Source organism: Blastocatellia bacterium (genome assembly GCA_035275065.1).
In the GTDB taxonomy this organism is placed as follows: Bacteria; Acidobacteriota; Blastocatellia; order UBA7656; family UBA7656; genus DATENM01.
On record DATENM010000063.1, the window covers coordinates 57672 to 115342 of the forward strand.

Sequence of the window (57671 nt, forward strand, 5' to 3'; positions counted from 1 at the left end):
GGAGATCGCTCAGCATGGCGAGGAGATCATCGACGGCAGCACCGCCGATCCCGGTCACGCTGACCGTTTTTGCCGCCAGCGCCGCCGCCGCCTGCTCGGAGCCGACTCCAAGACTGTTCCAATACGCCCGTAACGTGTCCGGTATCTCGGCAGTCGCTTCTTCAACATAGCCACTCTTTTGCAGAGAGAGAAGGGCGGCGTAGACCTCGGTGGCATGAAAGGCGGGCTTCAATTCGGCGATAATCTCATCGGTGCTGCGCTCGCCGTCGATCAGCGGAACCAGCGCCGGATAGATTCGTCCATAGAGGCCAAAGTACCGTCCCTCGCCGATCAATAGTGCCTTGTCCCCGGCAATCGCCTCGGCATGCAGGTGTCCTTTGAGACTCGGCCGTTCAATCATGGGATTACCGCCCCGTCCTCCGCGCCGGCGTGGAGCCGCAGCGCCTCCGGGTAGAGGTCGCCCGACGGCAGCGCCCGCCGGATAGCGAGCTTCTGAAAATTATTTTTGATATGCGAATTTCGCCCGAGCGTCATGGTGTGGATCCATTGGGTCCACTTCGCGGCCTCATCACCGCTGCCCCAATCCAGGTCGAGCGAGGTGCCGTCATCAAACCAGGCTTGATCGGTAACTTCGATTTCGGCGAAAGGAAGAGCGTTCGGTTCCGGCAGCGGACTATACGAGACGAGCCGCCGGGCCCGCTCGAAGTAGTCCATCCAATCGAAGCCGGCGACGAAGGTTTTTCCAGCACGCCGGTCGTAGCTCGGTAGAATGACCAGGGTCTTCTGGTAATCGAGACAACTGCCGAGATTCGCGATGGCGGGATAGGTTTCCGCCAGATACGCCGCCAGCTCATCGTAAAATTCGTCGAGGTGATAGCAGATCTGGATGTACACCCATCGGCTGCCTTCCACCTGAAACTCGAACTGAGGAAGCTGCGGCACATCCATGAACGTCAGCGCATCCTCGTCCTCGAGATATTCCCGGAAGTTGCTTTCAACCGCCTGGCGCCATCGCCGGGTCAACGCCGATTTGCAGATGAAGTGGTCATACAGGTCCTCATAAAAATCGGCATAGGTGATGTTGTGAGTGAAGCGCAGGTAGATGGCGACAAGCTGCGTCAGGCTCGCATTATGGAGCGCCTTGATGAAGGTTCCATAGAGGTTCATCTCGATCCAGTCTTCCCGCGAATAGGTCGAGGTCTTGACGATCAGCGGAACCTTGGTCTGAGTGTGCTGATCAATCGGACCGCGCAGCCGCGCGCCGTGATTGGTCAGCGCGTAGCGCTCGACCGTTTCGATCTCCCAGCGTTCCAAGTATTCGGGCTCGGCGGCCGGCGCATTCGGCAGGAGGTGGTAGGGATAGATCCAGTAGTAAGAATGGATCCCCCACTCCATCAGATCCGAGAAGCAGGCCCGCCACAGGTCTTGGCGATCAGCCGGCATCCCGAGGATGAGTTGCACGTAGACCTGGATTCCATCCTCCATCAACTGCCGGGCGACTTCATACTGCTTCTTTTTGGAGATGTTAGCTCGATCAGTCGCCGCCAGTACTTCCTCGCTGGTGTGCTGCACCGAGAGAATGTGGGTCGACATCAAGCCCGAGGCGAGGAATTTCTTGGCTACCGACAAAGCCCGGTCCGGGTTGTTCTTGGCGGTGTTATAGGAGAAATATTTCGGGTACGTGTACTTCCGGTTGACCTCGTTGACGATATCGGCGATTTCAAGGTCCCGAGGCAGGATGCCGAAGTTGGCGTCGGCAAGCATAATGAAGCCGACCTTGACGCGGCCAAACCATTCGGCCTCGGCGCGCACCCGATCCATGTCAAATCGCCGTATCTTGGACATGGTCGCCGATCCCCAGTCGCAGAAACTGCAACTGTACGGGCAGCCGCGATTCGTCTCCCAGACGGCAATGACGTCCGACGGGATCGAGTTGCGGTACGCTTCGTAGTGCTCCGTCTGATCAATGTAAGGGCTGTAAATGAATTCTGTCGGCACCGCGGCCGGGCCGGTAAATACGTGCCCGAGGCCGGGCGTCCCGGCCATATAGAGGCCGGGGATATCGCGAAAAGCTTTGTGATCGGCTACCAGGTCTTTGAGTTCATGCTCGAGCGTCTTTTTCAGAATATCGTTGAACGTGATCTCGCCATCCTTGACGACCACGAGATCGATATACGGGTGCTTTTCAAAGAACGCCGGGTCCTTGTAGTCCGGTTCCGGTCCGCCCGCGACGACAAGGCAATCCGGATTCATGGATTTCATTTCACGAGCGATCCGGCACTGCACTTGCCAATTCCATACGTAGCAGCTCAGCCCGAGAACGTCGACGCGTTCATCCCGATACGGTTTCAAAAGCAGCGGCGCTTCCCCGGGGTTATTGATCGGCGTCAGCCAGTTGATTTCGTCCTGGGCCTCACCGTAACGTTCCCAGTAGGTCTTCAGAACCCCCCACATTACTGGTAAATAAGGTAAACCCATTTCCAGTAACTGCGGCTGGCTGATGAGCACGTTCCTGCGACCGGTGACTGGCATAGATTACCTCCTGGCGTCGGAATCCAGCGGGCGACGTCGGCGCTCGGGCCCAACGACCGCGGGCGCGGACGGTTTCTCAGTGCCGCTGCCGCAACTTTCGGGGAAATATCAAAGCCGGAGGACACTAACTTCTCTTCACTGCCCCCCGGCTTCCAACGAACATTTTGTTGCCGGCATGATCCGGACAACCTTCGTCCGGCTGCCGTTGACTTAGTTGCAGCTGTTGGTCGACGCCGTCGAAGACGAGGAGATGCAAGATGGAGTGGTGCACGCTGTGCTGGCCGTGCTCTGGCAGCTCTGAGCCGCGAAGATCGTCATCGACAGATCTTCCTGCATCAGGTCGTTGCCGTTTGGAATGACGAGGTAAAGCGTATGCGGGTCGCGAGCCGCCGGAACTTCCTCAAAGGTACCCACGATTTCGATGTGGATATCCTCCGGGATCTCCAGTCCATGCTCGGTAAGTACGGTGGCGGGATGAGCCAACAAACGGCTCTTGAACTCTTCATCCATCATCGCCATTGCCGAAAGCTGGCTGATGACTTTCTGCGCTTCAGTTCCTTCTTCGAGCAAAGTACCATTCATGATTTTCTCCTTATGGAATTGTGGTGGTTGACTTTCTCCAGGCAACGGCGGAAAAGAACCGGCACCCGGATCCGAGAGTTGCTTATTGCTGTCTGGCTTCGGGCCGCAAGACCGTCATGCCAAGGCCCAAGAGCATGCCGAGCACGTCCTGTTCCTGCCATATCTCGCGGATCTTCCCGTTCTCAATCCGAACTATTGCGATCCCGGTCACGTTCGTGCTGGTGCCGGGCTGGGCCCCAGGAACCACCTCTCCCGAGATGGTGTACTCGTAACGGCAGACCACTTTGTCGCCGCTTTCGAACACGTCGAGGAACCGGACGTCCACCTTGCCGGTGTCTTTGGCGTATTGGATGGCATCCTCTTTGGTTGCCATCTTCACTTCGATGCCGCTGCGACTGAGGTTGTGCAAAAGCTGGTCGCTCAGCAACTCCGACATCGTCGCGTAGTCGCCATTGAGCACCGATTCCATGTAGCGGGAGATGAGCACGACGCCGCTTTGCGCGCTTGACATTCAAACCCCTCCAATTCCAATTCCAATACTATGCAGCCGAGCTCTAAAGTAGAGATAATAAGTCAGAGGGCCCCATGTATATCAGTGATCTAGGTCACTGTCAAGGACAATCCTTTTTGTCGCGTGATTCATCACAACGTTGTAAAATTCGGGTTAAATACCAGTGTCACGCTTGCCATTCAGCCACATCCGAAGTAGACTGGTGGCTCGCGCCGCAGCCGTGGCGCTCCGGCGCGCTCATTTCAGTTTTCGTGGGAGGGCTGAATGGCGACTCAGAACGAAATCACGGAACATCTACATACCGCGGTTAAGGTAACCGGTGAGGTTCTGGTGCCGGGAGGAAGTAACCTCGTTAAGGGCGATTTCCAGAACGCCTGGATCTACACGGTTCTCGGATTCGCCGCCAAATCCGTTTTCGGACTCCCGGGTCTCCTCGCGGTCTCCGCCGATTCCTTGAGCAAGGCGGTAACTGATCGGCACCTTCACGAGCACCTGGGGTTAACCTTCGGACAGCAGTCTCGTCCCGCGGAACCCTCGGACACAAAAGCGTCCACAGACTAAAACACTGCATCGGGGCGGCAAGCGATAATGGAAAAACGATTGGAGGAGAACGAAGCGCCGGACGCTTCCCCATCCAAAAAGTCGGTCTTTGTTTTTGGGTTGATCTCAGGATTGGTTTCGGGCCTGATACTTTCCGGGAAATGGCGGCCGATTGCCAAGAGCGGGATCAAAGCCGGAACCAAAGGTTGGCGAAAAGTATCGGAAGTGGCGCAAAAGGCGATGGGCGATTTTCAGGACGTCGTCGCCGAAGCCAATCACGAGCTCGCCCAGGAAGAGGCGAAACCGGGGCAACCTGAAGAACCCGAAGAGGGCTCCCAATGAGCCGGGACGCCTCGCCTGACCTGCAGCTCCGGTCCTCGATTCCGGGCCGTCAGCGCTGGGACGTGAAAGCGATTTTCCGGAATGCCGCGCGGGCGCGGGCCCTGGAATCAAATCTCGCCGCACTGCCGGGAGTGCTTCAGGTTCAGGCAAATCCGGCTACCGGGCGTTTGCTCATCCTCTATTCTCCGCAATCCACTCACGACTTCGAGGCGATCATTCACCGGAGCCTTGCCGCGCCATCGTTTCTCGCGTCGCGGCCAACCGATGGGCAGCCGCGCAAAGGGCCGCTGCTCCGTATTCTCAACCGCTTTCTTCCATCCCGCCGCGAGCTAGCCATTCCGCCCCTTGTCTCTCTTTCGGGGCACGTGGTTCACATCCTGCAAGGCCATTCGTTCGTTGCGACCGTAAATTCAGTCCGTGGCGAAGCACCGCGTTTCTTACGCTCGCTCGGTATCCGCAAGCGGCGCTCGCGCCTGCTCGCCATGACCGGTCTTTCGCTGCTGTTGACCGCGGCGGATCTGGCTCTACAGTATTACCGGAAGCGGGCGTGGCAGCGCCTGGCTCGTAATACTCAACACCGTATCCGGACAGCCCTGATTACCCGGCTCGAAGAACAGGACCTCGAGTTTTTCGATCACCACAGCACCGGCCCGCTGATCAGTACCGTCACCAACGACACCGACCGGATCGGAGAATTCATCGAACAAGCGGGCGACGACCTCATCGAGAAGCCGACGACAATTCTGGTCTCGGGAGTCATTCTCCTACGAACATCCCCCTGGCTCGCGTTGCTCGGGCTGCTTCCGCTGCCGCTCTCGGCGCTCCTGACCCGGACGCTCGAACCCCATGTCGGGGCCCGCTTCGCCAGGTTCGGAGAAATCAAAGACCGATTCAGCCGGATGCTCGAAAACAACATCCCCGGCATTGCGACGGTCAAGAGCCTGACCGCCGAGGAGCTCGAGATCCGGCGGTTATCCGCCTGCGACGCCGAACTCGAGGAAGCGGCGGTCACCGCCGAATCCGCATCGACTCTCCTGTCGGTTCTCAGCCAGGGGACTTTCACCGCGAGCCTGGCGATGGCAACTCACCATAGCGGGAAATTGGCCGGCGCCGGAAAGATCTCGACCAGCAAGCACACCCGGGCAATGTACTGGTTCCCGCAGATGGTGATGGCGTTCACCGGACTCGAGCGGCTGCGCGGGCTCTACCGCTCCGCCGAAATGTCTGCGGCAAACGCCCTGCGCATCCTTGATAGCAAGCCGAAGATCATCGGCGGCCCGGTTCGGCTCGAGGTTTCCACCGTACAGGGCGATGTAAAATTCGAGAATGTCTCTTTCGGTTATGACCCGGGATTCAAGGTTCTGGACGACGTCTCTTTTCAGCTCAGTCCCGGAGAGAACCTGGCAATCGTTGGACCGACGGGTTCAGGAAAGAGTTCGCTTCTGAAACTGCTGCTTCGGTTTTACGAGCCGGATAGCGGCCGAATTCTTCTCGACGGGCACGACATCCGAGAGCTAGACCCGGGAGACCTTCGCCGTGCGGTCAGTTTTGTGGGCCAGGAGATTTACATCTTCGAGGGCACGATTCGCGACAACCTCCTGTTCGGGAGCCCGGACGCATCGCCGGATCAAGTCGTCCGGACGATTACGGAGATCGCTCCCGACCTGGTCCAAACCTTGCCCGGCGGAGTTGACGCGGAAGCCGGCGAGCGCGGAACGCGATTGTCCGGCGGGGCCAAACAACGCGTGGCGGTTGCCCGCGCTCTTCTTAAAGGGTCTCCGGTCCTGGCGCTCGACGAAGTCACATCGCAATTGGATTACAAGACTGAACGTCTCGTGAAGGAACATCTGACGGCCGGAACCGCCGCGAAGACCGTAATCATGGTGGCCCATCGGCTGGCCACGATCCGCGATGCCCACCGCATCATCGTGCTGGACGCCGGCAGAATCCGCGAGCAAGGCACGCACGATGAGTTGCTTGCCCTCGGCGGCCTCTACGCGTCGATCTGGAATCTGCAAAGCGGCGAAGACGGTACACTCGGTAACCTCGAAGTACGCCTGGACCGGCAGCGGTGAAAGACCTTAAATTCGCCGTGTTTCTGATCACGACGACCACTTCTCTAGACCTTCCCCTAAGCCGATCCGGAATGCCTACATCGAGAGCTTCAACGCGAGGCTCAGGGATGAATGTTTGAACCGGCACTGGTTTGTAAGCTCGCAGGAAGCGCGGCACGTGATTGAACAGGGCGGGAGGACTATAATCAGTAGCGCCCGCACGGCGGCCTGGGTCATCAAACACCGGAAGAGTTCGCCGGGAAATGCCGCCTCATTCAGGAAACGAAAAAGCGGCTCAGACTCTCATTATGACTGCCCCTCAGTTCGGGGCTACATCAAGGGCCATCTCGTTTTCACAGGGTCATTGATTATACAAACTCACTTCGTCCGGTAGAGGTCGGGAAGTTGCTTGCGAAGATTAGCCACCTTCGGCAGGTCATTCATCACAATATACGGGTCATTCGGATGGCGTGTGGCGTAGTCCTGATGGTAAGTCTCAGCCTCATAAAAAGCTTTGAGAGCGACTACCTCGGTCACAATAGGTCGATCAAAGACTTTCGCTTGATTCAGCTGCTCGATGTAGGCTCGCGCGATGCGTTCCTGGTTCTGGTCAGAGAAAAAGATGACGGAGCGATATTGCGTGCCCGTGTCAGGGCCTTGCCGATTCAGCTGGGTGGGATCATGAGCGACGGCAAAAAACACTTTCAGAAGCTGGCCATAAGAAATCAGCGATGGATCATAGGTGATGCGAACCGATTCGGCATGGCCGGTATTTCCATCGCTGACCAGTTCATACTGTGCCGTCTTCGCTTCGCCCCCCGAATAGCCGGAGGTCGCCCGAATCACCCCTTTGACGTGTTGAAAGACTGCCTGAATGCCCCAAAAGCAGCCGCCCGCGAAGACCGCCGTTTGCTGGCCTTTGGCGGTGGCGAGCGGGGCATCAATGACCGGATCAGGAATGCTGACGCGTGCAGTGGCAGCATTGCATCCCAGCGTGGCGATAATCCAAAGGATGGCGAGAACGCGGAGCATAGAATAAGTCATAGACAGTACCTTTCAAAGGGTTCTTTCGTTTATTATCACATCAACAGCGGAGAGTTGGCGAGGGCTGTTAAAATGGACGCGCCCGCCTTGCTGCCGCGGGCCGAATGACTTGAAATGTCAGGTAATATCCATTCCGGGGTGAATGATGCCAGATGCAACCATCAAAGAGATGAATCAAAGGCAGTTCCGCGCGGCGGCGGCACGCCACGGCTTCGAGGTGCGGGGCTGGACGCTGATGGATGACGAATTAGGTACAGCCTATCCCTTTATCTACTCCACCGGCCCGAAGGGGATAGTTGTGCATTACCGCGAATGGCTGGCCAGTGCGATTCAACAGCGGGCGAAAGAACGCAAGCGGTGCGAGAAGGAAGCTCGATAAACGCTATGCTGCCCCTTAAGTTAATTCCGTTTGCGAAAGCATCAGTAACGTTGTGGAGCAGACAATAGAGAACCTTCGGGTTTATCGATTAGCAGAGTATTCTAATGAATGAGAATAAAAGAGCTTTATCATGGGGGGATTATGAGTAGAGATCGCGACATCAGAGAACTTTCGACCAAGCCAGAGCCTGAGGATCGGACAGACTATCAAGCGCTTAACGCGATGGGCCGGCCTAAGGCGTTAGGACAGGCGGAGGCTGACAACGAAGAAAGTCCGTCTGCTCAAAAAGGGGAAGGGCTTAATGAGCATACACGGGCAAGCCGTGCAGGGTCGGACGACGAACTCAGCGAGGAAGGGCTAAGAGAGCTATGCCGTGAGGCGATGGAAGATTCTCGCAGCATCGATCCTGATGCTCTCCTATTTGAGATACTCGTGCGACTCCGAACTAAGGCGGGAGACCCGGACGCGCGCGGAAGGATACCCGTGGAATATGACCTGACGAGCGGCGAGACATATTGGGCGGGTATTGAGGAGATCGCCAGGAGTAAGTTCAAGGCGGATTACGATGTGAGAGGGATTTTAACCGATGCCATACAGGAGAACACAAAGCTAAAGGAGCGATGATAATCAAGCCGCCTGCGCGATTCCTGGGAGAGTCGCAGGCGGCTCAGCCTCAAGCCTTCTTGCCGAAGAAGGCGCGGCTTCATTTTTTTTGTACCATCTGTTTGCCGCGAAATGAGATGGTCTCGCCCGGTTTCATTTCATAAAAAGGTATTCCTAGTTTCTTAAGCTCGATGGCAAAGACACCCGAGGTTTCACTGATTCCCGGAAACGTTGCGTAATGTTGCGGGATTGCCAGCTTTGCGCGAACCGATTTTGCCGCCTTCGCCGCCATGCGTGGCTCCATCCCGAAATGGCCCCCGATGTTGAGCAAGGCCAGGTCGATTTGATACTCCTCGCCGATGGTTTCCATATCTTTGAAATACGCCGTATCGCCGGAGTGATAAATCGTCGGGCCATTCTTGATGATCAGAACGAACCCGGCGGGGTTCCCGCCGTAAGCCCGCTCGGCTTCTGTGGCAGTGGCCTTCGGATTAAACACACTGCTCGAATGAACGGCAGGCGTCATGGCGACCGTGACCTCGCCGTCGGCGATTTGAATTTCGCCGCCGATGCCCATAATGGCGTCAGTCTCGGCCTGCTTGCCAGGGAAATCGGCCAGCTTCACTAAGTTGCCGGCTAGCTCAGGGTTGCTAATCAGCACCGCCCCGGTTTTCCCGGCTATCTCCACGGCGTCGCCGACGTGATCGCGGTGACCGTGTGTAAGCAGAATGTAGTCAACGGCAGGGACGGAAGCTAATGGGTCCTTACCGCCCTTCGCTTCAGGGTTGGAAGGGTTTCTGAGCCAGGGGTCGATCAGCAATACCTTGCCTCTAGGCGTCGTGATCGAAAACGCCGCGTGCCCGAACCACTTGATCTTCGTTTCCTGCGCCGACACGCGATAAGCAGAGCCGACTGTAAGAAGGGATAAAGCTATAAACCATCCGCATGCTTTCATCATCATGCCCTCGAAAATCCTCGGCCTTGATTAGTCTTGCCGACATGAAGCACCTTGCGTCGCGCCGATGCGTGGCGGCGAGCGGCAGCATATTGCAAGCCCCGCCACATTGCAAGGCGGGGCCGCGCGACGGTCAACCACACGGCAATGAGATCAAAAAAGAGGCGAGCCGACTCCCGCGCTAACGGGCACTGTCTTCGGCTCGCCTCGCTCACACGATGAGCAGAGTATGACTGCGCCTGGCGGCCTCCGCTGCCTGCGTTTGTTAGATGTCGGGCTGCCAGTGTAAACTTTTCCTGGAGGCAGAGCAATGGCCTTTTGCTTCATGTATTCACCAACCCATAGATTGCTTGGGCGTATTCTCTGCTCACTCGCTTTAATCTCCCTGATTCATGCGGGCCCATCCTTTGGTCAGCAGACTCCGCGTCCGCAGCTCGACCAGGCCGGGTTGAATGAACTCGTTTCCTTAGCTGGCCTCAGAGTAAACGAGTACAGGGCAAAGTTCATAGACCTGACCGCTGATGAGGAGCAGAGAGTAGAAGAATACGAAAGCAATGGCAAACTCGAGCGGCAGCGGCGGATCGAGTCAAGCCTGATCATCTATCAGTCCCAATTAGATCCATCCGTGACAGCCGAGTACCGTTACGTCCAGGCGGTTGATGGCGTGGCGGTGGCAAAGCGAGAAGAAAAGCTGGTGAAGCTCTATGAGCGATTGGCCAAAGCAGACTCGGTCAAGAAAGAACTCGACCGGATCAACCGCGAAAGCCGGAGGTATGACCTCAAATTCAGTTTCTACGGCCTGACTCTCAACCAGGGTTTGCCCCTGACTGAGAAAGCCCGCGCCTATTTTCAGTTCACGGATGTTGGTCGGGAGCAGATTAACGGACGAAATGTGATTGTTCTTCAGTACCAGCAGGTGAGGCAGATACCTGAGTTCACTTTCTCGCTACCTTCTGTGTTGAAAGAAGCTGAGGCGCTTTATCGCGGGCGGCTGTGGTTGGACGCAGAGACGGCGCAACTCTGGCGTGAAGAACGGGAGGTGACGTTAAAAAACCCGTCGTGGCCCAAGACGCTTATCTTACTGAGATATGAGTTCGACTACGCAGCTAGCCGTTTCGGGATTCTCACGCCACATAGGATAGTGGCGATCAGCTATGGTAATGGGCGAACCCTACCAGGCAATGTACCGGAACTACAGTTGGGTGGGAAAATAACTTACGACTACACTGGCTTCCATCGTTTTGAGGTCACATCTGATACCACGCTTAAACCACCGGCCAAACCCTAAGGCATCTAACGCCCCGGTGCAGCGGGCGCGGTAGTGGAAGGAAGTATGAGAATTGCGCTGCGCGGCCTCGGCCGCAACGCATTGTTAGGCGTGGTCTATTTCAGACCCTTCAAACTCAGATACGAGCGTCATGGCTTCACCAGCGCAAGGATGTTTCACCCCGAGCTTGCGATTACAGCGGTTTGACTGGACCAAAGAAGCCGACGATCCTCTGCAACTTTCCGTCGGGGCCAAGCGCGCCGAAATCAATGCCTTCCATCACTGTCTTGCCATCTCCGCCAACAAACTTCCAGGCGAACCGGAACATTCCATGATGGAAGTCTGCATGGCTTGACTGAATGATTCGAGCCCCGGGGGAGTTCTTAAGAAATCTTCCAATGTGTTCGACGAGCGCTTCGCGGCCCTCAACATGGGACTGTGGGTCCGTGTAAGTGCCCGCAGACGCCCACACCTTCTCAAGAAGTTCTCGTCTATGCTGAGCATCAGGTTCATTCCACGCAGCGCAGTACATCTTCACCAGTTCGTCTAAGGCGCCTTGCGCGGGTACTTGTTGAGCCGACGCAGGCCCGGCCAACATTGCCATGCAGAGAGTGAGCGCTATCGAAAATCCACTAATCTTCTTCATCGACTTTTCTTCCATCCCTCGTCACCTACTTTTTGCGGTATCTACGCCTAACGTCCGCGTTCAGCGGGCCGCGTGAGCGGCTCGCCGCTGCGATGGGGGTATGCCACCCCCTTAGATGCCCTGGCTCCTAGACCCTTACTTGCTTCAAAGCTCCTCTTAATCCGATATGACGGCTATTTGCCTTCCCTCATAGTATACACGCGCAGCCATTTTCACCTGGCCGCTCAAGGCATAATACTCCTTCATCCGCGCCCCAGGGGCGATCTCCCTCTCCATCGCCGGCCAGTAATGATCACCTGATTGGATGGCCAATGCATAGACTTGGCGGTCATCTCTGCCGACAAACGATAGCTTCTGCGGGTTGAAGGTAGTGAATCCCTTTGACGTGTTTTCCACTTCTACTTCCACGGCCCCGTTGCCGATCTTGAGGACGCTCCCTCTAAACTTCGTGAACCTAATCTTCAGTGCCCCTACGCTGATCGGAGTGGCGTCTAGATTCGAGGTTCTGATGATGGGCGGTTGGTCTTCCGCGCTCACGTAGAGTGGTGGCAGCATGAAGAGAAAGAGAACGACAGCCAGAGCGGGTAAGGAGTATCGCATTCGAGATGCCTCCAAGATTTTCTCGCTTCATCCTCTCGGCCCATCCCGTAGGATATTGCCGGCTCCCCAAGATTGCAAGCGGGCGGCGCGGCATGTCCTACCACACGGCCCGGCGGTTAAGTTAATGCAAGTGCTTCAACCAAATGCACTCGCTGGTGAGGTAGTATTAATTCAAGTACAATGTCGTTCATTCCCAGAACACGGAAAGCGAAGAAGGTCGGAAAGGAGAAACCGCGATGGCCATACAACAACTATCTGAATTGGGTCTCAAATCGTTAGTCTCCACAGGCGGGCTTCATCCATCGCCGTTTGCCTGGGAGGACCAGATATTCTACTTCTTGTTGGTTGACCGCTTCTCCGACAACAACGAGAAAGGATTCAAAGACCTTGCCGGCAATCTAGTAACCAGCGGCACGACTCCCCTCTTTACGCCGGCAGCTAACCAGAATGCGATTCAAACCGACGCGGCGGCCAGCAAATGGCGCGAGGCGGGAACCAGGTATGTCGGCGGCAACCTCAAAGGACTGACCAGCAAGCTCGGCTATCTGAAGCGTTTGGGAATCACCGCCATCTGGATCAGCCCCGTACTCAAGCAGGTGCATTTCCAGGAGACCTATCACGGTTACGGCATTCAGGATTTCTTGAAGGTCAACCCTCGATTTGGCACGGAGCAAGAGTTTAAAGACCTGGTGAAGCTCGCCCATGACAATGGCATCTTTGTGATTCTGGACATCATTCTTAACCATGTCGGTAACGTCTTCAGCTACGACCCGACGCGACAGCCCAACTATACAGATAAGGATGGCCACTTCGACCCGCGCTGGGACGGCCATCTTTATCCGGTTGTCGGCTTTACCGACAAGCATGGCCAGCCAACGATCCGGTTCGCGAAAACTGACCCATCCGACCCGGCAAGTTTTCCAGACCCTGACGGCGCCGTCTGGCCGGTCGATTTTCAAAACCCTGCCTACTACACGCAAAAGGGTCATATCTCGGACTTCGATAATGATCCGGAATTTCGCGAGGGTGACTTCTTTGATCTTAAGGACGTGCATCATGGTGCCGGCAACGTAGATGACTATGTGCCCTCACAGGCGCTCCTGGATCTGTGTGAGGCATACAAGTATTGGATGGCCTTTGCCGACCTCGATGGCTTCCGTATCGACACCGTCAAGCACATGGACCCGGGCGCGACCCGCTTCTTCGGCTCCGCGATCCACGAATTTGCGCAGAGCATCGGCAAAGACAACTTCTTGCTCATCGGTGAAATCACCGGCGGGCGCTCCTTTGCCTTTGACACGCTGGAGATAACGGGACTGGATGCCGCTCTGGGCATTGATGAGATACCCGACAAGCTGGAGTTCCTGGCGAAGGGGTTGCGCAATCCGAATGACTACTTCGGCCTATTTCGCAATTCTGAGCTCATCGGCAAAGGCTCGCATACTTGGTTTCGTAATAAGGTCGTCACCTTCTTCAATGATCACGATCAGGTGAGTAAAGGGGCTAACAAGGCCCGCTTCTGTGCCGACCCGGATGGGGCTAAGCTGGTGCTGAACGCGCTGGCGCTCAATGTGACCACCCTCGGCATCCCCTGCATCTATTATGGCAGCGAACAGAGTTTCAATGGCCATGGCGGCGGGGACGGTGCTGACCGCTATATCCGCGAGGCGATGTTTGGCGGCGAGTTCGGCTCTTTTGAAAGCAGCAGCGTACACTTTTTCGACGAAGGGAGCCAGGTATACCAGGAGCTATCAAAGATACTAAAGGTCCGCCGGGACAAGGCCGCCCTGCGGCGCGGGCGCCAGTATTTGCGGCCCATCTCGGATGACGGCCAGCACTTCGGGTTGCCGCAAATGATCGGCGGCCATATCCGTTTTGTGGTTCCGTGGTCACGGATCCTGAGCGATGAGGAGATGGTGTTGGCCATCAACACAGATCCCGACCGGGCGCATACTGCTTGGGTCACGATTGATGCTTCACTTCATAAGTCGGGGGACCTTCTTACCTGTATTTACTCAACCGACTCGGCACAGCTTGGCAGTCAAATCCAAGTCGAAGCCCGGAATGGTCTATCGGTTAGACTGACAGTGCCGGCCGCGGGCTTTGTCACGTTCGAGTAGAGGGTCGGCCTTGGATATATGGGAGCGTTTGAGCAGGCGACACATAGCGGTCGCGCTTATCGCTACGCGGTGACGCTCATTAGCCAAACGACAAAGCTGCTTGAGACTAGCAGACGGAGTCTATCAACGAGACCTTGCAGTATCTCAGGGCTCAGTTGCTGGTACAGTGGGGCCCGGCCTGGATATTCCTTCGCAGACAGATAACCAGCGCCGGGTGAGCTTCGAGCATCAGGGTAAACAGATAAGCGTTGATTCAGCTTCGGGTGTATGGATAAGAGAGCTAGAGGGTGATTGGCGCTGTCTTGCAATGCCGCGCCCGCACAGCAGCTTAGACCAGCAGACGCCGGAGAGATTTGCGAGGAAGTGCCGCCTGCTTCAGGAGGCGAAAAAGCGGCTCGGACTCTCATGATGACTACACCTCAGTTCGGGGCTGGACCACAAGCATTTACGGCAACTAGCCGGTTGCCGGAAATGCTTGAAGCAGAAACAGAGTTGATGATTTATGTCCGACAGTAGCAACCATGAATTCGATGTATTCGTTAGCTATGCGACTAACCCCGACTATTCGCTTGCCCGTAATCTTGAGAGCTTCTTAGAGACGTTTCACAAACTGCCTAACCCGGAAAACATCTCGCTGATTCCATTAAGGGCCTGTGTGGACGGTTCCGACTTTCACACATCTGCACGGAGCGGTGGGGGCGATGATGTGGGAAAGACCATCGAGAGTTATCTAGCAAGATCAAAAGAATTACTCGTCTTATGTTCAAGGAATGCGCGGCAGTCAACCTGGGTTGATCAAGAGATCAAGTGGTTCCTCGCCAACAGAGGATCAGGCGCAATCAGGCTGGCGCTGACGGAAGGGGAAGACCTTAGCCATTTGGATGAGATCTTTCCGCAAGCTGTACTAGACGCAGGTTTGCACAAGCGCATTGCCTATGATTTTAGGGGAGTCCATAAACGTGCCAGGCAGAAGTGGCAATCGGTCCGCGATTTTGATGATGAGAGGACGCGGCTCGCGGCAGACTTATACGATAAACCGGCAAGCGAAATTCGCCCAATATGGTTCCGTGAGCAACGACGGCTGGCACGGAATCGGACGCGCATCTTCATCACCGTCACGATGGTTCTGCTCGCCCTGCTGATCCTAACGGTCTACTTTTATTTCATCGCCGAGGCACGCCGCAAGCAAGCATTTGCCGAGGCGGAACGAACACGAAGGCAATTTTATGTGGCAAGCTTGAACCTGGCCCATCGCGCATGGAATGAAGGTTCAGTCACTCTCGCGCAACAGCTACTCGAAGAGCAAAACCCGCGTCAAGGGCAGGAAGACCTGCGCGATTTTGACTGGTCACACCTCTGGCGACGCACTCAGGCTGAAAAATCACAATTCTTCGTCAAGGGAGTTGCTTTTGAAAGCGTTTCCGTTTCATCCGATGGCTTACTAGTAGCGGCTGGCGGGAGACGCTGGTCTCCGCAGAACGGTGATGAAGATCCATCTCACTATGTTTATGTCTGGTCCTTACAGACGGGAGAGTTGAAATATACGCTTGCGGAGCATGACGAGTCAGTTAAGGCGGTGAAATTCTCACCCACTGCTCCAGTGCTCGTGTCGGGGAGCGAAAGCGGCACGCTGAAAGTCTGGAGTGTGGAATCAGGATTGGAAATCTACTCGGCTGATCTGGGGTCGGTAGATTCGCTGGCTTTTTCGCCCGACGGCGGTACTTTAGCTGTGGCCGACGGCGCTCAGATTGATCTATTTAACACGACAACCTGGGAGAGTATGGGTCAGCTCGTCAGCTACCCGGACCAGGAACTGCTCGCGCTCGCCTTCTCTCCTGACGGAAAATTCCTCGCTGTAGGAGGAATGCAGAAACAAGTTCACCTTTGGGATATGACGAAACGAAAGAAAGTTGAGATTTTGGGCGAACACAAGGGCCGGGTCACTTCGGCTGCGTGGTCAACTGAGAGTAATCAGCTCGCTACGGGTGGGGAAGATGGAGAGGTCATTCTGTGGGATATAACTAAAAAGAGAAATCCGGTTCACCTGCCGCAGGGCGATGGTGCGTACTCGCTCGCCTTCGCACGAGGCGGAAAGCTTCTCGCTGTCGGGTTAGGCAAACCGACGGAGATCGAAGGGGGAAAGGCCATTGTGCTCTGGGATGTTCCCACGGGCACCCAACGCGGTCTGCTCAGGGGGCATCCGAGGCGCATCATGTCTTTAGATTTTACGCCGACCGGGGATTCACTTGTCTCTGTCGGCGAGGAAGAGAACGTCCGCGCTTGGGACATTGCGAAGGCCAGTTATCTGACCTATTTTGAGGGTCATGGATCGCCCGTTTGGGCATTCGCATTCTCACCCGATGGAAAGACCTTGGCTTCTGGCGATGGCGATGGCGCGATTCGACTATGGCTCCTTCAACCCGGTGGGCTATCGGCGTTCGTTCAGGCACACCAGAAACGCGTTTCGGATCTTTCCTTCGATCCGACAGGCCGCCTGCTCGCATCAGTCGGCTGGGACGATACTGTGCGGCTCTGGGAACCCGCCTCGAAAACCGCGCCGCGATTATTATTACAAACTGGCCATGGTCTAACGTCCGTAGCGTTTTCGCCTGACGGAACCAAGTTAGCGGCAGCGCATTGCGATGGCACCATCTATGTCTGGGAAGGGCCAGATTTCAAAGCGCTGCCGAGCCTTAAACAAAGCGGCTGTCTCACGTTTCTGGCCTGGTCGCCTGATAGTAGGCTCCTCGTAGCTGGCGGTGGCAGCCCCGCAACCCCGGAATCACCAAGATCGATTTCCCTCTGGCGCATCGGTGATACCAGCCCTTTGAAGGTTCTTAACGGGCACAGTTCATGGCCCTCTTGTGTAGCCTTTTCACCTAACAGTAAGAATCTGGTCACGGGTGACTGGGACGGCGAGGTGATTCTTTGGGATCTGGCGTCCGGCACAATGAGTCAAAGGATGCGCGGCCATACTGACTTAGTTACAGGGGTCTCGTTCTCCCCCTCTGGGAAAATCATAGCCTCGTCAAGTAGAGATAAGACGGTACGCATCTGGGATACAATAACGGGGCAGGAACGTGCGACGCTGACGGAAAGTGAGCAGGAGCTTTTCGCCTTAAAATTCCATCCCAAAGGCGATATGCTTGCCGCTGGTGGTTCAGATGGTAGCATCGTGCTATGGCTTTCAGATGCCTCTCCGTTGGTTACAATCTCTCCACAACGGTAGAGCGTTTTTGAGGGACGGCCCAAAACCACCTTTGGATGCGCCGTAAATATCAGAGTGATGTCGGATAAGACGATGCTCCGACGGTGGCGAAGTGAAGGTAGTAGATCAAATTGCCTCGAGCGCGATGGCCCCGCAGTACACCGGCCCACAGAGAAAGAGAAGGACGCGCTCGGTCGTGGCGATCAGTTGCTCCCGGGTGAGGTTGGCCAGGTTGATCAACGGATCGAATGGGATATGCCCGAGCTGGCCGACGTTTTTCAGAAAAACGCGGTCCGGAGGGAAGCCCAGCAGCTTGCCGTGGGTGACTGACGTCAAAGTATTGTAGTCGCCAACCACAATCCAGCGAAAGTCTGCGGGCTGGAGATTGCACGCTTCGTAACAGTCCGCGGCCGCGTTCCTCATGGCGTAGAACATCTCGAGCAGCATTTTGGTGCGGTCGTCCACTTGCTTGTACGGCCGAGTGCCGACGTATGCGAGGCGGAAGGCCCCGTCTTCCCGGGGGGCCTCGCTGCTGACGATGCAGGCCGCCACGCCATCTCCGGCCATCGAGACTGCCTCCGGCAGTAGGCGCGCGCCAGGAGCGCCGAATTTCTCGCCGGCGACGATCAGGATGTTGCGGCTTAGACCCTTGATCACGAGCGCCTCGGCCATGATGAACGCATGCAGGAGATTGGTGCAGGCGCCGTACGTGGCGCAAAGCACGGATGCCCTACAGATTCCCAGACGCTGCAACAACAGGAAGAGGCGATTGCGGGTGTCACGAAACGGACCGGCTGCCGAGGGAACGTCGTCCTCGAAGAGAGCTCCGAAACTTTCGGTCGCGAGAATGACGGTGTCGATGTCTGCTGCCGCGATCCCTGCCGATTGCAGCGACTCGCGAATGCACACCTCCATGGCTTGAGCGAGCGGGCGATTGAGCACCGAGACCCCGAGGATTTGCTGGTCGAGCAACTGGCTTGCCTCCTCCAGCGAGAGGCCCTCGCCAACAAGGTCGCACAGCGGAACGCATTCGCCGACCTCGTATCGAATGGCCCTGATCACGACGTCGCCTCGATCACCGAAATGCACTCCGCGCCGGTCATCCATGGAATGTCCATCATGCGCGTCCATCGTGTGCGGTGTCAACATTCGCGTGATCGAGCGTAGCCTGCGCGACAGAAGAGGAGGCGCGGGGTAGCGAATACGCAGTGACATGTAAGCGGCCGGTCGCGGAAGCATGCGTGTCGCATCACGCAAGAAAGTTGAGAATTATATTATGCATCCCGACATCATCGAAGATTCCGTGGTGATTACCTCCCTCAAGTATTACCAGGTGAGCGCCTTTTATTCGCCCTGCGATCTCACGCGCAGCTTCCACAGCGGCAATCTGATCGTTGCTGCACGCAATAATCATCGTCGGCGCAGTTATACCAATGGCCCACGCATGTTCTGGTTCGCCAAACGATTGTGAAATCATATGGGCATAACGATACAACAGCTCTGGAGTTCTAAAAGGGGTGTTGATGATGCGACGAAGCGCCGGATTGACGCAAGCCGTCAACGAAAGTGTTTGGCCTGCCCCCTGGCCCGGATCTGCCTCCCCGTCGAACTCAGTACGACTCCCCGTTATGAGGCGATGAAAGAGTTGGGCTGATCTCCTACTGCTGGCGATTTCAGGCATCGAAGCGCGCATCGTCTTTTCGTAATGAGTCCGCGGGACGCTCTGTGGCAAATTGAAAGCTCCATTAGCAATCACCAGGCTAAGAGCGCGTTCGGGGTAGAGAGAGGCAAACTTTAGCGCAACCTGTGCGCCGTTACACCAACCGATAATATGGGCTGCCTCTATGCGGTTAGCGTCGAGCAGGCTAACGAGGTCTTCGACGTGATGGCCGATGGCGCATCTTTCAGGGTCGAAGGCACTATCGGAGTTAGGAACCCAGCGCGACTCCCACGTGAGAAATCTAAACGGCGCGGCTAGTCGCTTTGCCAGGGGCAACCAAATGATCGCCGGTATTCCGATGGCGTTGACTAAGACCACCGCAGGGCCCACAGAATTTCCGCCGGTAAACGCGCACAAAGCAATATCGTCCCGGCTTCGCAAACAGGTGCGACGGAAAACGGTTCCTTCCGCCGCCTCTTGAGATTCCCCCATGTACTCCATTACGTAGTCATGTAACTCCTGTCGGTTGATGCCATGATCGCCTGGTAAGGAACGCTCAAACTCTTTACCTTGCTGAAGGTAATCGCAATAAAACTTTAATCTCCTATTCACTGTTGTTTCAAAAGATGTCCGCTCCGGAATGGTTTGCGAGAACGCCGACGTTTGCTCAATTTTCAGGGCTTTAAAGAGCGTCTTGACTATCACTTCGGCTGTAAGATTCGATGCGCTGGTGAGGTGATAGATTGGGCCTCCTGCGAACTCACCGGCTATGAGCTTATTGACGTCAGCCATCATGTGATCAACAGGGATCAGATTGATTTGGGTTGTGGGATTACCGGCGAGGGGAAAGGAATGCGCCGAGCTGGGTAAGCTCGAGCGGAGGTCGAGGAGTTCCTTCACGAAGCCGTACAGTCCGGTTGTGCAACCTCCGGTCATCAAGGTCAGAGAGGGACCAATGACAGTAGACGGTCGGAGAATGCGGTAGTCAATCTGGTGAGTCCGGCAAAAAGTCGCCACCTCATGTTCGGCCAGGCATTGACTCTCCTCATAGAAGTTGTTGAACTCTCCGGGAAGGGGATGAAGTTCCTCGTGCGCGTAGTTGTGAGTGCGTCCTGCTGTGTAAGCTGTAGAGACATGGATGAAACGTTTGGCGCAAATTGAGCGCGCAAAATCCAGCGCGTTGCGAGTGCCGGTTACGTTTTGCGCATACAGCGCATCCTTGTGCGACTCGTCAGTGCTAAACCCGAAGGCGAAGTGCCAGAACTCATCCACTCCCTCGTCTCGCACCTTCGCCAGGGTGATTTCGTCTACTCCGCAGTTTTTCCGCGTAACATCGCCTCTGATTGCGCTCAGTCGGGTTCTCCAGCTTTCAGGTTCGAAAGGAACTCGGTATGAGGCAGTGCAGACTTCAATCCTCTCCAGTATCCGCCGCTCTGCTTCGTCCACCGAAACGCCTCTCGCCAAAGCAATAAATCTTCCGGGCATCCTGGCGCGCCAGAACAGAAAGTGACTGCCCAGGAAGCCGCTTGCGCCAGAGACGCAGAGCGTTTTTCCTAAACCATCGTGGGCCGAATGATTTCTCAGGATGTGGGATTGAGGGCCTGGAAGTGGATTTGAGACATCTGCCATCACAACTCCCGGACGCGCCTGATCGAAACTACAAACATATAGGAAACTCGTGAGGTCATGCCGAAGAATAACCTTCGCCGCGTAGCCGAGCGGCCATCTTATCAATAGTCGGATACTGCGTAAGCAACTCCAGCGGCAGTGTCTGCCCGACCAGTCGTTCGACCTGCAAGAAGAGTCTTGCGGCAAGTAGGGAATAGCCCCCCAGCTCGAAGAAATTGTCGAACACGCCGACGGGCTGAACGTCCAGTACCTCTTCCCAAATCAGGGCTATCCGCTGCTCAAACAGGTCACGCGGGGGCGCGAAGGGGTTAGCCAACGGGGGCCTTCCACGGGGCGGTGGCGGCAGCGCCTTCCGGTCTACTTTCCCGTTCCGATTCATCGGCAGCGACTCAAGCATGACAAAGTAGGCGGGAACCATATACTCAGGCAGCGTCTGCCGTAGAAAATCGCGCAGGTCAGCGTGCGAAGGCGCATGTTGCGTTTCGCGAGGTACAACGTAGGCAACAAGTTGTTTCTCCTTCGACTCATCCTCGCGCGCCACGACGACGGTCTCACGCAGCGAAGCATGCCTGTGCAAGGCGCTCTCGATCTCCCCGAGTTCGATTCGTATGCCACGCAGCTTAACCTGTCCCTCACTCATGCGCCCCAGAATTTCGATCTCGCCGTCAGCGCGCCGCCATGCCCTGTCGCCGGTGCAATATATTCTGTCGCCCGCTACGAACGGGTTCGGGACGAATTTCTCAGCCGTTAGATCGGGACGCCGCCAGTAGCCCCGCGACAAGAGTTCTCCGGACACGCACAACTCGCCCGGCACGCCCTCCGGTAACAGGTTGAGATAGTCATCGAGCACATAGAAGTCCCCGTTATCAATAGCGCGTCCGGCAGGTACTACCTGAATCTTGTCCATCTCGTCTTTCGGGACCTCATACAGTGAGACGACATCAGAGCACTCTGCCGGGCCGTAGACATTTATCAGCCTGCACCGACGGCCCGTCTGGTCGAGCCACTGCCTGAACTTCGGCAGGATCATTGCCTCCCCGCCCACCATCAGGCATTCGAGAGTTGACAGGCTCCGGTAATCGCCGGCCGCGGCCAGTTCAATGATCGGGTAAATCTGGCTTGGCGTCGTATTGATAAACGTCGCCCCGTGCTCGTCAATGGCTTTGAGCAACACCGCGGCGTCGTAGTAGCCGGGATTAGCGAGGATCAGTCTGCCCCCCGCCAAAAGAGGCACGACGATATTTTTGAACGCGGCATCGAAGCTGAAGTTCATCATCAGAAGCGCGCGCGACTGAGAGGTGAAAGGGTAATAGCGTTGATAGTAGAGACACAGATTTAGGAAGCCGTGGCCGGTAATCATCGTGGCCTTCGGTTTTCCGGTCGAGCCGGAGGTATAGAGCAGCCCCATCAGGTTGTCAGGCGATGTAGGCGATGCGACCAGGGAAAGGTTATGTTCGGATTCGGCGGCGAGTTCGTCTTCCGCGTCATCGAGGCGGATGAGAGTTCCCGCGAAGCCGGGCAACTGCCCTGCCAACGCACTGTGCGTCAGAAGTATTGATGCCCTGGCCTCGTCAATCATAAACAGCAGGCGATCTCGGGGCATTCGCGGGTCGAGGGGCACGTAAGCCCCGCCTGCCTTGATGATGCCCAGCAGACCGATGACCATCTCGGGTGAGCGCTCCACGAGTATGCCCACGCACTGCTCTGGCCGGACCCCAAGCCTGTGCAGCCTGTGCGCCACTCGATTCGCCCGTGTGTTCAGTTCAGCATAGGTCAACTGCTGGGATTCAAAGACTAACGCCACCGCGTCGGCCGTCCGGGCGACCTGCTCCTCAAATAGCCTGTGGATGGATCGAGGGGCGGTCGTGGGATTATTCCACTCGAGCAGAAGCTCGCGTGATACCCCCGGCTCGCGCGCGAGTGAATCAATTAATTCGGCGGAGGGATTCAGTCGTGCGTCTTGCATAAGTGGTGTCTCGAAACGCTGAAGTCGCGGCCCCCGCGAGCATGTGGCCTGCGCGCGTGCCTACCGCAATGTATTCCTGTGCGGCAAGGTACGGAGCGGCTCTCCGCGAAAAACGCGCTCGCAGGGCCTTTACGCACCCAAAGCCGACATCAGGCGATCTAGATATCTCTGTGAGGTGTTAAGCCGGTAGAACGCGCCGCGAGTGATCTCGACAACGGCTTCAGGGTCGCTCGCAATGGCCGGCTTGATGACGTTACTGAACCAGTTGTCGGCGTGAGCCCTGTCAATCATCACGTGCGCTTCGTAGTATTCGGCGTCTCCCAAGTTCAGCATGTTCCGCTCCCACGCGGTGATGACATCCCTAAAACGTTGGGGCGCGAGATACTCGGTGACGGCGAAATAGCCGATGGCCTGGTAGAAATACTGACGGCGCAAGGAGAGCATCAGCGACAAATTTCCGCACGCCAGAGCCTCCGTCGTGAGCGACCCATTCACATTCGCTTCGATGTCGAATTTCCTCAGAATGCGCGTAAACATTGCGGTATGCATTTTCGCCTGTATGCCCTGACCCATCTCGTCCCAATAGTTCGAACCGATCTCCAGTTTGATTCCCTCCTCTGTCCCTATTTGCACCATCGCCAGGAAGTCATCGAAGCGGGCGTCGATGGTGGTCTCCTGGACGATGAAAGTGCGTAGTCCATCAATGCCGGCTCGTTCGCGTAAGTATTTCTCGTAAAGCGGATGATGGTAAGACGGGTGCTGACGGACTTTCTCCAGCATCCATTTCTTGTAGGCGTCATACTCCCTGGGGACTTCGTACCATACGCTCGACGGAATGCGCTGATCTTCGTATTCGAGAAAGTGTCTCTCGATGATATTGCGCAGGTTAAGGATGGTGGCGGAAGATTCGGCAGTCGGCGCACCCGGACGCGGGATGTGAAGATACAGGCTGTAGATCTTGTATAGGGCTTGGTGGGCGGCGAAGAGGGCGTCCGGCCTGTTCTCTTTGAAGGCCGATTCACAAAGCTCGATGACCTCCGAGATGAGCGCACTCCTCTTGCGCTCCTCCTCAAATAGTCTATCAATCACTTCACCGTCAAGCAGGATGAGCTCTTCGAGGGTGGACACGAAACTCTTCGTGGTAGCCTGCGTTGACATCGCCATGAGTCTTTCTCCTTACCATCCAGAACGTAGGTATGCGGAGAGGTGAGGACCGCTTTCGCGTTGTTGCATCGGCGCGCCACGGAGCCTGGCCATTTCGGCTTCTTACTTTTGCTCCAGCGCCTGCTCCTCAAACTCCTGTCCGTACCATCGGTCTTCCCATTTCGAGCAGGCGACGACAATGATGTCCCGGTAGCCCGTGCCGCCGTCCAGAGCTTCGATGTCGGTCACATAGTGGAACATTCGCCGGTCGTCGAAAGCGACCAGTTGCCCTTCTTCAAGCACGGTCTTGTAAAAGGGTTCGCCGCCGGCGACGGGTATCAGGCTCATCTCCGCGCCGGAGATGTTGTGCCGCCTGAAGACTCCGATTAAGACGTAATCATGCCCGTCCTGATGAACGCCTTCCGGTACGATGTGACCATGGATGCCGGGCCCCGTCAACACGCGGTACTGATGCACATTCAACTGCCACTCGCTCGTCGTGTCTAAGGGTATCTCCTTCGCGCCCTGATCAATGAACTGTGTTGGGTCGATCTGGAGCGGTTGATAATGGCGTCTGATGCCGCCCGCAAATTTGTTGTACTTTGAATATGCGACGTAGGGTCGGTGCGGAAGCAGGTCGAGTCGCCAACTCTCGCCTTCAAAATAAAAGCGGTACTGCGAGAACCGCCGGTACTTATGGTTGCCACCACTATGGTCATCGAAATGCAGGTCGCCGAAACTGGCCAGGAACGCGTCGTCAACCGGCGGCATATTGATAATCGAAAACCCATCTTCGTTTAGTGCCATGACTTACTTCCCATCAATAGGAGTAGGCGCTCCCGCCTGCCGACAATTCATGGAAGAGGTGTAAATACTGCGAGACTTGAGTGCCGGCGTCTAGCAAGGCCCACCGTTTCAGTTCGTGTCCGCCCGGGACTCCGATTGCGAACCCCAATGATTTTGATTGGCCGAGCCCTTGAAAACGATTAGGCAAATAAGCCCTGGCAGACGATGCTAGGTTCTATGTGCGCTCCGCTGCCGCCTCCGAATCCTCCAGCGGAAAACACTGTGTAGCGAGCTCAATCACCCTACGGAATCTCGCCGCGTAACATTTCGTCCGGTCGAGGAAGCGGCTTGTATTAAGAGGTTGAAACGTCGCAAGGTTATTACTTTAGGTGTGTGCTGTCAACTAATTTCTTTCGGTTGCGGTGCAAATTACAAAAGGGTGCAAGCCCCTGCGACGTCGTACTCCATCTTATGCAGCCAGTTCTACCAGATTATTCAAGTATTTGCTTGCGCGTACCCCAACCCGGCCGTCTGATCGAGCCTCAGGAATCCGCCATTTCACTGATGAGCCTCAGCGCGAGCAATCTGCCATTTCGAGAAAATCTTCGCCGAACTTCGGCACGAGCACTTGCTGCAACTCGTCGTCGCACGCGGTCGTCTGATGTCACCTCCCTGAGGGCGTCCGCAAATGCCTCGGGGTTGTTCGGAGGTAGGAGCCAGCCAGTGCTTCGGTGGCGGATGACTTCCGACACGCCACCTGCATCGCTGACGATCACCGGGACTCCCGCGGCCATCGCCTCAAGCATCGCGTTAGGGATTCCGTCCCGATCTCCGTCGGGCATCCTCCGAGCGCCGAGAACGAAGACGTCGGCTTGGGTAAGCTCTCTCTGAACGACGTCGGGTGGAACCGGGCCGACGAACTCCACGTCCTCAAGATTGAGCTCACAGGCCAGCGCCATGAGCCGCGGGAGTTCTGGTCCACCCCCTACAATCCGATAGCGATAGCGACAGCGCGACTCGGATCGCAGCAGCGCCAGAGCCCTCAAGATCACGTCGATGCCTTTCTTCGGCACAAGACGGCACACAGAGAGGATGCGGAGGGGGACGCCGTTAACTAGCTCCCGATTCTTAACCGTAAGATCACACTCGACATCGTGCGGGAAATGGACGACGCGCTCCGCCAGCAAGAGTGGCAATTGCTCCATCAGCGACGTCCGTGCGTGCTCCGAGCACGTAGAGATAAACCGCGCCCGGGAGCACACCTTTGTGAGGTGAACCTGTGGAACAAAGATGTCGCGTGCGTGAGCCGAAATGCTGAGTGGAATATTCAAGCGCTGACTCAGAAGGCTGGCGGCGGCGGCAGGCATGCCTAGAAAGTGTGCATGCAGCCAGTCGGGCTTCCATCTCTCAAGCGCCGGACGAATCGCAGCCGCAGCCCAGGCGGCACGGCCTGCCGCCGCCGCGCCCCTTAACCCCTTTGGAAAGAGGGTGAGTGCACGCGGCAGTTCTCGCAACGATTCTACGCCGAGACGGACTTGATGCCGGCCACCGCGCCGCGCGGGCGCGTCCGGATGGAAGACGGTAAAGGGCGACTCGGGCAGGAGTGACCTGTCAGAACGGCGCGCCGGGCTGAACGTCAAGACCACCAGCGTGAAACCAAGTGAAGCGAGGCAGGTAAGCTCGCGTCGGATGAAGGATTCCGACAGGCACGGATACTTGTCCACCATGACGGCTACCCTTCCCGCGTCACCTCCCGGCAAATCTATTTTCATTCCTATCCTCGGCCGTTTTAGACACTACTCGTGTGGAATCGCTAGGACGTGGAATGCTCGGCATAGGAAAGCGCTTCGGAAAAGCTATCCACCGCGTTGGCCCAATTGAAGTGTTTCGACTGGGCGATCCCACGCCCCACCAGACTATCGCGGAGCGCGCGGTCGGTACTCACCGCGCGCAAAGATGCCGCCAGCGCCGAGACATCCCCATGCGGCACATGGAGCGCGGCCCCGCCGCAAACCTCACGCAACGCCGGGGCGTCCGAGGCGATGACCGGGCACCCGCAACTCATAGCTTCGACCGTAGGTAGCCCGAAGCCCTCGGTGGATGACGGAAACACTAAGGCGATTGCGGCAGAATAGAGGGCACTCAGATCGGATGGAGTCATGTAGCCCAGGTACCGCCAGCGACCATTGCTTCCACGGCCTTCTTCGGGGAGCAGGTTCTGCGATGCGCGGACCTGTGGGCCGACGACCAGGAGCAGAAGGCCCGCTTCCGCACATGCCCGAATCGCGACTTCGAGATTTTTCTTCGGCTCAATGCAACCACAAAACAGCGCGAATGGCTCATTCACCTCGAACCGCTGACGAACCGTTGAAATCGCAATGTCCCTGGGCACGGGCGCTATTTCCAAATCCACCCCCCAGGGCACGACAAACACTTTGCCGCGGGAAATGCCGAAATAGTCAATGACGGAGCGCCGGACGAACTCGCTGGGTACACATACGGCCCGGGCTCGCCGAATCCCGCGGCCGACGAGCAGGCGGAAATGGAGCGCGTTACGCCAACCCGCCAACCGCGGATGTGTCCAGGCGATGAGGTCGTGCACCGTAACGATAAATTTACACGACAGCGCCACCGGGGCCGTATAGCAAGGACAGTGTAGGAGTTCGACGCCCTGCTTTCGCCCTAATGCCGGCAAGACCACTTGTTGCCAGGCAAAACGGGAGATGGGGGTTAGAGGGCGAACCGGCACCAGCGAAGCGTTGGGCATTTCGGATGTATGCACCCCGTGCGCAAAAACGGTTACACGTTGCAGCGGCCGCCTCTCAAGATATGAAGTCCACAGCCGTCGCGTTGCAACGGCGACTCCGCGCTCCTGCCCACCCCAGAATGATCCATCCACTCCAATGTGCATATGCCGCCTAATTGCGATGTCCTTTTACGCTCCGGATGCAATGACTGAGAGTTCAGTTATGACAGATCGCGCCGTATACGGGAACGAGTTCCGCCGCCACGCGCGATATTGAGAAGAGATGCAGCGCCTTGCGCCGAGCGGCTTCCGCTCTTGACGCCCACGAGGCGGGCTCATCAAGGATGCGGGCTAAACCGGCCGCAAGGCCGGCGGGATCACCCGGAGGGACCAGCAAGCCTGTTTCATCTTCCGTCACGATCTCCTTCAGGCCGTCGACCGAAGATGCTATTACCGGACGTTTGGCCAGCATCGCCTCCACCGCTATTCTCCCGAATGGTTCCCGCAAAGACGGCACGGCTACCACGTCGGCGGCATATAACACAGGTGCGATCTGCTCGACCCCCTCGGTGATCCTGACTTGTGGGCCACACCCGAGATCCACTGCGAGCCGGCGAAGTTGCCGAGTGTAGGTCGCGGCCTTCTGATCATGCTCCGGGCACAATAGCCACGCGTGTAAGTCGGGATGGGTCCGGGTCAGAATAGCAAGCGCTGCAAGGAGGACAGCGTGGCCCTTCCTGGGTATGGACTGACCGGCCATCACCACGAGCCGCTCGGCAGGAGGGATATCTAGGGCGCGGCGAACAGCGGCTACGTGGTCGGCATCGCGCGGCGGTAAATCAGCGACGCCGTTACGAACGAGCGTAAGGTGGCGCGACGAGGGACCGAGCAGTTTCTCGGCGAATGTCAGCGTGGCTTCAGAGATGGCTATGATCGCATCGGCTCGTCCGGCCATTGACTTGGCGACACCACGGCCGCCATAGAAATCTCGCCAGTGCCAAACCACCGGGCAGCCTCGCCACGACGCAACCGGGCCGATCCAGAGCATGGCCTGCGCGCTGTTCGCATGGAGAAGGTGAGGTTGGAAACGCCGCACTGTTCGATCCAGTTCCCTCCAGCCCAGAGGCAGACGGGGAAGGACAAACTTCCAGTTATTCAGTCCTCGTGAGCGCGTAACGGGACGCGCGCCCCAGTTAGCCACAGGAATGCCGGCCGTTGCGGCGGCCTCGCTCAGGGGCCCGGACGGACATAGTAAGACGGGGTCAACGCCCAGCCTCCGAACCGCGTCCATGAGTTCCAGCAGGCTGCGCTCGGCTCCGCCCAGGCCACCAAAGTGCGAGACATACAAAACCCTCATCGCTTGGCCAACCTCGATTGGTTAGTAAAATAGCTAGCTGACATACGCCGCGACTGGGGCTTCTTTGTCCTCAGTCTGCGCGCCGCTCTGGTCCGACGCGGCCGCGGGTTTCTGGCCCTTCGCCTGAAAGGTCTGGCGTTTGGTCAGTTGCTCGAACAACTGCCTGGCGACCTCGACGTGCCCTTCGTAAGAGTAGTGTCCGTCGCGGTCGTGCACGTACTTAGTCATCGGCAAGACATTGAGTTCGAGGTAGCTGAGACCATACTTGGCCGTCACTTCACGGTAGTAGGGATTGGCCGAGCACTGGAAGATCGTCAGCTCCCCACCCTGTTGCGCTAACTTATCTCTAACTGCTTGAAGGGCCTCCACCGATTTTTTTAACGAGTAGGGTAACAGTGAGAGGTCGTGCGCCTGGACTCTGTTCTCCACAAACGTCCGTAGTCTGGCAGAGCGAAAGCTGTTGCTGGTGTTCATGTAGTAACGCACAGCGGCTCTCACGATGAAGGATGCGTAGTACAGAGGGATGAGGAATTTCTGCTCGGTGGCGCTGTCAATCATTGCCTCACACCACTGCCTGGAATGTTCCGTTTCGGAGTTATAAATAATGACGTAGCCTTTGTAGAGGTCACGCCTGAAGCTTCCGTGGACGAACGGGAGTTCCACGTCCAGGAGTATCTGATCCGGTTGATAATCAGCGACTTCCGTCTCGATAAGTCGCAGCTCTTGCACCGCGCGGAATCTTCCGTCGATACCAAAGTTCATGACCTCCACCTGATGGCCCGCCGACCGGCACATGTCTTCCAGCAGCTCGGAGAAGTTCTTCCCCTTCCCATGGCACCAGATGCCGGTCGAGTTGGATGGGCCGACGACTGCAATTCGATAAGTCCCGGGGGCTTTCGTCCGCACGAAATCGCGGGCATGGAATCCCCGGTTATTGGTCCGGAACCGTCGATGGATCCCCGGAATACGAATCTCACCTTCGGCGTTGGGTAAGTAACGGTAGCCAAGCTCATCGTCAGGCACGTAAATCTGGGGATACACCTGAATCCAGAGCAAGTTTCTATATTTGATTCGGAGGTAGATCTCGATAACCGCTAACCCGAACAGCGCGACGATCACTCCGTAAAAGAAAAATTGAAACATTGCCTCTCAATGTCCTCTCTCCCGCCGATGCCGGTGGCAACACGGCCCGCGGCAAGTGAACGGTACAGCAGGCTGAGCTGATCTAACTGCTCGCAGAGTTGGAAATCGTTTCGCACGCGCCGTTGCGCCGCGACTCCGAACGAGCGCCGAAGCTCCTCACTTCGGCCAAGCCGCGCGACGTGAGCAGCTAATTCGCTCAAGTTGCCGGGAGCGGTCAGCAGCCCTGTCACACCAGAGTCAACCAGATCCCGAACGCCGGGAACGTCGAACCCTACAATCGGAAGGCCGTGGGCCATCGCATCCAGCCCCGCGTAAGGCAAGCCCTCTGTTCTGGAAGTCATCAAGAAAATGTCGATGTCGGCGAGGAAGGCATCCGTATCGCGGATGTGGCCCAGCACCCGCACACTCGCTTCGGCTCGCAGATCGCGTATCGCGGCCAGCACCTGTTCCCGCTCGGGCCCATCGCCTGCAAGCAGTAATTCATGATCCAGACCGAGATGTGAAAGGGCCAGCGACATCTTGATCGCGGCCACAGGGTTCTTTTGCCATGTCAGACGGCCCAGCCAGCCGACACGCAGAAGGCGTTCTCTGGACCGCCGCCAAGAGCCCATGCTGGCGTCGATGCCGTTGTTGATCACCACCACGCGGTCTTTTGCTCCTAGCCGCCACGCCGCCTGTCCCTCGCTTTCCGACACGGCCACCACACCATCCGTCCAGGGCAATAGCGCGCTTTCCACCTTCCGGTACATCCAACGGCTCAAACGTCCGGGCTGGGCCAGAAAGGCATAAGCGTGTGGCGTATACACGACCACCGGGCGGCGCCGGCCCAGTCCGATGATCGCGCTTCGCCCAAGGGCGCCGGCTTTGGAGCTGTGAAGATGGAGAACGTCGGGCGCTGTGTTCAGTATCAAACTTCTGAGCCGAATCACGGCGGCGATATCCCGCAGCGGACGCACTTTCCGCCGCATATCAAACTCGTGGACAGTGATTCCTGCTTTTCGTAGCTGAGACAGAGTATGGCGAAACTCCGGCTTACGGCGCGTTGCGCACACCAGGTCGACAGCCAATCCGCGCGAGTGGGACCCGAGAGCGAGGTCAACGACGTGCCTCGCCGTTCCCCCATCGGTCGCTTCCAGGACAATCATTACTCTCGGCATTTCGAATCCTCAGGCGCGCGCGCATTCCCTTAGGCCAAGCGCTTCGATCCACCTCATTATGGCTTTCAGCAATAAATCCTGGCTGAGGAGTGGCGTAAAGGTGTGGTCGGCAAATCTTACGAACACCACGTCCAGCCCGCGCGGCAGTCCCACCGCGAAAATTTCGTCACCCGCTTTCCGCAGCCGGTAGTTGTAGGCGATTTCATTTCCGTTTCGAAAGATGAGAATAATCTTTGTGCCCCGCTCAAGCAGGGCGCCAAGCTTCTCCTTCATGTTCTTATCCCGGTTCTCGTCGAGAAACAAGGTAATGTTTCCGTTGCTCGTGTGACTGCCCTTGCTCTCGGTTGCCGGCTGGCGATTGTCCGAGTTATTCCCTGAGTGTTTGAGCAGTAGCTTCTTGCGTAGTCGCTTTACCATTTGGCTCTCACCGGTGAAGACGCGCTTCCATTTACGGGGGCTCAGGATACGGGAGAGATGATATCTAGCGGACTTCACGTAGATCCCTTCCATCAGCGCCAGGCTTTCCACTCGCAGGTCGCGGCTGGCGACTTCGAGCGCGATCTGCGCGCCCATGCAAATTCCCATCAGCATGAACCTGGTCGCCCCGAGACGTTGGTTTAATACTTCGAACGCTTCGAGGGTGTCATCGACGAACGTGCCCTTTGTCTCGCCGGCATGGTCATGGCTATCTCCGATTCCCCACACGTCGAACCGCAATACGTGGAACCCGCTGCGCTCCAGTTGGCGGGCGATCTTCACATAAAGCCGATTTGGCCCGACCCGGTGCAGGAGGCCGGCGTTCAGTAATAGCACGGCCGGAAGGTCCGCCCGCGGTACGTCGCCAACAGGTGTATGAAGGATGCCGACCAGCGTCCGCGTCTTTCCAAAGGTGATGATTTCTTCGCTCATTCGCTCCTCCCGGATAACCACGACGCAATGGCCTGGACGGCACGCGCCGGAATGACGCCTTTGTGCCGGCGATCTTCCTTGAGCCAGATGCGATCTGATTCGCCCGCGATCACATAATCGAGCCTGGCCTCGCACTTTCGCAGAAAGGTGGCATACGCTTCGAGTTGCGGCTTTTCTGAGTTCGCCAGCAGGAGCATATCCGGCAACCTCCTGGAAGGAGTGGTTGAGAGAAGATCAATCGCCGTCAACTCGTCGTAGAGTTCTTTTGTGATGGGGAAGCCGATCAATTCTGCGAAGCAATTCGGTAACTGCCGCTGCTCGTAGCCATTGAGCTCAGCGTTGGAGGCGAGCAAGTCATGGTGCGCGCGCAGGAGCGTCGCTATGTGGTCCGCGCCGTTCACGACCGGCTCCCAGAGCACGATGCCGGCCAGGTCATCGGCTTCCGCTCCGGCATTCAGTGCAAGGTTAGCGCCGATTCGCGCACCCACTAGATACACTTTCTGCACCCCTGTCTGAGCGCGCAGCATCTGGATGGCCTGACAAATGTCGTTCGTCCATTGTTTCAGCGTACCATCCGTAGCTTCGCCGCCGGAGTCGCCGCAGCCGTAATAGTCAAATCGTAGTGTGTCGCGCCCCGAATCCGCCAGGTTTCTGGCGAGCTCTACGTACGTGCGATGAATTCGCATGTACTCCTGGCCCATCGGATAACACAGTATGACTCCCGATTTTCTTTCGTTCGACCCGGCGCAGTGTAAAGCGCCGAACAGACGCGCCTGATTCGGGCCAAAAAAACAGTACTCGGTAATCGGCTTGACGCTGTCGGGGTGCGTGCTCCGTACTTTTGAGAGAAGGAGGTCTGTTTGGGTCGTGATGGTTCTGGCTTCGAAGAGATCGAGCAATGAGAGCTCAACTCCGAAGTCCTCGTATATCCAATTGATTAACTCTGTACCTCGAAGAGAATCGCCCCCCCTTTCAAAATAGTCGTCGAAATTCCCGACTGAAACGCCGAGATTCTTCTCCCACAGGTGGGCCAGGCGGGCCTGATACTCGCCAGCCGTGCCAACCGAAATCTGAGCGGGTGTGCTCATTTGGACAGCCTCTCGATTTCGATGGCGAATGAGAGTCGACGCGCAAACTCCTCGGCGAGCGCGCGATCCGCCGGCCCAAAATCACGTCGGGAAGATAAATTCGCACGCAGGAGTGTGAGCGCACCCAGATGTTGCCCACGAATCGTGAGCGGCGCCATCAAAACCGACTTGATACCCATGTCCAGCAGCTCTGACGCGCGTTCGCCGCGCGTTTCGCGTTCCGCGGCAAGGTCGAAGCCGGCTTCGACTAAACCAGTTGCCCGCACCGATTCGATGCTAAACTTTGTGTTCGGACCACCCACACTAAAGAAGCGAATTATCTTGTCCGCATCGGTTTTCAGCGTCTGAGAGATCGCATGGGCCAGATGAGCCGGCGGCAAGTCAACCGTCGCAAAATCCGCCAGGTAAGGTACGCTCAGGGTTAATGCCTCGCGGAGCATGGCGTCAAAGGGTTCGGTCGAGCCGAGCACTTTGCTGACGTGAGCCAGAAACCCCAAAGCCTCCTCCGGCCGTTTCCGGCTGGCGATGTATTTCAGCGCAACCGTCATCGGGTTCGGTTTCACGTCGGACGGCGTCTCGTCCCTTCTTAAAATCGCGAATCCGAAGTCTTCGTTGCGAGGCCAGGAGAACTCCGGAGTTGTACTGCTCGTTACCAGGCCCGACCCCGGCACCGGCACCGTGACGCAGCGGGTGTTGACAAAGCTGTCGTCACTCATCCTGGAGTTGGAGTAGATCATTACCGGAAGTTTCGCGCCGTCCTTGCGGAAGAGGGTGGCGCCGAAATTTACGAGGGGCGTCCCGCCGACCAGGTCCTCGAGCATCCCGTCGATTACCTTTTGGTCGGCGTGGAAACGCGCGATGTGCTGTCCGATATAAGTCTCGGGATCGTATCCCATGGACGCGAGCTCACACTTATTCGCGTACTTGATCAAGCCATCGCCGCCGACCATGTGTAGACCGACAGGGGCGTTATCAAAGAAGTCCAGCAGCTCGGCATACAGCTCGCTGCGCTGTGCTGCCGTGAGCTCGAGTTGACGTTCCGCTACCGACTGATCCTTCAGCGCCCCGACTTCGGCAACGTCAGGCCGCAAGTCCTCAGGATGAGGAAACGTGAAGCAGCGCACGCCGCGAAGAGTGCCGCCATCAATCTTCGCGTTCGCGTACAACAGCACCCGCTGGGGAGTGCCATCCCGACGCAACAGAGTAATATCATGTTCGACGACCGTCTCACCGGCAACCAGTTGGTCCAGAAGTGTCCGCACCCTGTCCGAATCGGCAAAGAACTCAGCCATGTGGTGGCCGATGTACTCATCTGCATGGTCGCTGTAACTGAGCAACTTCAATTCGGCGAGGTTCGTCCGGGTGATCGTTCCGTCAGGTCCCGTGACGTGCAGACCGATGGGGGCCGCATGAAAGTAATCGGAGAAGTCATTCAGCGCTTCTTCGTTAATGGCCGATTCGCTTGCCAGCATATGGGTAAACTCCTTGGCGGCGCGGGTAATCAAACGCGAAAGAACGTGTTGTGGATCACTCTTAACGAACTGAAATATTGGGGCTGGACGAGCGCTTCCGGGATTTCCTGTCCGCGAATTTCCTCAATGTAGAGCAGGAAATTCACCATCTCTAGTGAGTCGAGCACGCCTTCATTGATTAAATCGGTGTCCAGTCCTATCTCTACAATGTGTGGCTTTGTCAGTGCTACCCAATCTCGCAGCCTGGAAATGGTAACCATGTCGATGTTTCGTTCGTCATCCCCTGACATATACCTCTCCCGTGAGTAAATTTTGGCTTCGGAAAAACCGCAAAGTTTTCGCGAGCACCCGTTGATGAAACTCTCCTCGTGAAGGGTCTCGAATCAACTCTCGGCGCAGTTCGTAGGCATCGCTCAAGCCCGCATCGCGGTAAACGCTGGGGTTGTAGAAAGACTGCAAGTAGAACTCTGCGTACCGTCGCAGGTAGCTTGCAATCTTTCGCAGCGCCTCCTCGGGATGTTTCTTAGCTATGCGCTCGTACATCGCCGCGACGACCCGCTGCCCCATGGCGATGTGCCGGTTTTCGTCTTCGTGATGCACTCGGTTGATTTGCCTGACGATTGGCGGCAGGTTTTCGTCCGCCATCATGCGCAGGTTGTAGAAGTCGCCGATCTGTTCAGTGATGAGTATCTGCGCGAAGGCGATGAAGGATTTGATCTCTTCATCGGTGAAGGCGGGAAACTGCACCTTCTGAGTGGAGTAGATTTTTCCGCCATAGCGTTTACAAAATTCGGCGAAGAACCACATATGCTTATTCTCTTCGTCGAGGAAGTGGTGAAAATATTCTGACTCCGTTTCGTAACCGGGGTTGTGGATGCACGAAAGAACCTGGAGCATCAAATCCCGAATGCCATGGACATTGAAGCTGAAGAAGTTGATCAGTTCCCAGCGGCTCAATTTCCAAAGTTGTTCCTCGTTAAGGTTGCTTGTGTGACGCGTGCCATGGAGCGACAAAAGATCCGCACTCATCCAAAGACCGTCTTCGGGGAGTGGCGCGGGCCACTCGAAGACCTTATATGGATCGTAGGCGTGCTCCACTGACAGGTTAGAGAGGCAACGGAGGAGGTCTTTCAAATTGGTTCCGGTAATAGTCATGTCTCTCAGATTTCAGTTATTGTTGCCACCGTTTTCGCCGCGTCGCTGTAAGCAGAGAACGGAAGTCGCAGTGATAGAGTCAGCCATGAGGAAGATCATATCTCCCGCCCTAAACGCTCCCTCGACCTCAAGATCTTTCAAGTTGATCAGCACGTCACCCGCCACCGCGTGCGCAAACCTGCCGATGTTTCCGAAGCAGCCGGCTTCGTTCGGGAATCCGCATAGCCTAAGGAACATCTTGGAAACTTCCCGGCTATAGTTATTGGTGATAACTCTGGCGAAATCGACGGGTTGAAGACCCAAACTTTCCCTGGCCCGTTTGGCTGCGCAGCGAATGACGTTGAATTTTTCCATGGCATACGACGCCGGTTCCAACGATTTGGCGTCGATTAAACCAGCCGAGTTATGATGCCCGATGTAGCGGATGCCATAAGGCCCAACGCCCGGGCGCGAAACCAGGCAGCTTAATGAAACATCGCTCTTAACCGACATATCCTGGAACATCATTCTCCCGCCATATCTTCGGGACGCCTTATCGACTGACGCAACCAGCACGTGCTCTGTTTCTCCGACCTCGATCAGGGCGGTCGCTATGCGTAAGGCGGCCACGATGTTGGCGCAGTTGGAGATAGAAATGTGAATCGGAACCGCATTGTCCAGACCCAGGTCGAGAAGCAAGCGGTTTACCTCTGTCGAATTCACCATCTCGTCGCGGTCGAAGCTTTCGGCCACATAAAGGCAAACCCCGATTTTATCTCGCTCGATTCCGGACGCCTCCAACGTCTGAGCGGCAGCATGCCGAGCTAATGCGCGCATCGATAGATCGCTCTCCGCGTAGGACTGGAAGCCCCCCAGCTTGTAGAGTTGCAGTTTTCTCGGGTTGTCTCGTAAGAAGTCGAGCTCTTCAATCGGTTTGAACGCCCCCAGGTAATAGGCGATGCTCAGGATTGACGCCATCTCGCCGTTGCGTGGCCTCGTTAAGGCTTTGTCAAATGTAGGACTAATACTCACGGCTCGGTACCCCGCCCGGAGAGACGCTCTGTGGATCGCGAGCAAATCGTTCATGGGTGCTCAGAGCCGGAACAAAAGTGTTCCAACCCCAGAGCATTTATTGATGTTCGGAATATGACGCTTGCCTTGGCCTCTTCCACCCGAGTTTTCGTGCCCAGCCACCAAGCAGGGCGCGACCTTGCTTCAGAAACCGTCGGGCGTGATGTGAAGAAACGCTGGTTAACTGGCGCACTACGTTTCGGGTCAAAACCACTTCGCAGCCTACTGTGACGTCGCCGGACCGCCTCACGCGGCATATGACTCCTCCGCGCCATTCCGGTGTCAGTGCCGCCTTGAGCCCGGGATAGGCTTGCTCCATCACTTTACAAGGGCGTGTTTCACCGCTAATTGTCAAAACAGCGTCCCCAATTGTCAAGTCGTATCCGATCTTATTTCGGAGATCGATGCCATCAACGAAGAGATTGGCGCGCCTGGTCGTCCACGGCAGATCGGCTACGCCAAGCTCCAAGCAGGCCGCTTCCCAGGCATGGCGGGTAATGACGGTAGCCTGTCTCCGCCCAGGTTGCCCTCGAGCGTCGCTGTTCACGCCCGTTTCTACCGTGATTCGGGCGGCCACGGCCTCCTCCATCGGTGCATGACGAACCGGCCGCGTGGCGATACCGAGAAGTAGTCCTTTGTGGCTCATAGACATTTGGGTAACCAGGAGGCTGAGGGAACGCCGCCGCCGCGCAGGCTACCCGTAGTCGCCTGCGGTGGCGTCAGTCCTTGTCAATTGCTCGCCGACTTCTACCTGGCAGAGCCGCTACGGACGATCTAACCGGCCGCGCCGAAGTTGAACTTTGAGGCGATCTCAAGCAGGGTGTTCGACAAGATGTTCGTCGCTTCGACTAAAATGCCGATACGGTCATTCACCCCCAGAATTAGCGTGCCCACGTGGTTGTGCCCGTCATAAAGCTCCCAGCCCGCGACATTGCGCCCGGTGTCGAGGCCGAACGGTCGGATGTATGAGCCGTCGGCGGGGGAAGATGCTTGCGCCAGCGAGAAGGGGTGGTCCTGAGCGCCTTTGGAAAGTTCTGCGGCGTTCATCCCTGACCGCTGTAATAAGTCTGACGCTTGAGCAGGAGTAAGGGACGCCGGGCCAGTGCTTACCGTAGGCTGGTCGCCGGGAGTTCCCGGGGAGATGACCATCCATGATTGGGGTCCCCGGCCCGGTGAAAGCTGCTGCGAAATCTGCGAGAGCAAGGTCGCCGTCGACTGTACTGCTGATTGCGGGGAGAACTGTGGCGAGAACTGTGCCGAGAGCTGTGCTGAAACCTGCGGCGAAGCCTGCGGCGAAAACTGCGGTGAGGCCTGTGGTATTTGAATGGTCTGAAACGCTTGTGCCATTCCCACGACGCCAGACGCTTGGCCGGGAAACGCCGGCGAGACCTGTCCCAGCAACAGGCCATAGTTAGGGCTTGCCTGCACGGACGCCTGACGGAAGGGCAGGCCGAACGAGTTTCCGAAAGGAGACTGACGGAGGCCCCCGCCGGTCAGGAAGTTCTTGTAGAGCTTGGGCTGATTTCCCAAGTCGGCAATGGAGATTAATAGTGTACTTCCGGACGGGCCGCCATAAGCCACAAAGACTTCATTCGTATTCAACTCGCGGTGGGTTAGTAAAGTCGTCGAACGCCGCTCGAAGCCAGGCACGTTGGCAGGAAGAAGCGCCTCCAGCGGAGACGGATTAGGATTAGGTTGTTTCTTATCCTGGCGTTGTGATTGCTCGGGCTTTTTCATTGGATTCCTCCGTTCTTTCTGTGAATAAGGACCACGCGACCCAAGCGATGGTTGCTCAAGTGAGCAGCACTTTAAGGACTTTGAGGCTGAGACTCCGGATGTGAAACGCGACTTGAGTTTCTCGTGCTCCTCTTTTGGTGGACATTCCAGACCTCCAATGCGAGGTGTGAGATTTTTAACAGTCTGTTTGCAGGCTGACCTCCACAGTGTGCAGTACTAATTGCAAAATGTCAACGAGAAGTGTAACCCGATCAGGGCGGTTGCGAAGTCGACTCAGCGACGCAGAATGAGCTTCAGTGCCTCTTCGAGCCTGGGCTTGGAGCGTCTCCAACACTTCTCCCAGGCGGTTGCAGAGATGCGTCGTGAAGGCATCGGAAGGGCGCGGCTCACCAGAGAGAACCCCGCACGGGCCGATCCTCGCGGCGCAACCGGCGGACATGCGTGATCCATCCGACACGCCCTGGCGGCTACCCAGGTGCGACTTCATCAACGTTCATGTCGGCGAGTTCTCGGACCCGCTTCGCCGCCTGCACCAGCGACTGCGACGCGACTGATGTCGACGGCTGCCGCCGCAGCTGCCCCCTGGCCTGCTGCAAACGCGGAGCGATGAACAGCGCGAGGCTCGACGGGCTCGTGCTCGTCGTCATCGCCTCCATGATGTCGACATTCAGGAGGTCGTAGATACACGAGACGGCTTCGGCCAACGCCAGCGAATCGCCGCCGAGGTCGCCGAAGAAATCATCTCCGGGCCGCACCATCTCGATACCAAGCACGCGCCGATACACTTCGCACACAAGGTCGGTGATCGCCTCGTTCAACACGGTTTGTCCTTCCTTATTGTGAAGGGGTGGGCGGCATGACTCACAATCCCTTGGACTACCTTGCCCCCCGCTTCGATCAACATTGTCTCCGCAACGAGGAGACCGGTCTCGTCCCGGTACAGGATGGTACAGCCGCCGACGGTCTCCAGCACCCCTTCCAGCGTGAACTTCAGATGAGGTCTGACCTCCGCGAGCGGTGCCCAATACTCGCGCAGCTGCTCGATGCCGCGGACCGTTCCCCGCGTGTGCGGAAGCCGGGCCGCCGCCCGCGGCGAAGTGAACACGACGTCCGCCGCGTAATGACTCAAAATCCTGTCGAGATCATGGCTGTTCCAAGCCGCGATCCATTCCTCAGCGAACTCCATCATCGGTTTCGTCACGGAACCATCACCTCGGTTGGCATGCAGGCTTGAAATCGCGGGTGGCGCCACTCGGCCACAAGCTCCAGTGCTCCGCCCAGGAACTTCGCCTTGCACGTCAACCGCTGGATCTTCCCGCTGGAAGTCTTCGGCAGAGTTCTTCTCTTGATGAGGCCTAACGCCATCGGCATGACGTCGCACTCGTCAGCGACCGCCTGCCTCATCGCGGCGAACACCTCCGCGCGTTCCTGGTGGTCGACCGGCGACCTCTCGTCGACTTCGAAGACGACGGCGATCTCCTCAGTGCCATCGACCGGGATGCCGAATGCGGCGCCGCAGCCGCGTCGAAGCCGCGGATGCGCGAGCTCGACCACGCGTTCGATGTCGTGCGGGTACAGATTCCGCCCCCGAACGATGATCATGTCCTTGATCCGCCCGGTCGGGTACAACACCCCGCCGGACATGAAACCGAGATCCCCGGTTCGCAGGTACCGCTCCGCCGAGCCTTCCAGTGTGAATCCGAACTGTTCGTCTCCACCGCCCTTCCAGTACCCGCCCGCGACACTCGGGCCGGCCAGCCAGATCTCGCCAACCACACCGGGTCGCGTCCGCGTGTGGGTCACCGGGTTGACGATTGCCACCTGCTGGGCGTCGACCGGTTCGCCGCACCCCACGATCACGGTGGAGCGCGCGCTTTCCGCCGACGCCCCCTGCTCCGCCGGTCCTGCCGGAACGATTCGACCAGCCTCCAGATCGCCGGCCATCACGCGCATAGCGATTGGGAGCTCGTCCTTTGCGGAGTTCCGGCGCCGCATCGTTACCAGCAGCGTCGCTTCGGCGAGTCCGTACGCTGGGACGAACGCGCCCGGATTGAACCCGGATTCACGGAACATCGCGGCGAAACTGGCAAGCGTCGACCAGCGGACCGGCTCACCAGAGTTGATCGCGAGCACCCAGGAACTGAGGTCAAGGGACCGGCGCTGCTTCTCTGTGACTTTGCGCATGCACAACTCGTAACCGAAGTTGGGGCTCCCGCTGAACGTCGCCGGCTGCTCCGAGATCAGCTTGAGCCAGCGATACGGGTTCGTCGTGAAGGCCTCGGGTGCCATGAGCACCGACGTGATGCCGATCTCCAACGGCAGCAGGATTCCGCCAACGAGGCCGCCGTCGTGAAACATCGGCATCCAATTCACGAAGACCCACGAGTCATCGGCATCGGGAATGCTGCGGTGCACCCGCTGCACCTGCGCGAGCGCTTCCGAGTGCCGCACCATCACGCCTTTCGGCAGGCTGGTCGAGCCTGAGGTGTATTGGATGATGGCCAGGTCGGCAGCGGTCGGGCGAGCCGGCGGCGACAGCGAGCCCGATAAAGCGATCTCGTTGGTCGCCAACCAGCCGTGCCGCGGCGCCCACAATGACGCGATCAGATCTATCAACGGCCGAGTCGAGAGTCCGACCGTGGCCTGCGCGTCTTCCGTGATCGCCTTCAACCGCAGTATCGCACGCTCCGGCCGGCCAAGCGGAGGCATCGCCGGCACCGCCGCAACGCCGGCGATGAGGCAGCCGAAGAACGCGACGACGAAGTCGAGCCCCGTCGGATAGACGAGGACGGCCTGGCGAGGCGGTGGATCGAGTCTGAGCAACCGACCTGCGACGGCGCGCGCATGTTCGAGTACTTGCGCGTAGCTCAGCTCGCCATCGTCCTGCTCGCCGTGCGGGCCGAGCATTCCGTCGGCCGAGAACCGGTAGGCGACCTGATCCGGCCGGGTCGTGGCACGGTATTCCAGCAGATCGACAATCGTTTTCATGGAGCCGATCCGGCAGCGGCAAGGTCTCCGCGCAGGCGAGCCGGGTGAAATGGTGACCAGTAGAGCTGCCGCCAGTAGCTCTCGGCGATCTCGACCCACAAGCGCAGGTGCTCCGGCGAGTCAAAAAACTTCCGCGCACTCACGAGCAGCCAACTAAGCACCGCCTGACTGTCACGACACCCAGCGCATTGGCCTGAGGTGCAGCAGAACTCGACGGTCTGGAGATCGGCCGCCCAAGCGTTGAAGCCGGGTAGCGTCGGGTTCCCGTTGCGGCGCCGAATGGCGTGCCCGGGATGAGCGATGCTGATGCTCGGGCAGACGTCGTATGAGAACGAGTCCCAGTGGGACTTCCCGGTGATCATGGTCGAGATGTAGTACGGGTGGCTGGTAACCGTGTCCGGATACAGCTCGCGCACGCGGAGCGCCTCGTCGAGCAGGGCGTGCCCTCGGTCCAGCCTGATCGGATCGTGCGTGCCATACGCGCTGTAGAAGTTGAAGGTCACGAGGTTGCCGTTATCCGCGATTCTTGCCACGGTCGGCTCGATATGTTTGATGCCTGATTCCGTCAAGGCGAAGATGAAGATCGTCCTCGGGTCGCCACGGTAATTTCCGAGCGCCTGCTCAAAGAGTCCGGAGAAGGACTTGCCATTCGGGCGGATGCCGCGAAGCTCGTCGTCCAGCGATCCGCCGCCGAACAGCGTCACGGCAACGGTTACATTCTCGAAGCCCTCGCGAGGAAGGGGGCGCAGGCCGTTGGTGGAAATATTGACGTACGTCATCTCCTCGACATACACCGACACCCGGTTGGGGACCAGCGTCGGCTCGCCGCCGATCAGGAGGGCGCTGTTGACCCCTCGTTCCCGCTCGCGTTGGACAAAGCTGCGTAAAGCCGCCAGGTCCCCGACCTCAGAGGTCGCCTTGTCGAAGTCGTTTACGAAGAACCAGCAGCCTTTGCAGCGCAGGTTGCAGGCGTTGGTGAGGTGGTACTCTGACGCCTGCACCGTATGGCTGAAGCTTCGCACGCGCTCGAAGCGGAGTGCCAGGTCAGGGTCCGCCTTCAACCACTCGCGCAAGCGAGGCTGCCGGGCGCCGTCAGTGGTTCCCATTCGACCTCTCTCTCCGGCTCGAAGATGGAACCGTCAGGCCCATGGCAGCGAGCTTCGGCACGATCCTCTCTACGTACTTGTTTCTCGCCTCCCGGTTCGTCCGCTGCCGCAATCCCCAGTGGACGTAATCCTCTGACCGGGACGAGTCGGACTTGCCAAAGAGACTCAAGACCAGGGGCCACAGCGCATCAATCGCCGCCTGAACCTCCACGCGGCCTTCTTCGGACTGAACGAACGCGCGGACGATGCGCTTACCGTGGGCGATGTGAATAAGCTCGTCGCGGATAATCGTTTCGAACGAGCTCGCCCAAGGCACGTAGCTGCTTTGCGCCATTTCCTTGATGTGGTCGAGCACCGCGTCCTCTCCGAGAAACGAGAACACGCCGCGCTGAGCCCAACTGGTGATGCGATGAATTGCCGGGCTCGCGTACAGGCTGCGGTCCTCCAGGCGTTGGGCGACCATGTACTCAGTGTCGACGCCGAGCTCGCGGAGGACGGCCGCCCCGATCAAGTAGTGGTCGTATTCCTCGGCAGCCCGCTCGCAGCAGATCTTTCGCTCGAACACGTTGGGTGCCAGCGGCAGGAATACCTGAAGGTAGTCGTCGGCGCCAGACAGCTCGCCCTCGGTGTGGGCAAGCATCTGGTGATGGAGTAACTCTTGATACACAGTTGGCATCTTTGCCAGATCCGCTGGCGACTCGACGCGTATCGCGGAGCTTGTGATAGAGGGCACGTTGACTCCTCTCTCGAGACCTGTGTCTCGACGGAAACCGCTAGACCGCGCTCAAACCGACTCCCTTATCCGAAAAGGAAACGGGGACACCATCTAAACCAAGCTCTGGTATCGCGGGGAACGGGACACCGTACTCCTGGCTCACCGCGCGGATGTCGACCATCGAGTCACGCATGACGCCGAAACGCTGCTCCGCGTCAAGAGACCCCAGACCGGCGGCCCTCGCGATCCCGGACAGCGACGCGTCCAATTCCCAATAGCCCGCGGGGAACTTCCATGGCCGCACGATTCCCTGGTGCCATCCGGGGATCATGGAGGTGAACTCGAAGCCTGCGCGGATTTGCCGAGTGCCGGCCGCGGCGAGTTTCGGGTCCTCCCACAGCGGCCCGAGAGATTTGAACAGGAGCCGCATGAATGCGAGGTGCCGCGCCTCATCGTGCGCCACCAGCCGAAATGCGTCGCGTACCAGCGTATTGCTCGAGTTTTCGGCCCGTTTGTGGAAGACGGCAACTCCGACCCGCTCTCCCAAAAGGAAGGAAAATGTGGCCACCGGCAGCGGCTCTTGCCGGAATGCGACGTCGTAGCCGTCGTACAGTTGCCCCAGGTTCCACTCCAGCCAGCCGAGGGCTCGACGCGCTGCCTTCGCCAAGGGCGACAGCGTGGTCGGGTCCTCCGTCATGAGCGGGAAGGCCCGCTGGGAGAGCCTGGTGAACAGCTCCTCGTGTCGCCCCTCATCAGCGATGAGGGAGGTCAGCATGAACTTGGTCGCGAGCCCGCTCTCATGACGCTCGCTCACGCGCAGCAACATGCGGGCGAACAATGCCGGTCCGAGGTTTTCAAGGATGCGCCAACGGCCCATCTCGTAGCCGAGCGCGATCCGCTCGTCAGGGGAATAGTCCGCCATGTCGTAGCTCGCCCACGGCAGATCCTCAATGTGCCATTGATCGGTTTTGGCCCGCTGGAAGACCCTGTTAATGCTCTCGACATCGACCTGCCAGTCGACGGGGAAGAGATTCACCCGTTGGGACGGTGGGGCCGCGAAGCCTTCCAGCGTATCGATCTCCGCATTGATGTTTACTGACAAGGAGGCCCCCGATCTGACGCGATTCGTCCGATGTATAGATAGAGACACGCCTGTTTCGTCGCCCCCGTCGGATCGCGACGCCATCACGCGAGGGGATTCAGAACAGGATGTCGGCTTCTTGGTGCCTACCTATTTGCCGGAGTCGAAAGCCCCGGTAGTCTCCGCCACCGCAGCTTCGGCGACCCTCAAGGAGGCTTGCAGCGCCTTCAGTGAGGCGGAGACGGCATTGAGGGACGCCGAGACCGCTGACCGCGCTTCGCCGGTCACCCCCTTGCTTGCGGCACGAAGAGACGAGTTCACTTCACGCAACCGTTCCATGCGCTCACTGCTGAGCGTCAGCACCTGTCGCATCGAGGCGGCCATCTTGCCGCCCGCGTGCACGAGCTCCTTCAGTTGTTCTTCGCTTAGATCCCTCGTGAATTTGTCCTCTTGTTTAGGCATGATGCCCTCCTCTCGTTGGCTGGCGCCATAATGCCAGACTTATTGATCGAAGTCAATTACTTTTGCCGTCTGCGGTAATCAGTCAGTTACGTGATTGGGATTACCAGGGGCCGTAATAAGATGTTAGTGATATGAACAACACCCCCTCTTTACTAACCCCTGCACTGCAAGCCTACTTGATCGCGCTGATTTATCGCAACACGCGTACCAATTGTTTGTCATTAGCCGCCCTTTGCTCTTGGGTATGGCACTATGTGGCGCGCAAGCAAGGACACGGTTTGCTGGTGGCGCTGGAGCGGGTGTTGCGCGGCAAGCCGCTGCCCTTCGCCTCCTCCTGAATAGTTACAAAATCCGTGTTATACTGGCTCCCATAAGGAAGAGCAAATCATGGTTTAATGCTTGCGCAGTATACCGGTCCCATAACCGAGCTGCGTCATAGTCTTCCTCGATCATATGCGCCAGAGCAAGCGCATCCGTTTTACTCGTCATTCGGATTCGCTTAAGTGTTTCGACCCTGTGGCGAAGGTAATAGTCTTCATCAAGCTCTTGGCTTTCATCCGCCAAGTGTCTGACATAGGGCACAGTCGTAAGAATTTGAGCGACTTCCTCCTACAGAAACTGGTCGACACATTTTTCAAGCTCTTCACGATTCAGCATGATTTCCTCCGTACATTCTATATGCTGTGCTTTACAACCCAGCCAAGAATGCAAGTAAAGCGTCACGCTCCTCTGGTAAGAGCAGACGGAAGCGCTGCCTTGCTGCCGACGCCTCGCCACCATGAGCGAGGATCGCCTCGGCAATGGTGCGAGCACGTCCGTCGTGGAGCAGCCGCGGACGCGTGCCTAAGCCCCAAAGCGGGGTGGTCCGCCAGTCACGTCCACCCGCGCGGTTCTGGACTACCTTGTCGTCGAGTTCAGGGCCGAGGTCATGCAGCAGGAGGTCGGAAAAGAGAGAGATGCGGCGGTTCCCCAGTGACAAGCTCTGCGTATGACAGGCAGCGCAGCCTATCGTGCTGAATAGCGCCGACCCCTGCGGCGACGTAGCTCGCGCGGCGGGCGGCGGCAGCGCTGCGACGAAGGATGTGACCGCATCCACCATACTCCCATCATCTTCGATGCCAGTACCCTCACCGGGGCAGCGGTGCCGGCTCGGTTGACCGACGGAGGTAATGTCGACCGGAGCCAGCGGACTCGTAATCCCGAGTTCGTTGCGAAAAGCGTTGGCAACCGTCTGCCTGAGCGTGACGGTATCGGCCTTCCAGCCGAAGCGCCCGATCCGCTCCCGTCCGTCGGCAGTCTTTATCCAGTGGGGATGTCCGTGAACGCCGTTACCGCGCGGTATTGCCCCCGCAGCAATCTCCTTATCCGGGATCGCGTCAATGAGTCCAGCGCCGTGGAGGTCGGGGGCATTGCGCACGGAGGTCAGGTTGGCACCTGCCGGAATCCCCGGTGCGAGACCACAAGGGGTGCCCTCTTCGGCCACTGAGTGGACGCGAGCTATCGGCCCACCGCGACCGATCATCGGGTCGAAGCCTGCTGGCGTCTGTCGGCCGACCCGTATAGCAATGCCGAGACCGTCCGGCCCCATACCGCCTGGGGTCGGTCCGGCGTGACAGCCGATGCATGAGGTTTGATTGAAGAGCGGACCCAGCCCTTGCCGGGGTGTGAACTTGGTAGTAAACAGAGCAGCACCGCGAGCCGTTAGGTTGACCTGACCGTTCGAAGGAGTGCGGTCGCCGAGGGTCTGTGAAACAATCGTAGGTGCAGCGGACACGGCTAGCACGATGAGCGTGACGACCAACATGGTTCGCGGTCGTTGATCCTGCGCCATGTGCATCGCCATACCTCACTCGCTCTAAACCGGAATGCGGAGGCTTGGTACACTCGACATTGAGAATCTGCCCTGTTTATCAGCCTTCTCGCATCATTGAGTGTACCAACTTCGTGATTTCTGGTTTAGAGCAGTTTTCAAATGGATGTAGCGCAATCTAACAGATTGCGCTACAAGGCAAACGCAATTGAAATCCGATCTAGAAAATGCCGGCCCCACCGAAAGCCGGCAGTTCGATTATCGCACCCTCGGGATAGCCGGGGAGTTTTCCGCTCACAGTAACCCAGATGCGGCTAGCATCGGGCGAGATAGCGATGCCGTTCAGGCGATTCGCACTGAGTGGGCCGATGCCGGGTAGTACTACTCTGCGAACTGCGACCACAGTCCCATTCTGCTTGAGCCGGACGATTGTGCCGTTGCCTCGATTCGCTACGTAGAGGTCAGCACCTCCGGCGATGGTCGTATTGCTAGAGAAGAGGGAGCTACCCACCTCTGCCACTGCCGGAGCGATATCCACGGGCACGTCAAGCGCGGCATTGCTCAGGCGACGCGTGCTCTCCACACGAAACGTCTTGCTGTCGGCACGTAGCGAGAGTGCAACGATGGAGTTGCCAGCCGGATCCGTCACATAGAGGATTGCATTGGGTATCCAGTTGAACGCCATGCCAGCCCGAGACACCTGCGCGTCAGTGTTGAGTGGCGTGATGGTGCCAACGGGGGCCAGCCCATCGACGCCCTGCTCGACGTGAACTTGCACCAAGCTCCCATCTGCTTGGAGCCCGGCAAACACGGCACGCCCACTGCCATCGGGTGACTTGCCGAGCAACGCGGTCGCCAGTGTCCCGGCCGTCATTGATCCTTGGACCAGTTGCGGCACACGATTGGTGAGCGTGCCGGTGAAGACCCCTCCGGCCACCTTGCTGGGCGCACCATCTAGTGGGCGGCCGTCCGGGTCAAGGACCGAATGAATGCCCGCTCCTTTGTAGCTTAAAGGCATGCCGGTGACCCAGACCCTTCCGAAGGCGTTGTTGAGCGAGATGCCCGTCGGGTTGGCCGTCGCTGGGAATTCTGCGGTGACCGCGCCGGGGTTATAGACTCGGTTGAGGAAGACTGGGCTGTTCGCAGTAAAGAGCATCACGCGCCGGTCGAGAGTACTGGCTTGACCGCCAGCGTTCGCGAAGGTTGGCGGTATAATAATCGGTGCGCTGCCTCGCGGATCAATTGAGATGACCGCTCCCGGTGGCTGCCCATTTTGTGCAAACGGGGCACCGAAATTTGAGGTGCTGGTGACGAGAATCCGCTCAGGGTCGAGGATTGCGCCGGGCTGAGTGAACGCACGCAAGGTCAGCTTGTCGTGAATGGGGCCGCCGGGGTGGAACGTGCCCACTGCGCTTACTGCGCCTGCGCCGGGAATGCCGACAGCCACGATGCGACCAATCAGAACCGGGATGGCAGGGTCCGCCGCTTTGGTCGTAGGAATGCACAGCAGGGTCAGCAAGACGAGAACCATTAAAAGGATCATCACGACTGGGCAGGAGCATCGACGAGCGGCAAGGCCGCCGACCCTGGGAACGACTTCCCGAAGCCGGTCACGCGTAACGGCAAGCTCTGGGTAGAGCAGGAAGTCGAGGATTACATCGAGCGGCTGATCGCGGCCCGCGACCAGCAGCAGGCGCGCGTCCACTCTATCTTGCGCGAAGCAGGTTAAAGTTTGATCTTGCCGGCGAGCATCTCATCTCGGCACGCTATCGAGTGAGTCAACTCCGGCTCCTTAGCACTACTTGAATAGACGATGCTCAGTCCATTGCACGAATTCCTGGTGTTGCCGCCAGTCGTTCAAGTGCCCGGCCATTGCTATTATTGCGTTACAGGCGAGCATCTCTAGATCGATAATATCCCGCATAGATATCGCGGTTTTACCGGCATGGACGACCTCACTTCGCAGCCCGTATAAGTCTTTCATTCGTTCGGAAATCTTTAATCTTTGTTCAAGGTCATCTGACAGTAGGAAGGCGAGCCTCTTAGCTAACCTGTCGCCGATGTCCGTGTGTTTCTCTGCGTCCGTTGTGAGCAATCGCTCCAGGGCCACTGACATGGTGAGAATCTTTTCGGGCGGATCATCGGCGACGGCTCCGCGCCCTAGCCAGCGAATCGAGGTGATTACTATTTTTTCGAGCTGGCTTTGTGAATGAGTCGGCTTTGCCAGTGCAGCACTCAGAATGTCGAAAGCACAATGGGTTTTCAAATGCTCAAGCCGATCATTATTGAGCGAGTACGGAACAAGCAGCCCGACTTTCTTGATATTGAAAGAGAATTCCTGATCATCCTTTAGGACGTCGGTGAAGAGGAAGCATGGCCGTGGAGCACTGACAACCGAACCTCGAAGGCCAACCAGCGGCCTTGTGTCTCGGGCGAAGAGCAAGTGTGTATACATTCTTAGTAGATTTAATGAAGCGTCCACTTCTGAGTCGATCAACTCAGGTGATCGGGATGCCTCGCTTTCTACAACCACCTCTGCACAGGTTGGCGCCATGCTGAATAAGGGCACTATGTTTGTATTAATGCTTTGTATAATGCCCGCTTTTTCCTCGTCTGAATTAGACGTGATATTTACGTATTCACTTATCTTTTCTCGGAAGGAAGCTTCGAAATGGGAGAAAGAACGAAACGTTACTTTTCCCACGACCAATTCGGGCAGCCCCTCTAAGACAAAATTATCTACTGGCACAAGCCCATGCCATGGCTTCACTGAGGACCTGAGCGCCTTAAGCGAATTTCGTATCGCAGAATCCAGCTCACTATCAGCGGCGTTGGGCTGGCTTCGGAACGTGCGTAGAAGTTCTTCGATGCTTTTCTCTATCGCCGGTTTACCGACTTGAGAACCAATAACCGCGTCTTTGTTGATCTCTTCTATGTAGCGCTCGAATGCTATACATCCCCATTGACCAAATAAAACGCAGGCCCAAGGTTCCCCGCGGGATCTGCTCGCATTTCAAGCGGCGGCATGCCTTCTGCGCTGATGCGCATATAGCTCTCATCACCAGAAAAGATGCGCGTGAGTTGATATTGATCGGCCTGCATTTCTTCTGGTGATGGAACGTGAGCGAGCATCTCTTTGAATAGCTCTTGCAGAACCTTTTTTGAAAGGTTTGCCATGATTCATTTGCCTTTCAATGTGTCCATAAAAGTATGGGCTGCTTGTGCAGCAGCCCTAACCCATTGATTCTGAAGTAGCGGCGAGTGGACTTGAACCACTGACCTTGGGGTTATGAATCCTACAACCCTCATACCTACTAGATTCGATGGCCTTTGATAATCTTCGATTTAACCGACTGTTTAGACAGCTTTGACTTGTCCTGTTTTGTGCTTTTTCGATGGGGTTTGTTAAAGAAGTGGCGGAAATGTGGCGGAAATAGTTCAGGAGTGAGCTAACAATATACTATTGCTCTCTACACTTGCTACAGGCGACGATTTGCGCTTTGTGCAGGGTTGGCTTGGTCACAGTAACATTTAAAACTCCGCCATCTATACTTCGATTGTCTCAGCCACCAGGAACCAAAAGTCACGAAGTCATTTTATGGACTTACCCAAGAAATAGTTGTCTCCTGTCCATTAATCATCTTCGAAATTCAGTTTACTTGTCCCCGTTTGCTGATAGCGTAATCTATTAAGCGTTCATTGCTATCAAAATAAAACACTATCCTGATATTGTATGTACCAGAAATCCCGTTGTTCTCGACCTTGAGAATAGCCGCAACTAAATAGCCTGATATATCTGCCTTTACATTTTTCGGCAGATCATCAGGTGAGGGTGGCGGACCGCTGTGATAATCGTCATGCACAATTTTGAGATCATCGATTTTGAGAGACTCAATAAATTCTGTGACTTTGGCCCGAGTAGATCCAAGTGGAAGATTTTGCTTAACCATTTTTTCGGTTTCTTGGGGAGTGATTCGAGGTGCTTGTGAGCTCCAACAGGCGATAGTAGAAATAAGGAGCACCCAAGTAGTGCCATTAACTAATCTATTAAGTTGATACTGCCTATCCCCATTTCTCATCGTTCTTCTTATCTCAGTAAAAAGTGTGCCATCCGGGGATTACATATTCCAAATCGTATTCCAGTGTGTCAGGATTAAATGGTGGATGCAAGAGACCTATTAATTGCGCATCACTAAAATCCTCAATCAATCCTGCATCTCTAAGAGCTTTAGCTGCAAAAGAATTACTATTTGGCCCATACCAATGATACGCTACATTGGCGGAGCGGGTATACTGAACGGTCTGCCTAAATTTCTCGTCCCAGTAATCACAGCCTTTAGAGGATTCAACTGTAAGCTGATTATACTGACTTGGATCAGTCTGGTAATCATCACCTACACTAGGGCCATAATCATCCGGCCCCCAGGCATTTAGATGGTTGTTGTCTGGTCCACCTGAGAAATGATGAGTTGTTCCTGATTTATTTACCGTTAGTATGTATGCATGTTTTTTACCAAGCAAGGTTCCTAAATCCATGAATTGAATGGGCCTAAAACGTAGTAGGATGGAGCAATTAAAAAGATCACCTCCTGATGGCTCCACAGCCCTAGGTATAGAAATTCGTCCGCCACATTCAATTCTCGTTGGATCCAACTCAAACCCATCAAGAAAATAGGAAGGGCCCAAAGGATCGCACGGATCGGCATCGCCAGTGGCAGTTGTCTGTGGCGTTCCACCCGGACCTGGCAGAAAAGGGTCACCATCCAGCCCATTCGGGTCTTTCATGTTGATCGGATCGTTTCTCGTATAATCAAATCGGTTCCAACTTTGTGGGAGTTCTTTCTTCCCGCTTGCAAGGAGGGGATCCACTGATAAAAAACGTCCTACATTCACGCTCTCAAAACGATTGACCGCGTAATCATTGCTGCTCTCTGAATCCCGCTCATAGCTAGTGAAGTGCTGCTTCTGCTGCGTGCCACTCTCAGCCCAGTCCTCCCCGAACGGCAGGTGTGCCTGCCGCCCCACGACATTGCCGCTCGTGTCCAGCGTCAGCCGCACACTTAAGCGGTCGCTCAGGTAGTACTGCGGGGTGTAGGTGTGACTCGTTCCCACGTGTGACCACCGGTAGCTTGCCATCTGCCGAGCCCCCGTATAGAGATAGTCCACCTTCGCCGACCGCAACCCATAAGGCGGATCGCCAAAGTTGCCATAGGCTGTTGTCCCATCATGTTCGGCCAAGCATTGATTTCCCTGCCACACATAATGCGTCCAACTGCTGCCGATGATCTTGCAAACCCGATGGTTCTGCGCATCATAGCGATACTGAGCCGCGCCACTGTCCACGCTCAAAAGGCGGTTCTTGCCGTCATAGGTATAGCTGTGTGTCCCATCATTGGTGACGTTGCCGTTAGCATCGTAGGTGTAATTCACTGTGCTGGTGGTGGTCACACTGGCGATCTGATTGGTTGGGGCTCCGCCGCTCTGTTGCAAGCTGATGCTTTGAATCTGATTACCGCCGCTGGTGGCGTCCCACACGCCAGTGCGGTTGCTCCAGCGATCATAGACGAAGCGCCGTTGCGCGCTCGTGCCATTGCTCGTCTGATTGCCGGTCACTAGTCGGCCATAGTTGTCGTAGGTGTAGGCGGCGTTTTCGGTCGTGCCATTGATGGTGCTCGGGTTGTTATTGGCATCCGGAACGATGCCCATCAACTGCCCGGCATTGCCGGCTAGGCTGCCCACGCCCATCTGCCCGGCGGCGGCGCTGTAGGTGTAGGTCAGATTCATGCGATTCGTGTATGGCGAGGTCGTTCCCGCCTTCTGCGAGGTCAGCTGCAAACGCGCTGCATCATAGCCGAACTGCTCGGTGACGCCGTTTCCAAGTGTGTCACTGGTCACCTGCCCGGCAACGTTGTAGCTGATGCTGCTCACACCGCTCCTCGCATTCAGTCTTCCATAGTTGTCGTAGCTGTAACTGACCTGTGTGCCGGATGGGTAGGTCAGCGTCAGCGGCTGACTCGCCCCATTATACGTGTAACTGAAGCTATAAGTTTTTCTCAGGTCGTAGACACTACCGGCAATAAACTTAGTCACCGACGACACCCGTTTGAAGAAGTCATAGCTATAGGTTTCCGTGTAGTTATTCGCCTGGTTCACTTGGTTGAGTGTGCCATCATTATTATACGAAATCATCACCCAATCGGTGGCCGCGACGCCGGGTGCGTTGCTGGTGTCGTAGCTCGTGTAGGTCAGCCGGTGCAGCGCGTCATAGCTGTAAGTGGTCACAACGCCCCTGGCATCCTGACGACTGGCCACAGCAAAGTCGTTGTAGGTGTACTTACAAGTCCAATAGCTACCGCTGCCATCATTGATCGTTGCCGATTGTTCGGGGATGCGTTCATAGAGCAGCCGACCCATCGCGTCATACTTGAACGCACGGAGCTGGTTGCCCTGATTGACCTGGGTGAGATTACCCAAATAGTCATAGGTGTAATTGGTCGCCTGGGTCAAATTGCCTGCCGAGTCCTGTTCATTGACCGCCACCAGCCGGCCCAAGCCGTCTGTGACGCGCAGCATCTTGCGGCTGACCTGATCGGTCACCGTCACTGTGTTGGCGCTGTAGGCGGTCTGGATGCGGCTGCGTTGTCCCGAAGGGTGGTCGTCGGGCAAATCTACTTCAACAACCCTTGACAGCGCGTCATAGACATTCGTTGTCCAAAAAGCCGGCGAGCCGCCCGCCGTGAACGGGTTGCTGACGCTCGCCACCCGTCCCATGTTGTCATAGATGGTGTTCACCTGCGACTGCGCCGGGTTGATGGTTTGAATGATGCGGCCCCAGCCGTCCAGCGTCTTCGTGCTGGTCAAGGTCTTCTGTGTGCCGTTATCGTCGTAGGTCATGCTGTCGGTGATCGTCAAACTGCCGTCGCCATAACTAACCGTAGGACTTGGCAGCGTGTGATTGTTGCTGTCACTGATCGCAGCTGTCACTGCCCTCCCTGCTGCATCATAACTCGGAGTGGTAATCAGGCCGGCCGGGTTGGTCGTGCCAGTCACCCGGCTGGTGTTGAAGTCGTACTGGGTGGAGGTCGTCAACTGCGGCCCGCCACTCGGCCCTTTCGTGATCGATTCCGGCAAGGCCCAGAAATTATTCTGCGTGGTGCTAACCGTCTCTTGGTTACAACAACTCAACTGTTCCTGCGTCATATTGCCAAAGATGTCGATCTTGCGCAGCCAGGTATAGCTGAGATTATTGGAGATGTCGTACCACACGGTTCTCCCTGTCACATTGCCCCGCGTCATGTAGGTCGTATCATACCAAGAATAATGGCCAGGCGGTGGTGGCGGCAGTTGCCCGGTGTTCGGATCGCGGTGATCATCCATGCCCCCCATTGCAGCATAATTATCATAAGTATATGTCGTCTTGGCGATCAGCACATCATTGGCATCATTGGCATCAAGCTGCGCGTCATACACATCGGTTTCCGTCAGCAGACCCACCGCTCCTGATATGGCCGTGTAGACGTTGTGCGTGCGCCGCCTGACCAGCCACTGGCCATTTGTTTGATAGCCGTAATCGCGCTTGTTCAGGATGTTGCCAGACGCGTCATAGTCAAACCCGACGAGTGCCGGCTGGCTGGTTTCGTCATAGTCGAAGACATACTGCACCTGCGGCGAGCCTCCCGGATCGTTGGCATAGGAGAAGGTCGTCGTGTGCATGGGGAAGCCGTCGGATCGCTGCGGCTGTATGTAATATAGCAGCCCGCCGTAGCTCGGCGTCGAGGGACCGTAGCGCGAGACGGTGTAATAGGTGCCGTCGGGTTGCTGGACGATGAAGACCGTATAGCCAGAGCCTTCCCAGCGGCTGTAGTTATAGATGCTAGTCAGCGCGTTGACGGCGCTCTCGGTACGTTGCGTGAAAGCTGGCACGTCCGTTAGCGGCCCCGAAGTCGGATAGTTGAACGAGACGTTGTTGCTTTCGACACCGTCGAGGGCATAACTGGTCATCTGCCGCCGGCCCGACACGCTCGTGACGACGCCGTAAGGTGAGTAGCTCAACATATAGCCGTTGCCGGTTGCTGGGTAATAGATGTGCCTGAGCGTGGTGATGCTGCTACCGGGGCCGCACTCAATAGTCAAGCCGCTGAACGTGCCGCTGGTGGTCACCGTCTGGTAGTCGAATTGCACAAGGGTCTGTGTTACCGGGTTCTGGCTCGTGCCGCCGAAACCTGGTGCGGTGATGGAAGTCAAGCGGTAGTTGCTATCGTAGTTGAATTGAACCTTTCGCCCCATCGTGTCGGTGACATAATCAAGCGCCATCGGCGCGAACACGTCACAATACTCTTCTGTGCCGACCTGCACACATTCGGGCTTATAGGCAATCGTGATGTAATTGCCGTTGCGGTCAAGAATCTGCGTCGGCAGGATGCGGTTGTTGACCACCGGCATGTAGACCGACATGCCATCAGCATAACCCACGGTTCCGCCTACCGAGGCATTGCCAGTGAAAGAGATGTGCGAGCCATCGTTGGTCGTGTAGCTACCGGTCTGACTGTAATAGCCGGAGCCGAGATAGTGGCGCGTCCCGTCCGGGTCTATCAGCAAATACTTGCAGGTGGCAGAATAGCCAGTCCCTTGCACGCCGTAGGGTACGACCCTGCCGAAGCCGAGTGAAAAACCTGGCCCCGGCCATCCATTGATTGCGTTAAAGTCAAGATTATTGCCGTGCCGCGACCAGACTCTGCTGTTGTAATACAGCGTCACGTTGGCACCAATGCCGCGCCCGCCAAGCGAGTAGATAGGCGCGGCAAAGCAGAAGTTCGAGCCTTCCGGCATCACCGTGCCGACGCGAGTCGACTCCGTAGCGCGGTTGCGCGGGTTGCCGACGAGGTTACGCGGATCATTCCACAGTTCATCATAGCCGAAGTCGCCGCTCGCCGGGCAACCGCCACCTCCTCCACCTATAATAATCTGTGCTTGCGCCGTGGGCGTGAGTTTGTCAAGCCATGAAGAGAATAGATGGTCAGGCGAGTTGGTTACGCTAGAGCCAATGACCGTCCCCGCGGCGCTGAGGCTGTGCTGATCCCGGCGCCAGTCCTCGTCAGACTGAATGGGGCGAGCACCGGGGCGCACCAGCACGGGGATGGTGGCTTGCGTTGTACCGGCATGACAGATGATGTGCGCCAGTCCGGGTTGCAGGAAATGTGCGCGGCCTGCCTCATCAATCTGTACTTTGTCGGAATCGGATAGCCAATCTAAGCGCACGCCTTGAATGGTGTCGCCATTGGCATTGAGCGGCAAAGCAGAAAAGCTGACGGTCTGTCCTTGATAGCCGACGAATTTCTGTGGGGTAATTTGAATGTGCGAGACGGCAGCAAGGCGGTCGGCGGGGGTTTCCTGGCGCGGGGGGGTGGCCGCACGGCGGAAGAGGCGTTTGAAGTAGCGGACGGCTATGGGTATCGGCTCGACGGAATCTTTGACGACCTTGACCGCAACGTCGGTGGCGGCACGGACGGCATAGCCGGCGTCGGGAATGATTAACGATCCAAAGATCAGCACCAGGCAGAGCGCACGTCGCCGCCAGCCACGAGCGGTTATGTGAGACAACTTGAATGAAGGACGAGATGAAAGCAACAAGCGACGTAAACGCATGGGGAGGCTCCTAGCAGCAGGATGCACGGATGCTCTGCTTGGCACTACGAAAGTTTCTAGTGATGAATCTAAGCGGCACGGCACGGGTCAACTGCTCGTCGGTCGCAGATGCGTATTGCGAAAACTACCGAATAACAGCTGGGAAGCGAATTTCTACTGCAACACGCTTATATATTTACGATAATCTATGGATGGGTCCATTGAGAAGAATTCCAAGATATTATCGTAGTTTTGCTCACGGGTAACAGAAACGGCTGCAATCATATTTCGCATTAAATTCAATGTCAAGAAAATTCTTTTATGACGGTAATTACCCAATCTCGGAAGAATCACAGCAAACGTTTTCTATGTTGTGAAACGTAAAGGCATTACGAGGAAAGTTAGCAATTGCATAAACTTGACCTGTACCTGCGCGGAGGCCTATCACCGAGTCATACGCAAAGGTATGGAGGTATTAACCACCCGCCCCTCAATTTGTAGTTTTGCCAAATTGTAGGATCAGTCGTTTGAGATCATTAAAGGAAGCTGTATTCTGCCGGCAGCAAGTAAGCAATGGAGTAAACACTACTTCCGTTATGACCCTGGCCCGCTGCCTTTCCACTGGATGATTGCCAATGGACATACCAGGATAATCTTTAGCAACCTGCTCTATTGAGCGGCTGTATTCACCGGGATCTTTGCCGAGCGCCGCCAGGGTGAGCGCTGCGACCGCATCACACTCCAATTCGAGCTTCGCCAACTCTTGCTTCAGTACAAGTGGCTGGCTTGGTGTACCCGCAGCTATAGAGGGTTGCTCATAGAGGTTGCGGAACAGCACCGACCGTGAGGCCAGCAGCTCGTGGCCGATTTCATGAGCTACGAGGCCCAGCAATTCATCATCACTTGAGGCCTGGCCAGCGTCCCCGTCGTAAAGAGCACTACGACGCCAGAATCAGACATCACTAAAGGCATTGGATGCTGAATGACAATCAGCTCGTATGCATCCGTGCGGTTGTACAGGTCGAGGACCGGCTTAACGACTTGGCGCAGAGCAGCAATGAGGTCAGAATCATTAAGGCGTAGCTTGATTAGCTCGCTTGGTAGGTTTTTGAGGATCGATTCTCTGAATGGTTTATTTATGATAGGAGCCGATAGGCTCCTACGAAATGACAGAACGCTTTTCTGCGGATCGCTGCTGCGGTAAATAGCAATGACTCTAGAAACATCCTGGTCCGTCAATTCAATGCGGGCTTCTGATCCCTTGTGGAAGGCGGCCAAGCCCGACATGAATGCGAAAAGGAGTGTCGCGCCAGCGCTGGCGAGATGACGACCGAAGTTGTTTTTTGCTATCTTCATTCGGCCAAGGCGTCTTTGGATGCCTGCTAACATCAATGTCTAGCCCAGTGCTAAAGCAGCCATGATTGCTGCCGCGCGGGAGCCAGTTGATCTTCTCCCGGCGAATCACTGCTGCAAGTCACATCTAAATACAATCGTATTTGGTCGA

General features: G+C 56.9%; 50 protein-coding genes and 1 pseudogene (1 of these 51 only partly in view). 10 read left to right on the forward strand and 41 right to left on the reverse strand.

All coding sequences use genetic code 11. From position 1 onward, the window contains the following. The 4 genes from VJ464_14605 to VJ464_14620 form a co-directional block, all read right to left on the reverse strand. Positions 1 to 400, reverse strand: partial view of a TOMM precursor leader peptide-binding protein gene (locus VJ464_14605; GenBank protein ID HKQ06363.1) — the start only. 1847 nt of this gene lie to the left of the window's left edge; 400 of the gene's 2247 nt are visible here — the first part of the coding sequence; it begins with the start codon at positions 398 to 400; its stop codon lies off the left edge, out of view. Continuing rightward, a complete protein-coding gene (locus VJ464_14610; protein HKQ06364.1) occupies positions 397 to 2532 on the reverse strand; it encodes a cobalamin-dependent protein in 2136 nt (711 codons plus the stop codon). Before VJ464_14610 ends, VJ464_14605 begins: the two co-directional genes overlap by 4 nt. Positions 2533 to 2742: 210 nt before the next feature. Then, positions 2743 to 3114, reverse strand: coding sequence for a hypothetical protein (locus tag VJ464_14615; GenBank protein HKQ06365.1), 372 nt, complete (start codon positions 3112 to 3114; stop codon positions 2743 to 2745). Positions 3115 to 3196: 82 nt separating this feature from the next. Then, positions 3197 to 3625 carry an ester cyclase gene (locus tag VJ464_14620; GenBank protein ID HKQ06366.1) on the reverse strand — a complete coding sequence of 143 codons (429 nt, stop codon included), beginning with the start codon at positions 3623 to 3625 and terminating at the stop codon, positions 3197 to 3199. Between the two features lie 588 nt (positions 3626 to 4213). Between VJ464_14620 and VJ464_14625 the strand changes: the two genes are divergently transcribed. From VJ464_14625 to VJ464_14635, 3 genes and pseudogenes are all read left to right on the forward strand, one after another. Further along, the gene (locus tag VJ464_14625) at positions 4214 to 4507 is read left to right on the forward strand and encodes a hypothetical protein (protein HKQ06367.1); all 294 of its coding nucleotides are present in this window, start codon (positions 4214 to 4216) and stop codon (positions 4505 to 4507) included. Beyond that, positions 4504 to 6582: an ABC transporter ATP-binding protein gene (locus tag VJ464_14630; protein HKQ06368.1), complete on the forward strand. Its 2079-nt coding sequence runs from the start codon at positions 4504 to 4506 to the stop codon at positions 6580 to 6582. Before VJ464_14625 ends, VJ464_14630 begins: the two co-directional genes overlap by 4 nt. A 40-nt stretch (positions 6583 to 6622) precedes the next feature. Further along, positions 6623 to 6873: pseudogene (locus VJ464_14635) on the forward strand (transposase). A 66-nt stretch (positions 6874 to 6939) separates the two neighbouring features. On the opposite strand, the gene msrA reads toward VJ464_14635, so the two are convergent. After that, entirely contained in the window at positions 6940 to 7593 is a 654-nt protein-coding gene (gene msrA, locus VJ464_14640; protein ID HKQ06369.1) for a peptide-methionine (S)-S-oxide reductase MsrA, read from the reverse strand. A 154-nt stretch (positions 7594 to 7747) separates the two neighbouring features. On the opposite strand from msrA, the gene VJ464_14645 reads away from it, so the two are divergent. Beyond that, a complete protein-coding gene (locus VJ464_14645) occupies positions 7748 to 7984 on the forward strand; it encodes a hypothetical protein (GenBank protein ID HKQ06370.1) in 237 nt (78 codons plus the stop codon). 108 nt (positions 7985 to 8092) lie between these two features. Then, complete coding sequence (locus VJ464_14650; GenBank protein HKQ06371.1) at positions 8093 to 8608, forward strand: hypothetical protein; 516 nt, start codon at positions 8093 to 8095, stop codon at positions 8606 to 8608. Positions 8609 to 8687: 79 nt separating this feature from the next. Here the strand turns inward: VJ464_14650 and VJ464_14655 are convergent, their stop codons facing one another. Then, complete coding sequence (locus VJ464_14655) at positions 8688 to 9548, reverse strand: metal-dependent hydrolase (GenBank protein HKQ06372.1); 861 nt, start codon at positions 9546 to 9548, stop codon at positions 8688 to 8690. 304 nt (positions 9549 to 9852) lie between these two features. Here VJ464_14655 and VJ464_14660 point away from each other — a divergent pair, with 304 nt between their 5' ends. Together VJ464_14660 and VJ464_14665 are read left to right on the forward strand one after the other, a co-directional pair. After that, complete coding sequence (locus tag VJ464_14660) at positions 9853 to 10830, forward strand: hypothetical protein (protein HKQ06373.1); 978 nt, start codon at positions 9853 to 9855, stop codon at positions 10828 to 10830. Positions 10831 to 10875: 45 nt separating this feature from the next. Next, complete coding sequence (locus VJ464_14665; GenBank protein ID HKQ06374.1) at positions 10876 to 11016, forward strand: hypothetical protein; 141 nt, start codon at positions 10876 to 10878, stop codon at positions 11014 to 11016. Here the strand turns inward: VJ464_14665 and VJ464_14670 are convergent. Both VJ464_14670 and VJ464_14675 read right to left on the reverse strand, forming a co-directional pair. Continuing rightward, positions 11003 to 11470 (reverse strand): nuclear transport factor 2 family protein, encoded by a 468-nt coding sequence (locus VJ464_14670; GenBank protein HKQ06375.1) that lies wholly within the window; start codon positions 11468 to 11470, stop codon positions 11003 to 11005. The two genes, VJ464_14665 and VJ464_14670, sit on opposite strands and share 14 nt — an antisense overlap. A gap of 141 nt (positions 11471 to 11611) precedes the next feature. Next, positions 11612 to 12055 (reverse strand): hypothetical protein, encoded by a 444-nt coding sequence (locus VJ464_14675; GenBank protein ID HKQ06376.1) that lies wholly within the window; start codon positions 12053 to 12055, stop codon positions 11612 to 11614. Between the two features lie 236 nt (positions 12056 to 12291). Here VJ464_14675 and VJ464_14680 point away from each other — a divergent pair, with 236 nt between their 5' ends. After that, positions 12292 to 14175, forward strand: coding sequence for an alpha-amylase family glycosyl hydrolase (locus VJ464_14680; protein HKQ06377.1), 1884 nt, complete (start codon positions 12292 to 12294; stop codon positions 14173 to 14175). 502 nt (positions 14176 to 14677) lie between these two features. Continuing rightward, the gene (locus VJ464_14685; GenBank protein HKQ06378.1) at positions 14678 to 17404 is read left to right on the forward strand and encodes a TIR domain-containing protein; all 2727 of its coding nucleotides are present in this window, start codon (positions 14678 to 14680) and stop codon (positions 17402 to 17404) included. 105 nt (positions 17405 to 17509) lie between these two features. Here the strand turns inward: VJ464_14685 and VJ464_14690 are convergent, their stop codons facing one another. The 25 genes from VJ464_14690 to VJ464_14810 form a co-directional block, all read right to left on the reverse strand. After that, the gene (locus VJ464_14690) at positions 17510 to 18532 is read right to left on the reverse strand and encodes a hypothetical protein (GenBank protein HKQ06379.1); all 1023 of its coding nucleotides are present in this window, start codon (positions 18530 to 18532) and stop codon (positions 17510 to 17512) included. A gap of 100 nt (positions 18533 to 18632) precedes the next feature. After that, entirely contained in the window at positions 18633 to 20672 is a 2040-nt protein-coding gene (locus VJ464_14695) for an alpha/beta fold hydrolase (GenBank protein HKQ06380.1), read from the reverse strand. Positions 20673 to 20727: 55 nt separating this feature from the next. Then, complete coding sequence (locus VJ464_14700; GenBank protein ID HKQ06381.1) at positions 20728 to 22638, reverse strand: non-ribosomal peptide synthetase; 1911 nt, start codon at positions 22636 to 22638, stop codon at positions 20728 to 20730. 129 nt (positions 22639 to 22767) lie between these two features. Beyond that, positions 22768 to 23802, reverse strand: a complete 1035-nt coding sequence (locus VJ464_14705; GenBank protein ID HKQ06382.1) for an iron-containing redox enzyme family protein — start codon at positions 23800 to 23802, stop codon at positions 22768 to 22770. A gap of 102 nt (positions 23803 to 23904) precedes the next feature. Beyond that, the gene (locus VJ464_14710) at positions 23905 to 24588 is read right to left on the reverse strand and encodes a 2OG-Fe dioxygenase family protein (protein ID HKQ06383.1); all 684 of its coding nucleotides are present in this window, start codon (positions 24586 to 24588) and stop codon (positions 23905 to 23907) included. Positions 24589 to 25109: 521 nt separating this feature from the next. Further along, complete coding sequence (locus VJ464_14715) at positions 25110 to 26339, reverse strand: glycosyltransferase family 4 protein (GenBank protein ID HKQ06384.1); 1230 nt, start codon at positions 26337 to 26339, stop codon at positions 25110 to 25112. 41 nt (positions 26340 to 26380) lie between these two features. Further along, a complete protein-coding gene (locus tag VJ464_14720) occupies positions 26381 to 27478 on the reverse strand; it encodes a glycosyltransferase family 1 protein (protein HKQ06385.1) in 1098 nt (365 codons plus the stop codon). Positions 27479 to 27530: 52 nt separating this feature from the next. Next, positions 27531 to 28670: a glycosyltransferase family 4 protein gene (locus VJ464_14725; protein ID HKQ06386.1), complete on the reverse strand. Its 1140-nt coding sequence runs from the start codon at positions 28668 to 28670 to the stop codon at positions 27531 to 27533. 33 nt (positions 28671 to 28703) lie between these two features. Further along, complete coding sequence (locus VJ464_14730) at positions 28704 to 29813, reverse strand: hypothetical protein (GenBank protein ID HKQ06387.1); 1110 nt, start codon at positions 29811 to 29813, stop codon at positions 28704 to 28706. Continuing rightward, positions 29786 to 30958 carry a glycosyltransferase gene (locus VJ464_14735; GenBank protein HKQ06388.1) on the reverse strand — a complete coding sequence of 391 codons (1173 nt, stop codon included), beginning with the start codon at positions 30956 to 30958 and terminating at the stop codon, positions 29786 to 29788. The genes VJ464_14730 and VJ464_14735 overlap by 28 nt, the downstream gene beginning before the upstream one ends. A 21-nt stretch (positions 30959 to 30979) precedes the next feature. Further along, positions 30980 to 31879 carry an alpha/beta fold hydrolase gene (locus VJ464_14740; protein HKQ06389.1) on the reverse strand — a complete coding sequence of 300 codons (900 nt, stop codon included), beginning with the start codon at positions 31877 to 31879 and terminating at the stop codon, positions 30980 to 30982. Then, positions 31876 to 32967, reverse strand: a complete 1092-nt coding sequence (locus VJ464_14745; protein ID HKQ06390.1) for an alpha/beta fold hydrolase — start codon at positions 32965 to 32967, stop codon at positions 31876 to 31878. Before VJ464_14745 ends, VJ464_14740 begins: the two co-directional genes overlap by 4 nt. After that, a complete protein-coding gene (locus VJ464_14750) occupies positions 32964 to 34439 on the reverse strand; it encodes a PAS domain-containing protein (GenBank protein ID HKQ06391.1) in 1476 nt (491 codons plus the stop codon). Before VJ464_14750 ends, VJ464_14745 begins: the two co-directional genes overlap by 4 nt. 29 nt (positions 34440 to 34468) lie before the next feature. Continuing rightward, on the reverse strand, positions 34469 to 34729 hold the full coding sequence (locus tag VJ464_14755) for a hypothetical protein (protein HKQ06392.1): 261 nt from the start codon (positions 34727 to 34729) through the stop codon (positions 34469 to 34471). Continuing rightward, the gene (locus VJ464_14760) at positions 34716 to 35594 is read right to left on the reverse strand and encodes a diiron oxygenase (GenBank protein ID HKQ06393.1); all 879 of its coding nucleotides are present in this window, start codon (positions 35592 to 35594) and stop codon (positions 34716 to 34718) included. The genes VJ464_14755 and VJ464_14760 overlap by 14 nt, the downstream gene beginning before the upstream one ends. Positions 35595 to 35606: 12 nt before the next feature. Continuing rightward, complete coding sequence (locus VJ464_14765) at positions 35607 to 36551, reverse strand: hypothetical protein (GenBank protein ID HKQ06394.1); 945 nt, start codon at positions 36549 to 36551, stop codon at positions 35607 to 35609. Between the two features lie 151 nt (positions 36552 to 36702). Next, positions 36703 to 37296: an MOSC domain-containing protein gene (locus VJ464_14770; GenBank protein ID HKQ06395.1), complete on the reverse strand. Its 594-nt coding sequence runs from the start codon at positions 37294 to 37296 to the stop codon at positions 36703 to 36705. A gap of 122 nt (positions 37297 to 37418) precedes the next feature. Next, positions 37419 to 38381: a hypothetical protein gene (locus VJ464_14775; protein ID HKQ06396.1), complete on the reverse strand. Its 963-nt coding sequence runs from the start codon at positions 38379 to 38381 to the stop codon at positions 37419 to 37421. A 467-nt stretch (positions 38382 to 38848) separates the two neighbouring features. Beyond that, positions 38849 to 39199 (reverse strand): phosphopantetheine-binding protein, encoded by a 351-nt coding sequence (locus VJ464_14780; protein ID HKQ06397.1) that lies wholly within the window; start codon positions 39197 to 39199, stop codon positions 38849 to 38851. Continuing rightward, positions 39196 to 39582 (reverse strand): nuclear transport factor 2 family protein, encoded by a 387-nt coding sequence (locus tag VJ464_14785; protein ID HKQ06398.1) that lies wholly within the window; start codon positions 39580 to 39582, stop codon positions 39196 to 39198. The genes VJ464_14780 and VJ464_14785 overlap by 4 nt, the downstream gene beginning before the upstream one ends. Further along, complete coding sequence (locus VJ464_14790) at positions 39579 to 41369, reverse strand: fatty acyl-AMP ligase (GenBank protein ID HKQ06399.1); 1791 nt, start codon at positions 41367 to 41369, stop codon at positions 39579 to 39581. Before VJ464_14790 ends, VJ464_14785 begins: the two co-directional genes overlap by 4 nt. Then, positions 41366 to 42475 (reverse strand): radical SAM protein, encoded by a 1110-nt coding sequence (locus tag VJ464_14795; protein HKQ06400.1) that lies wholly within the window; start codon positions 42473 to 42475, stop codon positions 41366 to 41368. The genes VJ464_14790 and VJ464_14795 overlap by 4 nt, the downstream gene beginning before the upstream one ends. Continuing rightward, positions 42462 to 43151 (reverse strand): Phenylacetic acid catabolic protein, encoded by a 690-nt coding sequence (locus tag VJ464_14800; GenBank protein ID HKQ06401.1) that lies wholly within the window; start codon positions 43149 to 43151, stop codon positions 42462 to 42464. The genes VJ464_14795 and VJ464_14800 overlap by 14 nt, the downstream gene beginning before the upstream one ends. Before the next feature lie 97 nt (positions 43152 to 43248). Further along, positions 43249 to 44292, reverse strand: a complete 1044-nt coding sequence (locus VJ464_14805; GenBank protein HKQ06402.1) for a ferritin-like domain-containing protein — start codon at positions 44290 to 44292, stop codon at positions 43249 to 43251. 129 nt (positions 44293 to 44421) lie between these two features. Beyond that, complete coding sequence (locus tag VJ464_14810) at positions 44422 to 44733, reverse strand: hypothetical protein (protein HKQ06403.1); 312 nt, start codon at positions 44731 to 44733, stop codon at positions 44422 to 44424. A gap of 131 nt (positions 44734 to 44864) precedes the next feature. Between VJ464_14810 and VJ464_14815 the strand changes: the two genes are divergently transcribed. Then, on the forward strand, positions 44865 to 45071 hold the full coding sequence (locus VJ464_14815) for a hypothetical protein (GenBank protein ID HKQ06404.1): 207 nt from the start codon (positions 44865 to 44867) through the stop codon (positions 45069 to 45071). A 350-nt stretch (positions 45072 to 45421) separates the two neighbouring features. Here VJ464_14815 and VJ464_14820 read toward each other — a convergent pair whose 3' ends face one another. From VJ464_14820 to VJ464_14855, 8 genes are all read right to left on the reverse strand, one after another. After that, positions 45422 to 46576, reverse strand: coding sequence for a di-heme oxidoredictase family protein (locus tag VJ464_14820; protein HKQ06405.1), 1155 nt, complete (start codon positions 46574 to 46576; stop codon positions 45422 to 45424). Between the two features lie 187 nt (positions 46577 to 46763). Further along, the gene (locus VJ464_14825) at positions 46764 to 48248 is read right to left on the reverse strand and encodes a hypothetical protein (protein ID HKQ06406.1); all 1485 of its coding nucleotides are present in this window, start codon (positions 48246 to 48248) and stop codon (positions 46764 to 46766) included. A gap of 93 nt (positions 48249 to 48341) precedes the next feature. Further along, entirely contained in the window at positions 48342 to 49292 is a 951-nt protein-coding gene (locus VJ464_14830) for a hypothetical protein (GenBank protein ID HKQ06407.1), read from the reverse strand. Between the two features lie 200 nt (positions 49293 to 49492). Next, the gene (locus VJ464_14835; protein HKQ06408.1) at positions 49493 to 49720 is read right to left on the reverse strand and encodes a hypothetical protein; all 228 of its coding nucleotides are present in this window, start codon (positions 49718 to 49720) and stop codon (positions 49493 to 49495) included. A 473-nt stretch (positions 49721 to 50193) separates the two neighbouring features. Continuing rightward, positions 50194 to 50622, reverse strand: coding sequence for a hypothetical protein (locus tag VJ464_14840; GenBank protein HKQ06409.1), 429 nt, complete (start codon positions 50620 to 50622; stop codon positions 50194 to 50196). A gap of 13 nt (positions 50623 to 50635) precedes the next feature. Next, positions 50636 to 56188, reverse strand: coding sequence for an RHS repeat-associated core domain-containing protein (locus VJ464_14845; GenBank protein ID HKQ06410.1), 5553 nt, complete (start codon positions 56186 to 56188; stop codon positions 50636 to 50638). A 469-nt stretch (positions 56189 to 56657) separates the two neighbouring features. Next, complete coding sequence (locus tag VJ464_14850; GenBank protein ID HKQ06411.1) at positions 56658 to 57059, reverse strand: hypothetical protein; 402 nt, start codon at positions 57057 to 57059, stop codon at positions 56658 to 56660. Beyond that, positions 57044 to 57523, reverse strand: a complete 480-nt coding sequence (locus tag VJ464_14855) for a hypothetical protein (protein ID HKQ06412.1) — start codon at positions 57521 to 57523, stop codon at positions 57044 to 57046. The genes VJ464_14850 and VJ464_14855 overlap by 16 nt, the downstream gene beginning before the upstream one ends. Between the last annotated feature and the right edge of the window lie 148 nt (positions 57524 to 57671).

Bases quoted from the DNA above. Each gene is read 5' to 3' on its own strand.
- VJ464_14610 (HKQ06364.1), bottom strand. From the start codon at position 2,532: ATGCCAGTCACCGGTCGCAGGAACGTGCTCATCAGCCAGCCGCAGTTA.
- VJ464_14615 (HKQ06365.1), bottom strand. From the start codon at position 3,114: ATGAATGGTACTTTGCTCGAAGAAGGAACTGAAGCGCAGAAAGTCATC.
- VJ464_14620 (HKQ06366.1), bottom strand. From the start codon at position 3,625: ATGTCAAGCGCGCAAAGCGGCGTCGTGCTCATCTCCCGCTACATGGAA.
- VJ464_14625 (HKQ06367.1), top strand. From the start codon at position 4,214: ATGGAAAAACGATTGGAGGAGAACGAAGCGCCGGACGCTTCCCCATCC.
- VJ464_14630 (HKQ06368.1), top strand. From the start codon at position 4,504: ATGAGCCGGGACGCCTCGCCTGACCTGCAGCTCCGGTCCTCGATTCCG.
- msrA (HKQ06369.1), bottom strand. From the start codon at position 7,593: ATGCTCCGCGTTCTCGCCATCCTTTGGATTATCGCCACGCTGGGATGC.
- VJ464_14645 (HKQ06370.1), top strand. From the start codon at position 7,748: ATGATGCCAGATGCAACCATCAAAGAGATGAATCAAAGGCAGTTCCGC.
- VJ464_14650 (HKQ06371.1), top strand. From the start codon at position 8,093: ATGAGAATAAAAGAGCTTTATCATGGGGGGATTATGAGTAGAGATCGC.
- VJ464_14655 (HKQ06372.1), bottom strand. From the start codon at position 9,548: ATGATGATGAAAGCATGCGGATGGTTTATAGCTTTATCCCTTCTTACA.
- VJ464_14660 (HKQ06373.1), top strand. From the start codon at position 9,853: ATGGCCTTTTGCTTCATGTATTCACCAACCCATAGATTGCTTGGGCGT.
- VJ464_14665 (HKQ06374.1), top strand. From the start codon at position 10,876: ATGAGAATTGCGCTGCGCGGCCTCGGCCGCAACGCATTGTTAGGCGTG.
- VJ464_14670 (HKQ06375.1), bottom strand. From the start codon at position 11,470: ATGGAAGAAAAGTCGATGAAGAAGATTAGTGGATTTTCGATAGCGCTC.
- VJ464_14675 (HKQ06376.1), bottom strand. From the start codon at position 12,055: ATGCGATACTCCTTACCCGCTCTGGCTGTCGTTCTCTTTCTCTTCATG.
- VJ464_14680 (HKQ06377.1), top strand. From the start codon at position 12,292: ATGGCCATACAACAACTATCTGAATTGGGTCTCAAATCGTTAGTCTCC.
- VJ464_14685 (HKQ06378.1), top strand. From the start codon at position 14,678: ATGTCCGACAGTAGCAACCATGAATTCGATGTATTCGTTAGCTATGCG.
- VJ464_14690 (HKQ06379.1), bottom strand. From the start codon at position 18,532: ATGTTGACACCGCACACGATGGACGCGCATGATGGACATTCCATGGAT.
- VJ464_14695 (HKQ06380.1), bottom strand. From the start codon at position 20,672: ATGGCAGATGTCTCAAATCCACTTCCAGGCCCTCAATCCCACATCCTG.
- VJ464_14700 (HKQ06381.1), bottom strand. From the start codon at position 22,638: ATGCAAGACGCACGACTGAATCCCTCCGCCGAATTAATTGATTCACTC.
- VJ464_14705 (HKQ06382.1), bottom strand. From the start codon at position 23,802: ATGGCGATGTCAACGCAGGCTACCACGAAGAGTTTCGTGTCCACCCTC.
- VJ464_14710 (HKQ06383.1), bottom strand. From the start codon at position 24,588: ATGGCACTAAACGAAGATGGGTTTTCGATTATCAATATGCCGCCGGTT.
- VJ464_14715 (HKQ06384.1), bottom strand. From the start codon at position 26,339: ATGAAAATAGATTTGCCGGGAGGTGACGCGGGAAGGGTAGCCGTCATG.
- VJ464_14720 (HKQ06385.1), bottom strand. From the start codon at position 27,478: ATGCACATTGGAGTGGATGGATCATTCTGGGGTGGGCAGGAGCGCGGA.
- VJ464_14725 (HKQ06386.1), bottom strand. From the start codon at position 28,670: ATGAGGGTTTTGTATGTCTCGCACTTTGGTGGCCTGGGCGGAGCCGAG.
- VJ464_14730 (HKQ06387.1), bottom strand. From the start codon at position 29,813: ATGTTTCAATTTTTCTTTTACGGAGTGATCGTCGCGCTGTTCGGGTTA.
- VJ464_14735 (HKQ06388.1), bottom strand. From the start codon at position 30,958: ATGATTGTCCTGGAAGCGACCGATGGGGGAACGGCGAGGCACGTCGTT.
- VJ464_14740 (HKQ06389.1), bottom strand. From the start codon at position 31,879: ATGAGCGAAGAAATCATCACCTTTGGAAAGACGCGGACGCTGGTCGGC.
- VJ464_14745 (HKQ06390.1), bottom strand. From the start codon at position 32,967: ATGAGCACACCCGCTCAGATTTCGGTTGGCACGGCTGGCGAGTATCAG.
- VJ464_14750 (HKQ06391.1), bottom strand. From the start codon at position 34,439: ATGCTGGCAAGCGAATCGGCCATTAACGAAGAAGCGCTGAATGACTTC.
- VJ464_14755 (HKQ06392.1), bottom strand. From the start codon at position 34,729: ATGTCAGGGGATGACGAACGAAACATCGACATGGTTACCATTTCCAGG.
- VJ464_14760 (HKQ06393.1), bottom strand. From the start codon at position 35,594: ATGACTATTACCGGAACCAATTTGAAAGACCTCCTCCGTTGCCTCTCT.
- VJ464_14765 (HKQ06394.1), bottom strand. From the start codon at position 36,551: ATGGCGTCAATCCTGAGCATCGCCTATTACCTGGGGGCGTTCAAACCG.
- VJ464_14770 (HKQ06395.1), bottom strand. From the start codon at position 37,296: ATGTCTATGAGCCACAAAGGACTACTTCTCGGTATCGCCACGCGGCCG.
- VJ464_14775 (HKQ06396.1), bottom strand. From the start codon at position 38,381: ATGAAAAAGCCCGAGCAATCACAACGCCAGGATAAGAAACAACCTAAT.
- VJ464_14790 (HKQ06399.1), bottom strand. From the start codon at position 41,369: ATGAAAACGATTGTCGATCTGCTGGAATACCGTGCCACGACCCGGCCG.
- VJ464_14795 (HKQ06400.1), bottom strand. From the start codon at position 42,475: ATGGGAACCACTGACGGCGCCCGGCAGCCTCGCTTGCGCGAGTGGTTG.
- VJ464_14800 (HKQ06401.1), bottom strand. From the start codon at position 43,151: ATGCCAACTGTGTATCAAGAGTTACTCCATCACCAGATGCTTGCCCAC.
- VJ464_14810 (HKQ06403.1), bottom strand. From the start codon at position 44,733: ATGCCTAAACAAGAGGACAAATTCACGAGGGATCTAAGCGAAGAACAA.
- VJ464_14815 (HKQ06404.1), top strand. From the start codon at position 44,865: ATGAACAACACCCCCTCTTTACTAACCCCTGCACTGCAAGCCTACTTG.
- VJ464_14820 (HKQ06405.1), bottom strand. From the start codon at position 46,576: ATGGCGATGCACATGGCGCAGGATCAACGACCGCGAACCATGTTGGTC.
- VJ464_14835 (HKQ06408.1), bottom strand. From the start codon at position 49,720: ATGGCAAACCTTTCAAAAAAGGTTCTGCAAGAGCTATTCAAAGAGATG.
- VJ464_14840 (HKQ06409.1), bottom strand. From the start codon at position 50,622: ATGAGAAATGGGGATAGGCAGTATCAACTTAATAGATTAGTTAATGGC.
- VJ464_14845 (HKQ06410.1), bottom strand. From the start codon at position 56,188: ATGCGTTTACGTCGCTTGTTGCTTTCATCTCGTCCTTCATTCAAGTTG.
- VJ464_14855 (HKQ06412.1), bottom strand. From the start codon at position 57,523: ATGAAGATAGCAAAAAACAACTTCGGTCGTCATCTCGCCAGCGCTGGC.